This window comes from Pseudomonas sp. GW704-F2 (assembly GCF_059423025.1).
In genome coordinates, this window is sequence record NZ_JBWKXO010000014.1 from 1 (window position 1) to 51,754 (window position 51,754).

Genomic DNA, 51,754 nt, shown 5'->3' on the forward strand with positions numbered 1-51,754 from the left:
GGTGGGTATCTGTGGAAGCGCGGCAGGTAATCAGCTATCTGAAGATCGTTCCTACGCAGTTGCGTAGGAACGATCATAAATTACAGAGTGTTTCCGAATCATCGTTTCAACCGCCCCGACGTCCTCGCCACCCCCGTTTTTTCGGCACTTGCCGCTTCTGGCCGCTTTTTCCCCCAATACTGGCCTTTCATCTAATTGTCATATTCCAGACATAGAGTGTTCACACGGCCTATCAATACTTGGCCCCGATCCAACTATCCCTATCTGCTAGGAGTAAGGCATGAAACTGAAGCGTTTGATGGCGGCAATGACTTTTGTCGCTGCTGGCGTTGCGACTGCCCACGCGGTGGCCGCTGGTGTTGACCCGGCTATTCCGGCTTACACGAAGACCACTGGTGTGTCGGGCAACTTGTCCAGCGTCGGTTCCGATACCCTGGCTAACCTGATGACCCTGTGGGCCGAGGGTTACAAAAAGGAATACCCGAACGTCAACATCCAGATTCAAGCTGCTGGTTCTGCCACTGCGCCACCTGCGCTGACTGAAGGCACCTCCAACCTGGGCCCGATGAGCCGCAAGATGAAGGACACCGAACTGGCGGCCTTCGAGCAGAAGTACGGCTACAAGCCAACTGCTATCCCGGTTGCCGTGGATGCCCTGGCCGTGTTCGTACACAAGGACAACCCGATCAAGCACCTGACCATGGAACAAGTCGACGCGATCTTCTCCTCGACTCGCCTGTGCGGTGCCAAAGCCGACGTCAAAACCTGGGGCGACCTGGGTGTGACCGGCGACCTGGCCAACAAGCCAGTGCAACTGTTCGGTCGTAACTCGGTATCCGGCACCTACGGCTACTTCAAGGAAGAAGCCCTGTGCAAAGGCGACTACAAGCCTAACGTGAACGAACAACCAGGCTCGGCTTCGGTCGTGCAGTCGATCAGCTCCTCGCTGAACGGCATCGGTTACTCGGGCATCGGCTACAAGACCGCCAGCGTGAAGACCGTGGCCCTGGCCAAGAAAGGCAGCACTGACTTCATCGAAGACAGCGAAGAAAACGCCCTGAACGGCAAATACCCGCTGTCGCGTTTCCTCTACGTTTACGTCAACAAAGCCCCGAACAAGCCGCTGGCACCGCTGGAAGCCGAGTTCGTGAAGCTGGTTCTGTCCAAGCAGGGCCAGGAAGTTGTGGTCAAGGACGGCTACATCCCACTGCCAGCCAAAGTTGCCGCCAAGGCACTGGCTGACCTGGGTCTGAAAGAAGGCAACTAAGTTGCTGGGCCGGGTAAAACCGGCCGTTCTGTAGGAGCGGGCTTGCTCGCGAAAGATGATAGAGCACCGCGTTTATTCAGAAGCGGCGCGTTATCGTTAACGCTCTTCGCGAGCAAGCGCGCTCCTACAGAAACTCCTAATTTTTAGTCCGCTGCCGGCTCTGCCATGCGGCGGATTTCTTGCGTCACTGCATTGTCATCTTTCTGTCATACAGGACCGCTAGGGTGTGCGCATGAATGATCTGGCCAATTCCACTATGACGACGACTTCTCCCCCCAAGCGTATTGACTTCAATACGCCTGAGTTGCAACGCAAGCGCCGCATTCGCGCGCTCAAGGATCGCCTGACCCGTTGGTACGTGTTGATCGGCGGCCTTGCCGTCCTCGGCGCTATCACCCTGATCTTCTTCTTCCTGGCCTACGTGGTCGCGCCCTTGTTCCAGGGCGCCTCGTTGACCAAGGAAGCCGCGCTGACACCGGCGTGGATACAAGACGCGGGCAAGCCGTTGATGATCTCGCTGGAAGAACAGAACCAAGTCGCCATGCGGGTTTCCGACAAAGGCCAGGCGCTGTTCTTCGACGTGAGCACCGGCGCCGAACTCAAGCGCATCGACCTGCCGCTGGCGGCCGGCGTCAGCGTCGTGTCGATTGGTAAAGACCAGCCGGGCAGCCCGCTGGTGATCCTCGGTTTGTCCAATGGCCAGTCCCTGGTGTTCCGTCACACCTACAAGGTGTCCTACCCGGACGGCAAGAAGACCATCAGCCCGGCCATCGAATACCCTTACGGCGAAACGCCGATCGTGCTGGATGACGCCGGTCGCCCGCTGGAACACGTCGCGCTGAACGTCACCGACACCTCGCTGGTGGTGGCCGGTTCGGCCGGTTCGCACTTGAACGTGCTGTCCCTGAGCCGTGAAGAAAACATGATGACCGGCGAAGTCACCAGCGAGCAGAAGCGTATCGAGCTGCCGCAGATGACCGAGCCGGTGAAGGCGATCTTCATCGACCCCCGCCAGCAATGGCTGTACGTGATCAACGGCCGTGCCCTGGCGGATGTGTTCAGCCTGCGCGACAAGAGCCTCAACGGTCGCTATAAACTGCTGGAAGACGGCGACGCCGAAATCACCGCCAGCACCCAACTGGTGGGCGGTATCTCGCTGATCGTCGGTAACTCCAAGGGCGGCCTGGCCCAGTGGTTCATGGCCCGTGACCCGGATGGCGAACAGCGCCTGAAGCAGATCCGCACCTTCGAGATGGGCACTGCGCCCATCGTTGAAATCACCGCCGAAGAACGTCGCAAAGGCTTCACCGCCCTCGACGCTTCCGGCAAGTTCGGCGTGTTCCACAGCACCGCCCACCGCACCCTGCTGGTGGACCCGGTGGTCGATGGCCCGGGCGTGTTCGGCCTGTCGCCACGGGCCAACCGTGTGATCGTCGAAGCCGACGGCAAGCTGCAACCGTTGCTGCTGGACAACCCGCACCCGGAAGTGTCGTGGAGCGCGCTGTGGAGCAAGGTCTGGTACGAAAACTACGACGAGCCTAAATACGTCTGGCAATCGACCGCCGCCAACACCGATTTCGAACCCAAGATGAGCCTCGCGCCGCTGACCTTCGGTACGCTGAAGGCCGCGTTCTACGCCATGTTGCTGGCCGCGCCGCTGGCTGTTGCCGCAGCGATCTACACTGCGTACTTCATGGCACCGGGCCTGCGCCGCAAGGTCAAGCCGGTGATCGAGCTGATGGAAGCGATGCCGACGGTGATCCTCGGCTTCTTCGCCGGCCTGTTCCTCGCGCCGTATGTCGAAGGGCATCTACCGGGGATTTTCAGCCTGTTGATGCTGGTGCCGATTGGCATCCTGGTGGCCGGTTTTATCTTCAGCCGCCTGCCTGAGTCCATTCGCCTGCGGGTTCCCGATGGCTGGGAAAGCGCGATCCTGATCCCGGTGATCCTGTTTGTGGGCTGGCTCTCGCTGTACATGAGCCCGTACCTGGAAACCTGGTTCTTCGGCGGCGACATGCGGATGTGGATCTCCCATGACCTGGGCATCACCTATGACCAGCGCAACGCCCTGGTCGTCGGCCTGGCGATGGGGTTCGCGGTGATCCCGAACATCTACTCCATCGCCGAAGACGCCGTGTTCAGCGTGCCGCGCGGCCTGACCCTGGGCTCTTTGGCCCTGGGTGCCACGCCGTGGCAGACCATGACCCGCGTGGTCATCCTGACCGCCAGCCCGGGGATTTTCTCGGCGCTGATGATCGGCATGGGCCGCGCCGTGGGCGAGACCATGATCGTGCTGATGGCCACCGGTAACACTCCGGTGATGGAGATGAACCTGTTCGAAGGCCTGCGCACCCTGGCGGCCAACGTCGCGGTGGAAATGCCCGAGTCGGAAGTGGGCGGCAGTCACTACCGCGTGCTGTTCCTCTCGGCGCTGGTGCTGCTGTTGTTCACCTTCATCATGAACACCCTCGCCGAGCTGATTCGTCAGCGTCTGCGCAAGAAATACTCGTCGCTTTAAGAAAGGTAGAAGTCTGTGAAACAGAACTCCCTGAATGGATGGTTCAAGAGCGGCGCCCCCGGCGTCTGGATCAGCGGTGGCGCGGTGTCCATCGCGGTCATCATGACCCTTGGTTTGCTGGCTGTGATTGCGGTGCGTGGTTTGGGCCACTTCTGGCCGGCTGACCTGATCCAGGCCAACTACGATGTCCCGGGCCAGGCCAACCATATCGTCATCGGCGAAGTGGTACAGAAAGAAGAAGTGCCGCGCGAGCGCCTGAAAAGCGCTGGCCTGCCCGTGCCCGACGTGGGCCCGGAATTCATGACCCGCGAGCTGATCAAAGTCGGTAACCGCGATCTGAATGGCAGCGACTTCACATGGATCGTCGGCGAATGGCTGAAGAACCAGACCAAACCGCTGGAATTGATGACCATCGAGCGCCGTGAGTGGGGCAACTTCTACGGCACCCTGGTCAACGTCAAGCAGGATGGCAAGGTCATCGCCGAAGGCCAGGCTGCGTGGCCGGAGCTGCAGGCTCGGGTCGACCGCGTGAACAAGCTGGCGGCCCAGCTCAAGACCCTTGAGAAGTCCGACATCGGCGCGATCAACGCCGGTCTTGAACGTATCCGTCTGCACGGCCGCAAGCTGGAACTGGAAGGCAAGCTCGACGCCGCCGCCCAGGCCGACATGGACTCGGGCCGCGCCGAACTGAATGCCCGTTACCAGGACATCGAAGCGCGCCTGGCCGACCTGCACGCCCAATTCAACCGCGACGCCTTGACTGCCCGCGATGCGAACGGCAAGGAAGTCGAAATCGGCATCGGCAAAGTGGTCCACGCCTATCAGCCGAACGCCATGGGCACGATGACCAAGGTCGGCTTCTACTTCAGCAAGGTCTGGGAGTTCCTCAGCGACGACCCACGGGAAGCCAACACCGAAGGCGGGATCTTCCCGGCCATCTTCGGCACCGTGATGATGACCCTGATCATGGCGATGATCGTGACCCCATTCGGCGTGCTGGCGGCGGTGTACCTGCGTGAATACGCCAAGCAGAACGCCCTGACGCGGATCATCCGCATCGCCGTGAACAACCTGGCGGGCGTACCGGCCATCGTTTACGGCGTGTTCGGCCTGGGCTTCTTCGTGTATGTATTGGGTGGCTCGGTTGACCGCCTGTTCTTCGCCGAAGCCCTGCCGGCCCCAACCTTCGGTACGCCGGGCCTGTTGTGGGCGTCGCTGACCCTGGCGCTGCTGGCGGTGCCGGTGGTGATCGTGGCTACCGAAGAAGGCCTGGCGCGGATTCCTCGCACTGTGCGCGAAGGCTCGCTGGCACTCGGCGCGACCAAGGCGGAAACGCTGTGGAAGATCGTGCTGCCGATGGCCAGCCCGGCGATGATGACCGGCATGATCCTCGCCGTGGCCCGTGCCGCCGGTGAAGTAGCGCCGCTGATGCTGGTGGGCGTGGTCAAGCTGGCCCCGTCGCTGCCGCTGGACGGCAACTACCCTTACTTGCACCTTGACCAGAAGATCATGCACCTGGGCTTCCATATTTATGACGTCGGCTTCCAGAGCCCCAACGTCGAGGCCGCAAGGCCGCTGGTATATGCCACCGCGCTGTTGCTGGTGCTGGTGATCGCCACGCTCAACTTGTCGGCGGTGTGGATCCGTAACCACCTGCGCGAAAAATATAAAGCGTTGGATAGCTAATTGAAGTGACGCGGACTCAATGTGGGAGGGGGCTTGCCCCCGATAGCGGCGTATCAGAAACACATATGCTGGCTGACACACTGCTATCGGGGGCAAGCCCCCTCCCACACTAGACCACGATATACGCAGAATTTGAGTAAACCGCCCCCGGCGGTTCAACAACACGAATTGGTAGCACAGGGAGCATCCCATGCAACAAGAAACCCATTCCCATGGCATCAACATGTCTGCCCTGGGTCGTGACAAGCAGAGCCTGAGCCTGGCCCAGGAAACCGTGGCCATCGAAGTGCCGGGCCTGAGCCTGTACTACGGCGACAAACAGGCGCTGTTCGACGTCAGCATGAACATCCCCAAGCAGCGCGTGACCGCCTTCATCGGCCCGTCGGGCTGCGGCAAGTCCACGCTGCTGCGCACCTTCAACCGCATGAACGACCTGGTCGACGGTTGCCGCGTGGATGGTGCGATCAACCTCTACGGCAGCAACATCTACCGCAAGGGTGAAGACGTGGCCGAGCTGCGTCGCCGGGTGGGCATGGTGTTCCAGAAGCCCAACCCGTTCCCCAAGACCATCTACGAAAACGTGGTCTACGGCTTGCGCATCCAGGGCATCAACAAGAAGCGCATCCTCGATGAAGCGGTCGAATGGGCGCTTAAAGGCGCGGCGCTGTGGGACGAGGTCAAGGACCGCCTGCACGACTCCGCACTCGGCCTGTCCGGCGGCCAGCAACAACGCCTGGTGATCGCGCGTACCATCGCCGTGGAACCGGAAGTGCTGCTGCTCGACGAACCTTGCTCGGCACTCGACCCGATCTCGACGTTGAAAGTCGAAGAACTGATCTACGAGCTCAAGTCCAAGTTCACCATCGTCATCGTGACTCACAACATGCAACAGGCGGCGCGGGTTTCCGACTACACCGCGTTCATGTACATGGGCAAGCTGGTGGAGTTCGGCGATACCGATACCCTGTTCACCAATCCGGCGAAGAAACAGACCGAAGACTACATCACCGGTCGCTACGGCTAGGAAGCTGTGGTTCAGATTGCATTGACGCTGCGGTTCTCCGCACCTTTCCGGACGCTCCAAGGACGCAAACATGATTAGCAAAGAAGGCCTTACCCACCACATCTCCGCGCAGTTCAATGCCGAGCTTGAGGAAGTGCGCAGCCACCTCCTGGCGATGGGCGGGCTGGTGGAGAAGCAAGTCAACGATGCGGTCACCGCGCTGATCGAGGCCGACTCGGGCCTGGCCCAGCAAGTGCGCGAGATCGATGACCAGATCAACCAGATGGAACGCAATATCGACGAAGAATGCCTGCGCATTCTCGCCCGTCGCCAGCCGGCGGCTTCCGACCTGCGCTTGATCATCAGTATTTCCAAGTCGGTGATCGACCTTGAGCGTATCGGCGATGAATCCACCAAGATCGCCCGCCGCGCCATCCAACTGTGCGAAGAAGGCGAAGCGCCGCGCGGTTATGTGGAAGTGCGGCATATCGGTGACCAGGTGCGCAACATGGTGCGCGATGCCCTGGACGCGTTTGCCCGTTTCGACGCCGAACTGGCGTTGTCGGTGGCCCAGTACGACAAGATCATCGACCGTGAGTACAAGACCGCCCTGCGCGAGCTGGCCACCTACATGATGGAAGACCCGCGCTCTATCACACGGGTCTTGAGCATTATCTGGGTGCTGCGCTCGCTGGAGCGGATCGGCGACCACGCGCGCAATATCTCGGAGTTGGTGATCTATCTGGTGCGTGGCACCGACGTGCGGCACATGGGCCTCAAGCGCATGAAAGCCGAAGTTGAAGGATCTACCGATCAAATCCCTAATGTTCCGGGCGAATCTGACGATAAGTAAGGTTGCCCGAGATATTAACGCCCGGCCTTTGGTCGGGCGTTTTCGTTTGTGGGCGCTGATTTTTTTGTGCGTGGGGTGAAAGAAAGTCCCAACACGACTACAGAGTTTTGGCAAAATGCCACCAGTCAGGCGTTCTGCGTGCCGCGTTTTTATAGGATAAAGGGTCGATGAGTAAAGTCAGTGTATTGGTGGTGGATGACGCCTCGTTTATTCGCGACCTGGTGAAGAAGTGCCTGCGCAATTACTTCCCCGGGATCAAGATTGAAGATGCGGTGAACGGCAAAAAGGCCCAGGCCATCCTGATGCGCGAAACCTTCGATCTGGTGTTGTGCGACTGGGAAATGCCCGAGATGTCCGGCCTGGAGCTGTTGACCTGGTGCCGTGAGCAACCGCAGCTCAAAGCCATGCCGTTCGTGATGGTGACCAGCCGCGGCGACAAAGAGAACGTGGTGCAGGCGATCCAGGCCGGGGTTTCCGGCTACGTCAGCAAACCGTTCACCAACGAACAGCTGTTGACCAAGGTCAAGCACGCCCTGCACAAGGTCGGGCGCCTCGACGCCCTGGTCGCCAGCGCACCGACCAAGATGAACTCAGCGTTCGGCAACGACTCCCTGAGCGCCCTGACCGGTGGCAAGCCCGAAGCGGTCAAGGTCGCTCCTATCGCGGCGGCTGCACCGAGCAAAGGCCTGCTCAACAGCCCGCCCGTGAAGGCGGCTGCCGCCGCTGCGCCCGCCAGTGGTCGCGGGCAGGGTCAGTTGCGCCTGTCCAGCGGCACCCAGCAATGCGTGATCAAGGGCCTGAGCATCAAGGAAGCGCTGCTGGTGGTCCGTCGCAGTGAGGTCCTGCCTCAGGTACTGGAAAGCGCGGTGCTCGACCTTGAGCAAGGCGACAACGCCGAAGTCGCACGCCTCAACGGCTACCTGCACGCCGTCGTCGCCTTCGAGCCCAAGCCCGACAGCGACTGGCTGCAACTGACCTTCCGCTTTATCGACCAGGATGCGCAGAAACTGGACTACATCTCGCGGCTGATCGCGCGGGGTACGGCGCAGAAGCATTTCGTGCCGGGTGCCTGATTCACAGAACGCCACCTGTCCCCTGTGGAAGGGGGCGTGCTCCCGATGGTCTTTCATTCAACATCTTCGTTGGCTGAACTACCGCAATCGCGAGCAAGCCCGCTCCTACATGTGAAGTTCGTTGTTTTCAGTATCGGGTAAATCTCACACGGTCTTGTCATCAAGCCTTGCTAGCCTGCCATTCAGTCCCCCCGGCAGGTTCGCGTCATGCTCATTCGCCTACTGCTGCTCTGCGTATTGGCCACGGTTGCTACCTCGACCCCGGCCATGACCCTCTACAAATCCACCGACGCCAATGGCGAGGTGTTTTTCAGCGACCGGCAAACCCCCGGCGCCCAGGCGTTTGTGATCCGGGAGCGGGAGGCCGTGCGCGTGCAACGGCCGGTGCTCGACCGGCCAAGGCCCGGTTATCCCCAGCAGGCCTACCGCTACCCCTTGCCCTGGCGCGGCGGGCCGTTTCGCCTGAGCCAAGGCCCCAACGGCAGCTTCAGCCATACCGACGCCAAAAGCCGCTACGCCATGGACATTGCCATGCCCGAAGGCACGCCGATCATTGCGGCGCGCAGCGGCAGGGTGGTGAAGATCGAGAATGACCAGGCCGGGCGCGGCAACGATGCGTCAGGGAATTTCGTGCGGGTGCTGCACGATGACGGCACCCAGGGCGTGTACCTGCACCTCAAGCAAGGTTCGGTCAGCGTCAGACCGGGGCAGCGGGTGGCGGTGGGCAGTGCGCTGGGGTTGTCGGGCAACACCGGCAACAGCAGCGGGCCGCACCTGCACTTTGTGGTGCAGCAGCGGACCGAGGCGGGGCTGGTATCGATCCCGTATGAGTTCAACCAGCCCGTGGGGGTATTGCCCAATTTTGCCTTGGGCAATTGACGGTCAGTCCAGCAGCAGGACCTTGGCCAACACGATTTTCGGCCCTTTCATCTTCTTGATGATGATCCGCAGGCCTTCAACCTCGAGGACTTCTTCCTCTTCCGGCACCCGCTTGAGGGTGTCGTAGACCAGCCCGGCCAGGGTTTCCGCTTCGATGTGGTCGAGGTCGACGCCCAGCAGGCGTTCCACCTTGAACAGCGGCGTATCGCCGCGTACCAGCAGTTTGCCCGGCTGGTAGGCGAGGATGCCGCGCTCGGCCTTGCGGTGTTCGTCCTGGATATCGCCCACCAGCACTTCGAGCACGTCTTCCATGGTCAGGTAGCCGATGACCTTGCCGTCGGCTTCTTCCACCAGGGCGAAGTGCGCGCCGCCTTTGCGGAACTGCTCCAGCAACTGCGACAGCGGCATGTGCCGCGACACGCGCTCCAGCGGGCGGGTCAGTTCGGCCAGGTTGAACGACTCGGGGAGATGGTCCAGGTTCGCCAGTTCCAGCAGCAGGTCCTTGATGTGCAGCAGGCCGACAAACTCGTTGCGCTGCGCGTCATACACCGGGTAACGGCTGAATTTGTGGCGACGGAACAGCGCGAGGATTTCCTTGAGCGGAGCGTTGAAGTCCAGGGTCACCAGGTCTTCTCGCGAGTTGGCCCAGTCGACCACTTCCAGTTCGCCCATTTCCACGGCCGAGGCCAAGACGCGCATGCCTTGGTCGCTGGGGTCCTGGCCACGGCTGGAGTGCAGGATCAGCTTGAGTTCTTCGCGGCTGTACTGGTGCTCATGGTGCGGGCCGGGTTCGCCTTGCCCGGCGATCCGCAGGATGGCATTGGCGCTGGCGTTGAGCAGGTAGATTGCCGGGTACATGGCCCAGTAGAACAGGTACAGCGGCACCGCCGTCCACAGCGACAGCAGTTCCGGCTTGCGAATGGCCCAGGACTTGGGCGCAAGTTCACCGACCACGATGTGCAGGTAGGAAATCAGGAAGAAGGCGGAAAAGAACGACACGCCTTTGATCACTTCCGGCGACTCGACGCCAGCGGCGCCCAGCAGCGGCTCGAGGATATGCGCAAACGCCGGCTCGCCGACCCAGCCCAGGCCCAGGGAGGCGAGGGTGATACCCAACTGGCAGGCCGACAGGTAGGCGTCGAGCTGGCGGTGGACGGTGCGCAGGATCTGCCCGCGCCAACCGTTGGTGTGGGCGATGGCCTCGACCCGCGTGGAGCGCAGTTTGACCATGGCAAACTCCGCCGCAACGAAGAACGCGTTGAGCAGTACCAGGATCAGTGCAAAAAGAATCATGCCGAAATCGGCGAAGAGTGTGGCGAGGGTGATACTTGGGGAAGGGTCCATGATGGGGTTTTGCGGGTTCCGTATGTTCAATAGGGGTGACAGGAGCGCCTGAAAGGCGGACACAAGTCGGCCAATGTAGCGGCTGGCGCAGCGCTTGCCTAGTGGTTGCTGCCTGATGGAGCCAGGAATACCTGCTTCGCAACAATGCAATTCCAAATGTGGGAGGGGGCTTGCTCGCACATTTAGTGTTGTATTGTGTCCGGGTTATTCATCATTCACGACCATCCGCGAACGGGTTACCTGGGGCGGCGGAAAATGGCAGGTAAAGGTGCTGCCGTGGCCGAGCACACTGCTGATTTCCAGGCGTGCGCGGTGGCGCAGCAGCACGTGCTTGACGATCGCCAGGCCCAGCCCGGTGCCGCCGGTGTTGGAGTTGCGGCTGGAGTCGACGCGGTAGAAGCGCTCGGTCAGGCGCGGCAGGTGCTTGGCGTCGATGCCGATGCCGGAGTCTTGCACGCTCAGGTGCGCGCCCTGGGCGTCGGCCCACCAGCGGATGCGGATATTGCCCTTGTCCGGGGTGTACTTCACGGCGTTGAACACCAGGTTGGAAAACGCGCTGCGCAATTCGCCTTCGCTGCCTTTGAGCAGTACCGACGGGTCGGCTTCCAGGGTGATCTGTTGCCCGCGTTGGCCGGAGAGGGCCTGGGCGTCGTTCTTGATGGTCTGCAACAGGCTTTGCACCGCCACCGGGTGGTTATCCGACGGGTAATCGGTCGCCTCCAGCTTGGCCAGCAACAGCAGGTCATTGAGCAGGGTTTGCATGCGCGAGCCTTGCTGCTGCATCTGCTGCAGGGCGCGGCTCCAGCGCGGGTTGATCTCGTCGACGTTGTCCAGCAGCGTCTCCAGGTAGCCGCAGATCACCGTCAACGGGGTGCGCAGCTCGTGGGAGACGTTGGCAACGAAGTCCTTGCGCATCTGTTCCAACTGGTGGATGCGGGTTACGTCGCGCACCAGCATCAAGTGTTCGTTGTTGCCGTAGCGCGTCAGGTACAGCTGGATGCGTACGCGGTCGTTGGTGGGCGAGGGAATTTCCAGGGCTTCTTCGTAGTTTTCCTGCTCGAAGTATTCCTTGAAGCGCGGGTGGCGGACCAGGTTGGTCACCGGTTGGCCGCTGTCCTGGGGCGTCTTGAGGCCCAGCAGGGTCTCGGCGGCGCGGTTCCACCATTCGAGGTTGCCGTCGCTGTCGAGCATGATCACTGCGTCTTTCAGCGCGGCGGTGGACTCCTGCACCCGGTCGATCACCGCTTGCAGGCGCCCGCGTACCCGTTGGTCGCGGCGTTGCAGGTGGTAGATGCTGTCGAACACCTCGCCCCACAGGCCGTAGCCGTCGGGTGGTGCTTCATCGGGTTTGTGTTGGCGCAGCCATTCATGCAGGCGCAGCAATTGCTTGAGGGTCCAGCCCAGGTACAGACCAATGCCGACGGCCAGGCTCCAGCCGTATTGGCCGCTGATCAGGCCTACCAGCAAGCAGCCGGTGATCAACAGCAGCAGGTGGCGGATCAGCGTGCCATGCCAGTTTTGGTTCACTTGAACATGCGTCCTTGTCAGCTGTTAAATCAGGCTCTTGCGTTCAGAAACCGGCTGGCTCAGCCCTTGGTGGAAAACCGATAGCCGGTGCCGCGCACGGTTTGTACCAGATTCTCGTAGGCATCGCCCAGGGCTTTGCGCAGGCGACGGATATGCACGTCCACGGTGCGCTCTTCCACGTACACATTGCCGCCCCACACTTGGTCCAGCAACTGGCCGCGGGTGTAGGCGCGTTCCTGGTGGGTCATGAAGAACTGCAGCAGACGGTATTCGGTCGGGCCCATCTCGGCGGGCTTGCCGTCGATGGTCACGCGGTGGCTGATCGGGTCCAGCAACAGGCCGCCGACTTCGATCGGTGCTTCGCCATCGGTCGGGCCGGCGCGGCGCAGTACGGCTTTCAGGCGTGCGACCAGTTCCCGTGGGGAAAACGGCTTGGTGATGTAGTCATCGGCGCCGACTTCCAGGCCCTGGATCTTGTTGTCTTCTTCGCCCTTGGCCGTGAGCATGATGATCGGGATATCGCCGGTCAGCTCGTCACGCTTGAGGCGCCGCGCCAGTTCGATGCCGGAGGTGCCGGGCAGCATCCAGTCGAGCAGAATCAGGTCCGGTTTGCGGTCGACGATAATGGCATGGGCCTGCTGCGAGTTCTCCGCTTCCAGGCAGTCATAGCCGGCCATTTCCAACGCGACGGCGATCATCTCGCGAATGGGCGCTTCGTCGTCGACGATCAGAATGCTCCTGCCAACCATGCCTAAAGTCCTCTTGTCATTTAACTGTCTTGCGCCGCATTAGATAACGGAATTATTGCAGTCGTGTGACAGTAATTTAGCTGCTCGCGCAATTCCCGCCTGCGTGGACTACGCTTTGGGTCCGAATCCTGACAACCACAAAAGGAAGGTTCCGATGACTTACAGTACTTTTTCCTGGAAGGCCTTGCTGGTCACGGCGGCGTTGACGCTGCCGACCCTGGCATTCGCGGCGGACCCCGCGACGACCAAAGACGGGATACTGGTCGATCACAACGGCATGACGCTCTACACCTTTGCCAAGGACGCCGATGGCAAATCCCTGTGCAACGATAAGTGTGCCGCCAACTGGCCGCCATTGATGGCGGCGTCCACCGACAAGCCCATGGGCAAGTGGACCGTGATCACCCGTGACGACCAGAAGAGTCAGTGGGCCTACAGCGGCAAGCCGCTCTACACCTTCGTCATGGACAAGAAGGCTGGCGACATGACCGGTGAAGGCAAGATGGACGGGGCCTGGAAAGTCGCCAAGCCTTAGTTGGGCCCTCGCGATGAGGGGCCTGGCCCCTCATCGAAAGCCGTAATCCGCGACAATCCCGACAAAGATCGCCAACCCGGCCCAGTGGTTGTGCAAAAACGCCTTGAAGCACTTCATCCGGTCCCTGTCCCGGGTGTACCAGAATTCCCAGGCAAAACAGCCCGCCGCCGCCAGCAACCCCAGGTGGAACCAGCCGCCCAGCTCGAACCGCGCGCCGGCCAGCAACAGGCACGCCAGCGCCAGGCCTTGCAGGGTCAGAATGATCGCCCGGTCGGCGTCGCCAAACAGGATGGCGGTGGACTTCACGCCGATCTTCAAATCGTCGTCGCGGTCGGTCATGGCGTAATAGGTGTCGTAGCCCACCGTCCACAGCACATTGGCGATGTACAGCAGCCACGCGGCGGCAGGCAGGTTGCCGGTTTCGGCGGTGAACGCCATCGGCATGCCCCAGGAAAACGCCGCGCCCAGCACCACTTGCGGGTAATAGGTGTAGCGCTTCATGAACGGATAGCTCGCCGCCAGCGCCAGGCCGCCGAGGGACAGCAGGATGGTCGTCGCGTTGGTCAGCAGCACCAGCAGGAAACTGACGCCCATCAGCAGCGCGAAAAACACCAGCGCCTCTTTCGAGCTGATCTTGCCGCTGACCAGTGGGCGTTGCTCGGTGCGCTTCACGTGGCCGTCGACCTTGCGGTCGGCCCAGTCGTTGATCACGCAGCCGCCGGCGCGAGTGAGCACCACGCCGAGCACGAAAATCAGGATATTGATCAAGGACGGCGAGCCCTTGCCGGCGATCCACAGCGCCCACAGCGTCGGCCACAGCAGCAGGTAGATGCCGATGGGTTTGTCCATGCGCGTCAACTGAATGAAATCCCAGGCCCTGGGGTTCAGACGGTTCAAGGATTTGAGCAGGCGTTGATACATCAGCGGTTCTCCGGGTGGTCATGCACCGCGTGCCACAGGCTCGGCAGGAAGATTTCGGCGACCAGCACGCTCAGCGCCCCGCGATCGAACCGCGAGCGGCGCGCCCACAGCCCGTCGAGCTGATCGGCTGTGGGCAGCCATGGGCGCGGGTAATGGCAGACCTCGATCGCCCGACGCGTGAAGGCGCGGTCGCAGAACAGCAGCTCGCCCAGGGAGCGGCTCCCCAGCTCGTCCATATGCAACCCGTCGCCTTGCAGCGCACTGCGCGACGCCACGCTGCGGGCAAACACCCACGGCTGGCCATGCCCGCGCAAATACACCTCGCGCACCCAACCGATGCTGGCCTGGGGCAGGTCAAGCGCCGCGCACTCATCGTCGCGCAACGGCTGCCAGCCTTCGCACAGCGGCGTCACGCTGAAACTGTCGCTGGACAGCCCCGTCAGGCGCCGCGTCAGCGAGCCCTCGTCGAACAGCCAGTCAAGGGTCAACGGCGCGGGCAGGGGGCTCAGAAGGCTCTGGGTCAGCCATTGGCAAGCATCGGGAAGGGCGATTGAGTGCGGCACGGTGCGTCAATATTGGCAGCAAAAGAGGCCGCGAGCTTACCATGGCGTCCGGCTCTTTTGCCGGGCTGAACCGGTGCCTTGTGTCGATCGTACTTGCATCTGCAGGTCCCGATCAGTACAAAACGCGCTGAGCCGCGCGGCAACGCGGGATCTATCGACCGTCGGCCAACCTGCCTGGACCCTGAGGAAGCAAGTAAATGAAGAAGTGGCAATGCATAGTCTGCGGCCTGATCTATGACGAGAAAGACGGCTGGCCGGACGACGGAATCGCTCCGGGTACCCTGTGGGAGGACGTTCCGGAAGACTGGCTGTGCCCGGACTGCGGCGTGGGCAAAGTGGATTTCGAAATGATTGAAATCGCGTAATCGCGAATTTAAGAAACGTACTACAAGGAGAAAGGAATGAACGCACCTGTCGTGATCATCGGCACAGGGCTCGCCGGTTACAACGTGGCCCGCGAGTTTCGCAAGCTCGACAGCGATACCCCGTTGTTGCTGATCACCGCGGATGATGGGCGCTCCTACTCCAAGCCCATGCTCTCCACCGGCTTTGCCAAGAACAAGGAAGCCGATGGCCTGAGCATGGCTGAACCCGGCGCCATGGCCGAGCAACTCAAGGCCGAGGTACGCACTCATACCCGTATCACCGGTATTGACCCGGGCCACAAGCGCTTGTGGATCGGCGAAGAAGCGGTGACTTACCGCGACCTGGTCCTGGCCTGGGGCGCGGAAACCGTGCGCGTGCCGGTCGAAGGCGACGCCGCGGAGCTGATTTTCCCGATCAACGATCTTGAAGACTACGCCCGCTTTCGCGCGGCAGCCGTCGGTAAACGCCGCGTGCTGCTGCTTGGCGCCGGCCTGATCGGCTGCGAATTCGCCAACGACCTGATCCTCGGCGGCTACGAAATCGACCTGGTGGCACCGTGCGAGCAAGTCATGCCGACCCTGCTGCACCCAGCGGCGGCCGCAGCGGTACAAGCCGGGCTGGAAGGCCTTGGGGCGCGCTTCCACCTGGGCCCGGTGCTCAACCGCCTGCAACGCAGCGCCGAAGGTCTGGAAGCGCACCTGTCGGACGGTGAAGTGATCCAGTGCGACCTGGTGGTCTCGGCCATCGGCCTGCGCCCGCGTGTCGACCTGGCCGCGGCTGCCGGCTTGCAGGTCAACCGTGGGATCGTGGTCGACCGCCACCTCAAGACCTCCCACGCCAACATCTATGCCCTGGGCGACTGCGCCGAGGTCGATGGCCTGAACCTGCTGTACGTCATGCCGCTGATGAGCTGCGCCCGCGCCTTGGCCCAGACGCTGGCGGGCAACGCCACGGCCGTCAGCTACGGGCCGATGCCGGTCACCGTGAAAACCCCGGTCTGCCCGCTGGTGGTTTCGCCACCGCCACGGGGCACCGAAGGCGTGTGGAGCGTCGAAGGGCAGGGCGCCGACATCAAGGCCCTGTGCCGCGATGCCAGCGGCCGCCTGCTGGGCTACGCGCTGACCGGCAGCGCCGTGATGGAAAAACTGGCGTTGAACAAAGAACTTCCGCCGCTGCTGGCGTAAATACCGGTCGTTCTGTCGGAATAACCCTATTTTTCACCCTAGAAAGGTCGCCACGAGACTGGCGCGGCGTCCGAGGGCATGCCATCCTCACTCCCGTCTGCCGCAGAGTAGAGCCTGCGGCGCCTTGGGCGCTGCTCCATTAGAGAGCAGCACGGACATAACAACAAAAAACCGTCAAAGAGGCTTCACTTATGCGTAAACCAGAACTCGCAGCCGCCATCGCTGAAAAAGCGGACCTCACCAAAGAACAGGCGAATCGCGTCCTCAACGCCGTTCTCGAAGAAATCACCGGCGCCCTGCACCGCAAGGACAGCGTCACCCTGGTTGGCTTCGGCACCTTCCTGCAACGCCACCGCGGCGCCCGCACCGGCAAAAACCCGCAAACCGGTGAGCCTGTGAAAATCAAGGCCAGCAATACCGTTGCGTTCAAGCCGGGCAAGTCGCTCAAAGACAGCGTCAACCCGTAATAGCGGTATCGTCTCGAAGGGGGCGGGGAGGTAGAAAAAGTGGGCACGCCGACTGGGTCGGGTGCCCATTTTTTGTGCGCGTGGAAAAGCAATCGAGGCGCAAGGAGGGGGCTCACGGCTTATACAGTTATTAGTATTAGCGGGGCAGAGTTTTTTATTGTTTGTAAAGGACGATTACTTACGCACTGGAACTTAATGGGTACGAGGCGCCACCTATTAGTCGAGATTGCAGGGACGCGCTCAAGACTATTTTAAAGAGGTGTCTCAATGAAACTCACTGATCTAACTTATATTCCTCCAAATACTCCATCACCTCAGCCAACTGTGCCAGGAAACTCAGTTCCGTTGACGTCGGGTAATGGGCAGCAAACGGCTGACTCCTCGAAGATTGTATATGGTTCGAATGCGGGTAACGGAGGGGGTATTGAATATCCCACGGCGAGTAATGAGAAAATAGGTGCTTCTGAGTTAAGTGGCGCTACTAAGGCTGGCGGAGGACGCAGGGGGGGAGGGTCAAGTGGACATGGAGGTTCCGGAAGTGGATCGAATCCAGGTTCGAATCCAGGATCGAATCCAGGTTCGAATCCTCTGCCAAATGGGCAAGGAGGTCCGAATCCTCAGGCAAATGGATCAGGGGGCTCCAATCCTCGGTCAAATAAACAAAGAGGCTCCCATCCTCTGCCAAACCCCAAAGCCGCGTCACCTGGTATTAAGGATTCTTTAAAGACCACGCAAAATATTAACGATCTACACGATAAAAATGGGTTCCCGCCGCTCTCTTCTGAACTGGCGTCCAGCGCGCGCAACTCACTTATCAGTGGGGGGGTAAATTCACTGGTGAATATCCCGTTGAGTGTGGGGGAACATATGGCTTCCAAAGCCATCATCGATAGAATCGAAGCGCAAGCTGCAATGCCAGGCGCGGCAAAAAAGAACGCGGACGGCACGACCACGACCGTAGACCCGGCTGCAACAGAAAAGCAAAAAATAGACGCGCGCCTCGAAGACAGTGAAATAAAAACAGAGTTGATGGTCAACCAGATCCTTTCCATTAACGAAGGATCTGAGGCTAATGCGGTTAGTAAAAAATCGGAGGCACCAAAAGACACAGCCGGGCGCTTGACCAATCAAGAAAAAACCATGGATGGCATAGAAGCCCAGTTGCAAGACCTGGGTACACGATACGACCTTGTTTATAAACCGTATGAAGCGCCGAAGTCGTCGGATGCACCGACTGACAAGTCTCGTATGGATGCGATTGAACTGCGCCACAAGCACATGAACAGAATGATTAAAAGATTGATAACGCTTGTAGAATCGGATGTAACGTAGTCTTGATAAACTCTTGATTCAAGAGTGGAGAGTGGCGGATTTGTTTAGGCAAGTCCGCCCTGTCCGTAAAATTTTAATAGCGGTGCGGTCTCGAAGGGCTGCGGGACGGTAGGAAAAATGGGCATGCCGACTGGGTTGGGTGCCCATTTTTGGTGGGACGGGACCAGGGAATCTCCCTCGGCTTGATTGTTGTGGCGCATTACCCGAGTATTTGCGCTTTCCCGAGTCACTCACATCCATGGAAAGCGATCACTGTGACCCTCTACAGAATTCAAGAAGCGGACCTCGACATCCCTGATGCCTGGCAGGACCAGAGTATCAATATCTTCAAGCTGCCGGCCGTTGGCGGCGCCAAGGAAGCCAGTTTTGTCATCAGTCGTGATGCCTCCCAAGGCGACGCGATCTTCGCGGATTACATCGACAAGCAAGTGAAGAGCGCAGAGCAGCAATTGCCTGAGTTCAAGTTGGTCCAACGATGGGACACGGTGCTGCATGAACATGCCGCCACATTGCTGGATTACACCTGGAAGCGTGAAGGGCGCGAACTGATGTTGCGCCAGATGTTTATCGAACGAAAACCGGCCGTGCTGATCACCACATTGACGACCACGCCGAGTGATCTGGCTCATCACGAGACTGCCTGGAAAATTGCCATGAGCAGCCTCAAACCCCTTGTGTCAGGCACCTGATTCATACACGGCAGCGGTTTAACCAATACGGCAGATAGACGCAATGGATGCGCAAGCAGCAGCACGCTTGGGTGATGAAATAGCCCACGGTTTTGGGGTCATGTCGATGATCGCCGGCGCTGTGGCGGGCGCATTGATTGGAGCTGCAGTCATCGCTGCCACCGTTGCCACAGGTGGAGTGGCGGTGGCGATCATGGCAGGCTCGGTCGCTGCGGGCGGTTTGTCGATGTTCCAAATCGTCAAAGGTCTAAATACGCTTTTCAACCTACCCGAACCTACCACGGGGAAGTTGTTGAAGGGCAGTTTCAATGTCTATATCAATGGCCTCAATGCGATGCGAGCGGGAGAGGACATCGCCTCGTCCTGTACCGGTTTTCCGATGAGTCACCCAATGTGGCCGTTTCCGGTATTGATCGCCGAAGGCAGTGCCACGGTCTTTATCAACGGCAAGCCGGCGGCCCGCTTGCATAGCAAAATGGTCTGCGGTGCACATATCAAGAGTGGCAGCCCCAATACGTTTATCGGTGGGCCGACAGTTTCGGTTGCGTTTGTTCTTGATATCGAAGGTTGGATGCATTCCGGGCTGGAGCTTATGGGGCTGCTGGCAGCCGGCGCTGCACTGGTAATGGCCGCCATGGTGGGTCTTGCGGTACTTGTCGAGTTTGTCGTGATCGGCGGCCTGGTTTTAGGCGGCATGACCCTACTGGGTGAATTGGGGGACCGGCTTGGGCCGGGCTATCGAGATCTGCTCCAAGGCGTGGCAGGTATGGCGATGCTAGGGCTGAGTCCGAAGATGGCAAGGTTGGCGACGCCTAAGTACAAACTTGGCGTGACTGAGGCTGATATCCTGGCAATGCCGAAGGGAAGCCGACCCAATGCCGATACCTACCTCTCACCTAAGTACGTAAGCGAACATCTAGCCCAGTTCGATAAAGGCGCCTCGCGCTTCATGACAAAGTCCAACCTCGACAAGTACGGAATTGCTCAGCGTGATGGCACCTCCTTCATTATGCCCAAGCACGAGGCGGATCAATTGCTGGCCAACGCCAAGGGTGACCCGAGAGCGTTGGAGCAGGCGCTTGGATTACCGAAAAACACGCTGGATAACAGCACTCTGGTTCGCATCGATATCCCCGCCCCGAAAGACTTGAATCTACGGATTCCCTCCGGGAACGAGGCCGGGGCGAATGAGTTATGGATTCCTGGCGGTAAACTGCCTACGGGCAGCAGTGAGGCAGTCATTGACGCAGGCAGTATTGCGCCCACTGACTTCAGTTGGACGCCATTAGGATTTTAGAGGTGATCATGAAATTTCAGGATGTTTTTGTAAGTCGGGAGCACATGTTTTCCGTTGGAGTCGAAAAGGAGTCGGGTCGTTTTTACGTATCCATACCGGTCAGCAACGGTATGGTCGATTACGAGGAATATTATGAAATTGATCGGGCAACTTTTGAACTGTTCAAGCGTGACCCGAACGCTGCTCTACCGTTCGTCATGCGTTGTCGCAAGCGCGAGTTGGACGAGCTGTTGCTGATTCAGCCGGGAACGAACCGAGGCACGGCGATCTGACGTTTCAACATCGTCTACCCACACTTCTGAAAGGATCTATGGAAAGGAGTGCTGACGCGCTCGGTAGGTTGTTGGGTGATGGCACCTACAATGCGGTAGCGGCGAAAGCCAACGTCGAAGATGGGCTGGGCCACAAGTACTATGAGGCGTGGCGAGTGCTGGACCCAAACAGTGCCGAAGCAAAAGCCATTGCCAATAAGAGCAAAGCCTATTACGACGCGATAAGGGGGAGCAGTGGCAATTGATTTTGAAGCGCTTTTGACCCGGGATGTGTTCATCGACTACAACTTCGAAGAAGTCATGTATCGCTGGGATCATCGAGAGAAAAAATATACGTCAAGTTCTATGGCGCACAAGAGCGTACTGAGCCGGTTGCTCCTGACCATCGTCTGTATCGGGAAGCGTTGTGCTCGGGCCGGGAAATCACTCGTGAGCAATATGAAAAAGGATTTACACGTCAATGAGTATTCTCGACACCGTCATTGCGCTGGCCTGTCGTGTTCATGCTGGGCAGCTGGATAAGTCTGGCAAGCCTTACATTCTGCATCCGCTGCGCTTGATGTTGAAATTCGAGACATTGGATGAGCAGGTTGTCAGCGTTCTGCACGATGTTGTCGAAGACAGTGATGTCACCCTGGATGAATTAAGACAATTAGGCCTCAGCGAGCACGTGATACGTGCCATCGACTGTCTCTCAAAGCGTCCTGGCGAAGTCTACGAAGACTTTATCGCGCGGATTCGGCCTGACGAGTTGGCGCGCAAGGTGAAAATCGAAGATATCCGGGACAACCTCAACCTCACGCGATTGCCCACCTTAGAGGCCAAGGACCTGGAACGGATCGCCAAATATCACAAAGCGCTGCGCTATCTTTTGCTGTCGACCTGATCGACTGGGCAGGCGCTCTGTCTGCCTTGTCAGCGCTTGGGAAAGAAGGCTTTCACCGCTGCATCAATAACGCTTTTGATGCCTTTACCCTTGTTATCCACGGCACAAGCATTGCCCGCATTGAGGTCCAGCCGGCCGCCTGTATCGATATTGCCGTTACCACTGGCGTAAATATTGAACGCGGTACCCGAGATGTTGATCTCGCCACTGGCATTGAACTCCAGCACGCTCTTTCCACAGACCAGTCGAATTTGCGATCCTGCCTCGATCAGGTATTGGGTGTTGATACTGTCGCTCTTGGCCCCGCCGACATGCAAAGCATCGTTAGCCAACACCGCGCGCAGGCGGTCATTACCGATTCTGACCGTCTCGTTGTGATCCACAGTGCTGTGGCGGTCATGCCCCACCCAATGGCCTTCGTCATTTTCTACGGCAATATCCTGATTACGCTCCGCGTGGATATAGAGTTGCTCGGCGCCTTTTTTGTCCTCCATGCGGATTTCGTTGAAATTGGCGGGTGAGCCACCCTTGCTGGAGCGGCTTTTCATACCACTTTGTGTGGCATTCTCGGGCAGTTTGTACGGCACCGTCTGCTCCGCGTTGTACACCCGCCCAGTAATAATCGGCCGGTCCGGGTCGCCTTCCAGAAAGCTCACAATCACCTCCTGGCCGATTCGTGGGATCTGCATCGAGCCCCAGTTCTTGCCGGCCCAGGATTGCGATACGCGTATCCAGCACGAGCTGTTTTCGTTGGACTGGTCGTGGCGGTCCCAGTAGAAATGCACTTTCACGCGGCCGTACTGGTCGGTCCAGATTTCCTCGCCTTTGGGGCCGACCACCAGCGCGGTCTGCGGGCCTTTGACGATGGGGCGATAGGTGTTGGCCAGCGGGCGGAAGCTTTGTTGGGCGTCGATGCAGGTCAGGCTGCTGTCGAACTGTGCCGAGCTGGAGCCGCCGCCGCTTTCCAGGCTTTCCTGAACGATGTAATAGCGGCAGCCGACGATCAGGTATTCGCGGTTCTGGTCCTGGCGACTGAATCCGGTGAGGCTGAACAGGTGGCCGGAACCGAGGCCGCGGGCGTTGCCGTTGAATTCGATTTGTTCATGCAGGGTTTGCAGGGCTTCGATGCGGGTGCGCGCGTAGTGTTCGCCGTCCGCGCTTTGCACGTAGGTGCCGGGGTAGTCGTACAGCGGGTAGTCGCCGGCGGCGTGCGGGCGCGGCATCGCCGAGCGCACGTCGATGCTCGCGCTGGGGCGCTGGAAGTCGTAGTCGTTGAGCTCCAGCGAGCCCGGCTGCACTTGCTGGGCCAGGTGCCAGTTGTACAGGTGGTCGCGTTCGCGTTGCTGCTCGTCCTTGGGGTAGTACGGAATCGACGCGTAGCCCGGCACCGTGGCGTGGGCGCCGTAGGCATCGGCCAGCACCAGCATGTGGCGGTCCTGTTCATGGCGGAAGAAGTAGTAGATGCCTTCCTGTTCCATCAAGCGGCTGACGAAATCGAAGCTGGTCTCGCGGTACTGCACGCAGTATTCCCACTCGCGGTACGGCCGGCTCAGGGCGTCTTCGAAGTCGGAAAAGCCGAGGTCGCGGAACACTTGCTTGATGATCTGCGGGATGCTCAGGTTCTGGAAAATCCGGCAGTCCGACGTGCGGCTCAGCAGCCACAGCCACGGGCGCAGCATCACCTGGTAGCTGGCGAACTGGCCCTGGTCGATGCTCTGGCTGCATTGCGCGACGATGCCGTGAAAGTGCCGCTCGCCGCCGTCCGCCAATTGCACACCGACGCTCATCGGCTTGCCCAGCAACTGGTTGAGGTCGATGTTGGCGTCCAGGGAGGTCAGTTGCAGCTCATAGGCGAACAGCCGGCCCAACTCTTCGCCGCCGCCCATTTGATTGAGCAACAGCACGTCCGGCCCGAGGGGGCTGGTGATTTTGGCCAGGCGTGAGGTTTGGTTGAATAGCATCGGTTAACCCGTAAATTGCGTAATAGCTGAAGAAACCGGCTGCAAATGTGGGAGGGGGCTTGCCCCCGATAGCAGTGTGTCAGTTGATGCATCTGGTGACTGATTCACCGCCATCGGGGGCAAGCCCCCTCCCACATTTAAACCGCATTCCAACAGTCGTTATTCGGCGTCGCTGAAGTCGTAGTGCAATTCATTATCCCGGCTACTGATCCGCACACCCGCCAGCGCCTTGCCTTCGAGCATGCGCGTGAGGAATTCACGGCTCATGTCCGGCAGCAGGCTGTTGGTGAGGATCGTGTCGATCATGCGCCCGCCGCTTTCGGTCTCGGTGCAGCGCGAGACGATCAAATCGACCACCGCGTCGTCGTAATCGAAGGCGACTTTGTGGGTGTTCTGCACACGCTTCTTGATGCGCTCGAGTTGCAGGCGGGTGATCGCCTTGAGCATCTCGTCGCTCAGCGGGTAATACGGGATGGTCACCAGTCGGCCGAGCAGTGCGGGCGGGAAAATTTCCAGCAGCGGCTGGCGCAGGGCTTTGGCAATGTCTTCCGGCGCGGGGATGTTCGCCGGGTCTTTGCAGACCTGGGAAATCAACTCGGTGCCGGCGTTGGTGGTCAGCAGGATCAGCGTGTTCTTGAAGTCGATGACCCGGCCTTCGCCGTCTTCCATCACGCCCTTGTCGAACACCTGGAAGAAGATCTCGTGTACGTCCGGGTGGGCTTTTTCCACCTCGTCCAGCAGCACCACGCTGTAGGGTTTGCGCCGTACCGCTTCGGTCAGCACGCCGCCTTCGCCGTAGCCGATGTAGCCCGGTGGCGCGCCCTTGAGGGTCGACACGGTGTGGGCTTCCTGGAACTCGCTCATGTTGATGGTGATGACGTTCTGCTCGCCGCCGTACATGGCTTCGGCCAGGGCCAGGGCGGTTTCGGTCTTGCCCACGCCGGAGGTGCCGGCCAGCATGAACACGCCGATCGGCTTGCTCGGGTTGTCGAGGCCGGCGCGGGAGGTCTGGATGCGCTTGGCGATCATCTGCAAGGCGTGGTCCTGGCCGATGATGCGTTTCTTCAGGTGCTGGTCGAGGTTGAGCACGGTTTCCAGTTCGTTGCGCGCCATGCGGCCGACCGGGATGCCGGTCCAGTCGGCGACCACCGAGGCCACCGCCTGGTAATCCACGGTCGGCAGGATCAGCGGGGTTTCGCCTTGCAGCGCGGTGAGGCGCTGCTGCAGGTCGACCAATTGCGCACGCAACTCATCGTTGCCGCTGTCGACCACGCCGGCTTTTTCACGCAACGTCGCGCGGGTGGCGAGCAACTCATCGACCAGGGTTTTCTCTTCGGCCCAGCGGCTTTCCAGGCTGGCCAGGCGCTCGCGCTCGGCACTCAGCAGGGCTTCGCTGTTGCTCTGGCGCGCCCCGATGGCGATGCCGATCGCATGCTCGCGGGCGATGATCTGCAGCTCGGTTTCCAGGGCTTCGATGCGGCGACGGCTGTCGTCGACTTCGGCCGGCACCGCATGCAGGCTGATGGCGACGCGGGCGCAGGCGGTGTCCAGCAAGCTGACGGATTTATCCGGCAACTGGCGCGCCGGGATGTAGCGGTGGGACAGCTTCACCGAGGCTTCCAGTGCTTCGTCGAGGATCTGCACCTGATGGTGTTTCTCCATGGTCGAGGCCACGCCGCGCATCATCAGCAGCGCCTTGTCTTCCGACGGTTCGGCCACCTGCACTACCTGGAAACGGCGGGTCAGGGCCGGGTCTTTTTCGATGTGTTTCTTGTACTCGGCCCAGGTGGTCGCGGCCACGGTACGCAAGGTGCCGCGGGCCAGGGCCGGTTTGAGCAGGTTGGCTGCGTCACCGGTGCCGGCGGCACCACCGGCACCCACCAGGGTGTGGGCTTCGTCGATGAACAGGATGATCGGCTTCGGCGAGGCCTGGACGTCTTCGATGACCTGGCGCAGGCGCTGTTCGAACTCGCCTTTCATGCTGGCGCCGGCTTGCAGCAGGCCGACGTCGAGGCTGCGCAGTTCCACGTCTTTCAGCGCGGGCGGCACGTCGCCGGCGACGATGCGCAGGGCGAAGCCTTCGACCACGGCCGTCTTGCCCACGCCGGCTTCACCGGTGAGGATCGGGTTGTTCTGGCGTCGACGCATGAGGATATCCACCAACTGGCGGATCTCTTCGTCGCGGCCGACGATCGGGTCGAGCTTGCCGCTGCGTGCCTGTTCGGTCAGGTCGACCGTGAAACGCTTGAGCGCTTCCTGCTTGCCCATCGCACTCGGCGCCATCGCACCGCTGGCTTCGCCCGGAACGGCGCCGGCGTTGAAACCGTCGCTGGCCGTCAACGCATTCTCCGGCGAGTCGCCGACGTATTCGTCAAAGCGTTCGCTCAGGGCTTCGGCCTTGATCTTGTCGAACTCCGCCGACAAACCCAACAGCGCATGGCGCAGGCTCGGCGTCTTCAGAATGCCCAGCAGCAGATAACCGGTACGCACCTGGCTTTCGCCGAACATCAGGCTGCCGTAGACCCAGCCGCGCTCCACGGCTTCTTCCACATGGGAGGACAGGTCGGTGATCGAAGTCGAGCCCCGTGGCAGGCGGTCGAGGGCTTCGGTCAGGTCGCGGGCCAGGCGCGCCGGTTCCACGTTGAACTGACGGATGATGCGGTGCAGGTCCGAATCCTGCAGTTGCAGCAACTGGTGAAACCAGTGGGCCAGTTCTACATACGGATTGCCCCGCAGCTTGCAGAACACCGTGGCGGCTTCGATGGCTTTGTAGGCCACACTGTTGAGTTTGCCGAACAGTGCGGCGCGACTGATTTCACCCATGCTCTGGATTCCTTGAGGTGGTGGCGTGATCGGCGTAATGCCGGGCCAGGATTAGGTCGTTGGCATCAACCGCAGGGCGGCCGAGCCAGGTATTGAAGCCCAGGCGGAACCGGCCGTTGAGTTGCAGCGCCGGGACTTCGGGTTGTTGCAGAACCAGGTTCAAGTCCCAGTCCAATTCATGGCCCAGGTACTCGGCCACCCAGGCCACCAGCTCGTTGAACGGCTGGCTGCCGGGCAGCATGCCCATGTAGTCGTCCAGCGCGAGCGGGCCCAGGCGGATGCGGAATTTGTGCTGGCGGTCCCACACATGGCTGCCCAGGCAGAAGTCCACGCCGAGCCGGTTGGCGCTGACCCCGACGCGACTGCGCTCGGGCAGTTCGAGCCATTGGCCGATGTATTCTTCGATCTCTACCGGCAGGCCGAAGTACTCGCCAAGGATCGCCTTCAAGCCATCCGGGTAGCGGGTCTGCGCCGACAGGTGGCCGCTGTAATGCAGCTTTGCCGTGTCGGGGATCAGCCCCTGGTTGAGCAGGCTCGGCATGCCCCGACCGCTCAAGGCCGCGAGGCGCGCCGACCAGTAATCATCGTCCGGGCGGTCGTGGCTGACGGTCGGCCGCGCCTCGGCCCAGGCCCGGTAGAACAGGCTCAACAGGCGATGGTGGAAGATATCCAGGAACTGTTTGCTGGTGCTGTCGGCATTGTTGCGCTGGCGTTCGCGCACGTACTCGGTGATGTGCAGCGGCAGCGGGCCGTTGGGGCCGCCGAGGCCGAAAAAGTACTGCTGCAGCCGCGCTGGCTTGCCCTCGCCAGCGGGGTCGACCGAGGCCAGGGTGGCCGGGGCGAAGGTGCAGTCGGCCTGTTGCCCGAGGCGCAGCGGGTCGTCCGCCAGGCGCAGGGACTGGCCCAGGCGCGGCAGGTCCGGCGATTCGCACTCGATACGCCGCAGCGCCTGGAAGAAATCGTATTCCCAGGGCTCCTGGTGCATCGCATCCAGGGTACTCACAGGGTCGGACGACGTCCGGGCTTGGCTTTCCATCGCATGATCTCGCCGCGTTCGGTGGTACGGATCACCGTCTCGGTAAAACTGTTGATCGACACGTAGCGTGCCAGGAAGCGTTCCAGTACCGCACCGAGCAGGAACACGCCGGTGCCGCGAAACGCGTTTTCATCGAATTCCAAGGTGATTTCCAGGCCGCGTCCAAACACGATCGGGCCGGGCATCGGCAGGCGTCGGGTCACCGCTTTGCTGCTGACTTCGCGCAGGCCTTCGATCTGCAATTGCAGGGCGGCGTCGTTGCTGTCGCCATACAGGCGCAGCAGCTCGCGCAAGGCGCCCGCGCCCTGGCCCTGTTCGCTCAGGGACAAGTAATTGAGCGACAGCTGGCTGATCAGGCGCCAGGCCTTGGCGTCATGGGCATGGCTGGCGCGCGGGCGGCTCGGCCCGGCGACGCAGCGCACGGCCAGCACCGGGGCGCTGTCGGCGAGGGTGAAGTCGGTCTTGCCATTGCCCACGCTCATGAACAGCGGCAAATCGCGGTTGGTACACAGCGCGCTTACGCCGAGTTGGCGCAGGTCGTGGCGATAGGGCGCTTGCTGGCTGTCCACCAGGCTGACGAAGGTTTCGCTGCCCACGTAGGTGGAGCGCGGGCCGTTGCGCCGCTGGTCGCTGGACAGCACCCGCGGCTCACGGCGCACGGTGTAGTACGCCTGGTCGCGGCCATAACGCGAGGGGTCGCGCACCGCATAGAACGGCAGGAACGGCTGCTCCGGCCCGGTGCCGTGGCCGGTGATGCCGTCGAGGGAGTGAATCTCGAAATCCATCGGCCGCGTGCGGTCGGCGATCACATGGTGTTCGTTGACCCGGTCGGACAAGTGGATACGGTCCACGCGTTTCGGGAACAGGTTGATCGCCGGGGTGCAGAACGGCAGGAACTGCGCGGCGCCGACGCTGCCTTCCAGGCTCGGTTCGTGGCGGTCGAACAGCACGATCAGTTCCAGTTCCTGGCCGTCGCAACGCTTGACCGCACGGCTCAGCTCGGCGAACTCGACGAACAGGAAGCGGTGGGGCAGGGCGAAGTATTCCTGCAGCAACCGATAGCCCTGGAACGCCCGCGCCACCACGGGCATGGCCGCGTCGGCGTCGTCGAAACCGCGCGAGCGCAGCGCGTCTGGTGGCAGGCGCTCGACCCAATCGCCCCCCGGCTTGCGCGCAAACACCGCGCAGGCATTGCCCAGCAATTGTTCGTAGAGGCGGAACGGTTGCTCATCGGCGCCGCTGAGGTACAGCGGCAGGTTGTCCAGCGCGAGGCTGTTGAACGGTAACTCGGCGCCGGTGCGCAGGGTCAGGCGCAAACCGGCCTTGGCTTTCGGTTCGCTGGCCGCCAGGCGCCCGAGCACGGCGGCGGGGTTGCCGAAGTACTCGGCGTGGCTGACCTGCAACGGCCACAGCGTCACCGGGTGAGCGGTGCGGTACTCGCAGCAGGTCTGGGTTTCGCGGCCCAACGCGGCGCGCAATACGCTGTCGCGCGGCAACGGGAAACCGCTGGCCAGGGAGCCTTCGTCCGGGTCGGTCTGCAGTTGCACCACGGTCATCGACGGGGTCGGCGCCAGGTAGTGCGGGTAGGCGATTTCCAGCAGGTTGTGGGTGAAGGTCGGGTACTCGGCGTCGAGCTTGAGCTGCACGCGGGCCGTGAGGTAGGCAAAGCCTTCGAGCAGACGTTCGACGTAGGGGTCGGCGCAGTCCATGCCGGACAGGCTCAGCCGACTGGCGATCTTCGGGTATTCCTTGGCGAACTCGGCGGCGCTTTCGCGCACGTGGTGCAGTTCCTGATTGTACAGCTCCAGCAGGCGCGGGTTCATGGGCGTCTCCGCTGGTCGGCGTTGACCACGCGTACATGGCCCGACTCCAGGTCCAGGTCGGTTTGCAGCAGCAGGCGCAACGGCACCGGCTGCGCCCACAGGTCGCCTTCGATCTCGAAGCTCAGGGCGTTGTGGTTCATCTCGCCATGGCCGACACGGGCTTTGACCCGCAGGGTGTGGCGCAGAATACGTGGCTCAAAGGTGGCGATCGCCTGGTAGATCAGGGCTTCCAGGGCCTTGATGTCGACGCTGGAAACACTGTTGCCCGCCAGCGCCGGCAGGCCGTAATTGACCACCGAGGTGCCGGCCGGGGTGTGCAGGGTGGCATCGGCATCGAGCAGCGACGTGGTGTTGAGCAGCCACGCCAGGTCACGCAGCACCGAGGCCTTCAATTGGGTGAGGGACAGCACGCGCTTGTCGGCGCTTTCCTTCGGGTTGGTTGGGTCGTCGTCGGTCAACCGGTCCAACAGGGACGGTTGCAGACGGTCGCGGGAAGCGATTTCAGTTACCACCAAAGCAGCTCCACGGACGGGTTGCGAGAGGGACAAAGTGCCTGGGGCCGTGGCGCTGGGCCACGGCCGCCAGGGCTATCAGCGCTTGGTGTTGGAACGGATGTTCCAGCCAAACTTGATCGCGCCGCCGTCTTTGGTGCCGTCGGCTTTCTGCGGTTGGTAGTCGACCATCACCTGGGCGAAGTTCAGGGTGACGTTTTCGGTCAGGCGATCATCGGAGCCCGAACCGCCAGTGCTCAGGGACGTGACCAGCACTTCTTCCAGGTTGATCACCATGTACTCAACCTGGCTTTCACCACCGGCCTTGCGCACGGTCAGCTTGACCTTGTCGATGTGCTTGCCGCTGGCGCAGTGCATCATCAGGTTCGGCGAGGCCTTGTCGACGTACTTGGTCAGCGACAGGTCCTGGATGTTCACCTTGCCCGCGCCGCCGCCACCGCCTACGTGCATGTTGCCGGACTGGGACATGCCCCAGCTCCAGTTCAGCACGTCGATTTCGTCCTTGTGGGCTTTGTCCATGGACTCGCCCTTGATGTCGCCGATCTTGATGAAAATATCAACAGCCATGTTTTCTCCCTGTGTGGACTCAGCCACTGTATTTGTTAACGCCGCCGACCCCTGTAGGAGCGAGCTTGCTCGCGAAGGTCGTCAACGGTGACGCGGGCATCCTGGATGAACGCAGCGCCTTCAAGTTTTTCGCGAGCAGGCTCGCTCCTACAGGGAGCGAGCCAGTCCCGATTTTTTATGCGCTTTTCGCCGAAGGCAGTTTCGATACCAGGCGCAGCGACACGGTCAGCCCTTCGAGCTGGTAGTGCGGGCGCAGGTAGAACTTGGAGTTGTAGTAACCCGGGTTGCCCTCGACGTCTTCCACGATCACTTCGGCTGCCGCCAGTGGGTGCTGGGCCTTGGTGGTTTCGGTGGAGTGCGCCGGGTCGCCGTCGACGTAGTTGAGGATCCAATCCTGCAACCAGCGCTGCATTTCGTCCTTCTCTTTGAAGGAACCGATCTTGTCGCGCACGATGCACTTCAAGTAGTGCGCGAAACGGCAGGTGGCGAACAGGTACGGCAGGCGTGCGGCCAGGTTGGCGTTGGCGGTGGCGTCCGGGTCGTCGTACTCGGCCGGCTTCTGCAGCGACTGCGCGCCGATGAACGCGGCGAAGTCGGTGTTCTTCTTGTGCAGCAGCGGCATGAAACCGTTCTTCGCCAGCTCCGCTTCACGACGGTCGCTGATGGCGATTTCGGTCGGGCACTTCATGTCCACGCCACCGTCATCGGTAGGGAACGTGTGGGCCGGCAGGTTTTCCACTTCACCGCCGGACTCCACGCCACGGATGCGCGAGCACCAGCCGTAGTGTTTGAACGAACGGTTGATGTTCACCGCCATCGCGTAAGCGGCGTTGGCCCAGGTGTACTTGGAGCTGTCGGCGCCGTCGGTGTTTTCTTCGAAGGCGAAGGCTTCCACCGGGTCGGTCTTGGCGCCATACGGCAGGCGTGCGAGGAAGCGCGGCATGGTCAGGCCGATGTAGCGCGAGTCTTCCGATTCACGCAGCGAGCGCCAGCCGGCGTATTCCGGGGTGGTGAAGATCTTGGTCAGGTCGCGCGGGTTCGACAGTTCCTGCCACGAACCCATGCCCATCACGGTCGGCGAAGCGGCCGCGATGAACGGGGCGTGCATGGCGGCGCAGACTTTGGACAATTCGCCCAACAGCTCGACATCCGGTGGCGACTGGTCGAAGTAGTAGTCGCCGACCAGGCAACCGTAAGGTTCGCCGCCGAACTGGCCGTATTCTTCTTCGTACATCTTCTTGAAGATCGGGCTCTGGTCCCAGGCGGTGCCCTTGAATTTCTTCAGGGTCTTGTGCAGGTCCGGCTTGGAGATGTTGAGCACGCGGATCTTCAGTTGCTCATCGCTCTCGGTGTTGTTGACCAGGTAGTGCAGGCCACGCCAGGCGCTTTCCAGCTGCTGGAAATCCGGGTGGTGGATGACCTGGTTGACCTGGGCGGTGAGCTTGGCGTCGATGGCGGCGATGATCGATTCGATCGACTTGATCGCGTCGTTGGACACCAGGTCAGTCTGTGCCAGCGCCTGCTCGGCGAGTGTCCGCACGGCGGTTTCCACGGCTTCGCGGGCACGCTCGGTCTTCGGTTTGAACTCTTGCAGCAACAGCGAGGCGAACTCGCTGGTTTCTTCGGTGGCGCCCAGGTTCTGAGCGCTTTCGCGCACGGTATTCTCGGTCATGATTACTGCTCCCCTGCCGGCTTCGGCGCGCTCGCAAGGGCCTGCAGCAATGCCGGGTCCTTGATCGCTTTCATGATGATTTCTTCAGCGCCGGTCTTGCCGTCCATGTAGGTCAGCAGGTTGGCCAACTGGGTACGGGCTTCGAGCAGCTTGTTCAGCGCATCGACCTTGCGGGCCACGGCGGCCGGGCTGAAGTCGTCCATGCTTTCGAAAGTGATGTCCAGGCTCAGGTTGCCTTCGCCGGTCAGCTCGTTGGGTACGTGGAACGCTACGCGCGGTTGCATGGCCTTGAGACGCGAGTCGAAGTTGTCGACGTCCACTTCAAGGAACTTGCGGTCGGCCACGGGCGCGAGGGGCTCGGCGGGTTTGCCGGCGAGGTCGGCCATCACACCCATCACGAAGGGCAGCTGGACCTTTTTCTCGGCGCCGTAGAGCTCGACGTCGTACTCGATCTGCACTCGAGGCGCGCGGTTGCGCGCGATGAATTTCTGAGAACTTTGCTTCGCCACGTTGCTGCTCCTGGTCGCTTGAGCGACGGTGTTGTTACTGCGCAGTCGGGCGGCTTACTCGCCGTCCGGGCCACGCAGGTTTTCAAATTGGGACATGCCGTCGGGAATCAGATTGCGCACGATGGCCGCGAAGTCGGCATGCACCAGATGCTTTGCGCGGTTCAACAGCACCGGCAGCGGGCTCGAAGGCTCGTGACGGGTGTAGTACGCAAGGATCTTGTCGAGGCTGCGCAGCACGTCATCGCGGTTGGCGATGTCGCCGCTGGGGCGCGGTGCGGTGGGGGCGGCGGCGAAGTCGGCCGAGGGGGCATTGTCGTCACTGACGGCCTCGGGTTCGCGGCTGCTGGTCTCACCGTTCGGTACAAATTGGCTGAGGATCTGCAGCGCCTGCTTGAGCGGTTGCTTCAACAGGCTGAGGTCGACGCCCTGGGCCGAGCCGACCTGGTCGCTGACCTGTTGTTCGATGGCTTCGCAGGCGGCACGCGCGGTGCTCAAGGCGTCGCGGGTGGCTTGCAGTTGCTCGGGGTCGCTGTCGAGGAACGCGGCGTTGAGCTGCTGGGCGCCGAGTTGTTCATCGGGAAAACTCATCAGGCCGCTGGCGTTCAGCGCGGCGCGCAGGCTCACGGCGCCGAAGGTGCGCGAGCGCGTGAGGATGCTTTCGCGCAGCAGGCGGATCGTCGCGTCGCCGGTCAAGCCGGACAGGGCGTTGATACGCACGGTGGGGTCGTTATCGTCGTCGGCATCCAGGCGCGGGTGCAGGTCGGCCCAGTATTCGCGCAGCAGCGCATTGATCAGCGTGAGCGCGTCGGCCAACCCGGCCACACCCTGGAGGGCGAGGGCGCTTTGCAGCAGGAAATGGGTGATGCGCAGGTCTTTGCTGCGTTGCAACAGGTCGAGGCTTTGCTGCTGGATGCTGCGCCAGTCCGGCGGTTCGGCAGGCAGGATGGCGTCGCCCATGCTGCGCTCGGGCTGCCCCTTGGCATCACGCTCCAGTTGTAGAAATTGCGCGTCATATTCCATGTCTTCGCCACATGGCGAAGTCGCGGAAACGGCGGCGAGCAGCAACGGCACATCCACTGAAATCGATCTCCCTATCGGCCCGTTAGATGACGGGCAATTCATGCATTAGTTGCGTGATGAACTTTGCATGTTTTCTTGGTCATATACATGTGGCGCCACTAATGTGCCATCACTGGTATTCAAGAAGTTGTGCATTTTTGGTGTAGTAGTTGTGGCTTGTCAAGGTAAGCTATTCGCCCTCTGTGACAGATGTGCGGTACTTAACAACCTGCGCGACTGGTGAGTCGAGTGGTGTTCCACGACAGGGTTTTTGTCATTGAGGCCAGTTAAGATCTGCGATCATGCTGGCAAAAAGCAGATTATGACCGTGGTTCGCGTCGCCTGGCGCGATCTCTCGGGAAAGGCGCTCGCCGGGAATCGATTGCGCGCGAAGTATCAGCAAGGAGGCAAGATGTCGCTGTGTTTGACTATCACTAGTTATCACAAGATTACCCCTGGGCAGTGTGCCGAAAAGTCCTTGAACCAGGGCTCGATAGCTATCGGCCGCAGCTCGGATAATGACTGGGTATTGCCTGATCCCGAGCGTCTGGTGTCCTCGAAACATTGCGTAATTCAATACAAAGATGGTCGTTATTATTTAACCGATAACAGTACAAACGGTGTGGAGTTGGTTAACGCCGGCATCCGTCTGCGCCGGGGTAATAGCGAGCCGTTGCAGGATGGCGAGCTGATCCGCATCGGTGATTACGAAATCCAGGCGCGCATCGATTTCAACGTACAGGCTGCGGATAGCCAGGCGTTTGCCGGGGATTCCCCGAACAGTTTTGAAGCGCTGATGGGCGCCGTCGCCAGCAAGCCGGTAGCCACGCCAGTGATCGCGCCGCAGTTCCAGGGCGCGTCGTCGATGGACACCTTGCCGGACCTCTTCGATTTTCTCAGCCCGACCGCCGTGCCGCCGCCGACCGTGGCCGATCATGTGCCGTCCGAGCAACACGACTTCCGCCCGCCGACCCCGGTGGCCGTGCCGGTGCCGGTGGTCGAGCCGCCTGCCGCGTCGGGTTCGGTCATTCCCGAGGATTGGGACCTGTTTGGCGACACACCGGCGCCGGTGGTCAGCGCACCGCCACCGCCTGCGCCGGTGATCGCGCCGCCACCCGTGGTCGAGCCTGTGCTCCCGGTGGCCGCCGCCCAGCAACCCGATCTTTTGCACGCCTTCCTGCGCGGCGCCGGCCTGGACCCATTGCGCCTGGACAAGGCCCAGGCCGAAGCCCAGATGGAAAGCATCGGCCGCAGCTACCGGCTGATGGTCGAAGGCCTGATCGACGTGTTGCGTGCCCGCGCCAGCCTCAAGGGCGAATTCCGCATGCAGCAGACGATGATCCAGACCGCGGAAAACAATCCGTTGAAATTCGCCCCGAATGCCGACGAAGCGCTACAGCTGCTGCTGCGTCATGGCAACCAAGCGTTTATGGCACCGGACATCGCAGTGCGCGACAGTTTCGACGACCTGCGCGCTCACCAATTGGCGGTGATGGCCGGTGTGGAAGCGGCGATCAAACACCTGCTCAGCCGCTTCGAACCGGCGCAGCTGGAGGAACGCATGGGCAAGCCCGGCGGGCTGTCGAGCCTGTTCAGCGGCTCGCGCCAGGCCCAGTACTGGCAGCAGTTCACCGAGCTTTACAGCAATATTTCCCGCGAGGCCCAGGAAGATTTCCAGGACCTGTTCGGCCGCGAATTCAGCCGAGCCTACGAAGAGCACAGCGCACGCCAGCGTCGCTGAGCCGCAACACATGGATAAAACGGAAAGCTAAGTACGTCATTGAGGACGAAGGATGATTCCCAGGTTTTTACTCGCAGTGGCCAGCCTGCTGATGCTGGCGGCATGTACCAAGGATGTCGCCGAACCCCAGGCCAGCGCCGCCGAGGTTGAAGCGAACAGCGCTGCCGTCGAGTTGCACTTTCACGCGATTGCCGGGCTCAACCCCGGCGCCAACGGCCAGGCCGCCCCGGTGCGCGTGCGGATTTTCGAACTGAAAAACGCCGCCACCTTCGGCCGTTCGGATTACTTCGCCCTGGCTGACCACGCGCAATCCACCCTCGGCCTCGACCTGCTGGACCAGGACGAAGTGATGGTGCAGCCCGGCCAGCAGTTGAGCATCCAGCGCGACCTCGACCCGTCCACCCGCCAGATCGGCCTGTTGGTGGGCTACCGCGAGCTGGACCGCGCGCAATGGCGCACGGTGCTCAACGTGCCGCCGCGCCAATACACCGAATACCAGATCAGCCTCGATGTGCGCGCCGTGCGTGCGGACGTCGTGGTTTCCCCATCCAGCCCAGCCCAATAACAAGCAATCGGAGCCCCCATGTCCTGGAACAATCGCGTGGTCTGGTCGGAAGGCATGTTCATCGGAACGCAGCACTTCCAGCAGCATGACCGTTACCTGGAAAACCTGATCGACGCCCGCAGTCGCCCGTTGTCGGCCGGGGCCTGGGGGTTTTCCGAGCTGCTGATCGATCAGGGCCTGCTGGCCCAGGGCAAGCTGGCGATTGTGTCGGCACGCGGCCTGCTGCCCGACGGCACGCCGTTCAATATCCCCCAGGATGACTTGGCGCCCAGCCCGCTGAATATCGACGACAGCCTGCGCGACGGTCTCGTCTACCTGGCCTTGCCGCTCAAGCGCGCAGGGGCCCGCGACACCGTCGACGACGGCGAAGCGCTTGGCGCCGCCCGCTACGTGAGCCAGGTGCGCGAAGTGCGTGACGACAACGCACCGTTCGAGAACCGCGCCCCGGTGGCCGTCGGCTCCCGTGCGCTGCGCCTGTTGACCGCGCAGGACGGCATCAGCGATTACGCGGCCATCGGCCTGGTGCGTATCAAGGAAAAACGCGCCGACCGTGCGCTGGTCCTCGACGACAGCTACATCCCGCCAGTCCTCGATGTGGCCGCGAGCAAACCGCTGACCGCGTTTCGCAGCGAACTGCTCGGCCTGCTGCACCAGCGCGGCGAAGCCCTGGCCGGGCGCGTGGTCGCTTCGGGCGCGGGCGGCGCGTCGGAGATTGCCGACTTCATGCTGTTGCAACTGGTCAACCGTGCCCAGCCGCTGATCCAGCACCTCAGCCAACTGAGCCCGCTGCACCCGGAGCGGTTGTTCAGCGAACTGGTCAGCCTGGCCGGTGAGTTCGCTACCTTCTCCACCACCGGCCGGCGCCCCCAGGAATACCCGCAGTACCAGCACGACGACCTGGCCTTGAGTTTTGCCCCGGTGATGCAGGCCCTGCGTGAAGCGCTGTCGATGTTGATCGACAGCAAGGCCACGCCGATCCCGATCGTCGAGAAAGCCTACGGCATCCACGTGGCCATGCTCGCCGACAAAACCCTGATCGACAGCGCCAGTTTCATCCTCGTGGTACGCGCCGATGTGCCCGGCGAGACCCTGCGCGCGCGCTTCGGCCAGCAGAGCAAAGTCGGCTCGGTGGAGCACATTCGCGACCTGGTCAACCTGCAACTGCCCGGCATTGGCCTGCTGCCGTTGCCGGTGGCGCCGCGCCAACTGCCGTACCACGCAGGCTCGACCTATTACGAGCTGGACCGGGGCAGCGAGCACTGGCAGCAGTTGAGCAATTCCGGCGGCTTCGCCTTCCATATTGCCGGGCAGTTCCCGGGCTTGAACCTGGCCTTCTGGGCGATCCGAGGATAATCCGCGATGCACCCCAATGATGATGACCGCACCCAGTTCATGCCGCGCCCGGGTGGCCGTGCGCCCGAACCCGCGCGTGCCGAACCGGCGCCGCTGTCGATGCCGGCCGCGCCGATCCTGACCGGCAAAAGCCACGGCCTGAACCCGCTGGAAAGCGCCGCCGGCCCGCTGCTGGCCTTGCTGACACGCCTGCGCAACACCATCGCCCACCCGGCGCCGGCCAGTTTGCGTGCGCAGTTGCTGGCCTATCTGCGCCAGTTCGAAGAGCGCGCCGAAGCTGCTGGCGTGGCGCGCAACGAAGTGCTGCTGGCGCGTTACGCCCTGTGTACCGCACTGGATGAGGCAGTGTTGAGCACGCCGTGGGGCAGCACCAGCGATTGGGGCAAGCAGAGCCTGCTGATCACCGTTCACAACGAAGCCTGGGGCGGCGAAAAGGTCTTCCAGCTACTCGACCATTGCCTGCAAAGCCCACGCGAGCGCTTGTACCTGCTGGAACTGTTGTACCTGTGCATGTGCCTGGGTTTCGAAGGCCGCTACCGCGTGATGAACGATGGTCGCAGCCAGTTGGAAGCCCTGCGTGAACGTACCGCAGCGGCGATTCGCAGCGCCCGGGGCGACCACGAGCGCGAGCTGTCGCCGCACTGGCGCGGCGTGACCGTGGCGCGCGATCGCCTGGCGCAGTTCATGCCGCCGTGGATCGCCGTGGCCATCGGCCTGGCGCTGCTGCTGGCGTTGCTGTTCGGCCTGCGCCTGAAGCTGGCCGCAGACGCCGAGCCGGTGTTCAAGAATATCCATGCCCTGGGCGAGATCCCGGTGCAGGCCATCGACCGCCCCGTGGCGCAGCCGAAAGTGATCGAGCGCCCGCGCCTGGCCGGTTTTCTGGTGGAAGACATCAAGGCCGGGCGCGTCGCGGTGGAAGACAAGGTCGACCGTTCCGTCGTGACGATCCGCGGTGATGAGCTCTTTGCGTCGGCCAGCTCCAGCATCGTCGACGACTACCAGCCGCTGATGCTGCGCATCGCCGACGCGATCCGCAAGGTCAAGGGCCAGGTGCGCGTCACCGGGCACAGCGACAACCGCCCGATTGCCACGCTGCGCTTCCCGTCCAACTGGGCCTTGTCCGAAGCGCGGGCCAAGTCGGTGCTGGAGATCCTCGCGGCCAAGACCGGCCAGGGCGATCGCTTCAGTGCCGAGGGCAGAAGCGACACCGAGCCGGTGGCGACCAACGCCACCGCCGAAGGCCGTGCCCGCAATCGTCGGGTTGAAATCACCGTACTCGCGGAGGGCGTCGAGTGAAGGCGTTTTTCAGTTTTATGATTCGCTGGGTGATCCCGTTGCTGGGCCTGATCGCCCTGAGCCTGATCATCTGGTTTGTCGGGCCCCTGCTCGACGTGCTGGTGCCCGAAGGGCGGCGCTGGGCGCTGATCGTCCTGCTGTTTGCGGCCTGGCTCGCCTACCGTGTGTTCCGCATCCTCCAGGCCCGTCGCCAGGCCGCCGAAGTGATGCGCAGCCTGGCCGCGCAAACCCCGGCCGACCCCAACAGCGTCGCCACCGCCGAAGAACTCACCAGCCTGCGCCAGCGCATGGACGAAGCCCTGGCCCTGCTGAAAAAAGCCAAGCTCGGCGGGGATGAGCGGCGCAACCTCTACGAGCTGCCGTGGTACGTGATCATCGGCCCGCCGGGTTCGGGCAAGACCACCGCGCTGGTCAATTCCGGGCTGCATTTCCCGCTGGCTGCCCAATTGGGCGCCGGGGCGGTGCGGGGCGTCGGCGGCACGCGCAACTGCGACTGGTGGTTTACCGACCAGGCCGTATTGCTCGATACCGCCGGCCGCTACACCACCCAGGACAGCAACTCCCCGGTGGACAAAGCCGCCTGGCTGGGCTTCCTCGACCTGTTGAAAAAGCAGCGCTCGCGCCGCCCGATCGATGGCGCCTTTATCGCCATCAGCCTGTCGGACCTGCTGCTGGGCAGCGAAGCCGAACGCGCTGCCCACGCGGCGGCGATTCGCCTGCGTATCCAGGAGCTGTACACCCAGCTGGGCGTGCGTTTCCCGATCTACCTGATGCTGACCAAGCTCGACCTGGTGCCGGGTTTCATGGAGTTCTTCGACAACCTGAGCAAGGAAGAACGCGCCCAGGTGTGGGGCATGACCTTTGCCCTGGACGACGGCAAGCACAGCGACAGCCCCCTGGTGCACCTGCAAAGCGAATTCGCCGGCCTCGAACAGCGCCTCAACGAACGCCTGGTCGAACGCCTGCAACAGGAACGCGACCCGGCGCGGCGCGACCTGATCTACGGCTTCCCGCAGCAGTTCGGCGCATTGAAAGATTGCCTGCAAAGCTTCCTCGAAGGCGTGTTCAAACCCAACGCCTTTGAAGAGCGCGTCTTGCTGCGCGGCGTGTATTTCACCAGCGGCACCCAGGAAGGCAGCCCGATCGATCGCTTGATCGGCACCATGGCCCAGAGCATGAACCTGGACCGCCAGCACCTGGCACGCCAGAGCGGCAGCGGGCGCAGTTATTTCATCGAGAAACTGTTCAGCGCGGTCGCCTTTGCCGAGCGCGGGCTGGTGGGCGTCAACCCGCAGGTCGAGCGGCGGCGCAAATGGATCGCACGCGGCGTGCTCGCGGCCACCGTGGTGCTGGTGATCGTGGTCAGCAGCCTGTGGTGGGTCAGTTATCGCGCCAACCAGGCGTATATCGCCCAGGTCGACCAGAAGGTCGCGCCCCTGGGCCAGGCCGTACAGAACCTCAGCCCGGCACAGCGCGAAGTGCTCGCCGTGTTGCCGTTGCTCAACGCGGTGAAACACCTCGCCGGGGATTCGCCAAGTTGGTCCGAGGGTCTGGGCCTGTATCAGGGCGATATGCTCGAAGCCGAATCCGCCAGCGTCTATCGCAAGCTGTTGATCGCCGTCTTCGCGCCGCGCCTGGTGACGCGCATCGAGGAGCAACTGCACGGCGGCGGTAACTCCGACTTCCTTTACGAAGGCCTCAAGGCCTACCTGATGCTCGCCGACACCGAGCATTACGACGCGGACTTCATCAAGGCCTGGATCGCCCTCGACTGGGACCGCAACCTGCCACGCGACCTGCCCGCCGATCAGCGCCAGGCGCTGGCCGAACACTTGCAGGCGTTGTTCGAACGTCACCCGCCGAGCGCACGCCTCGATGCGCGCTTGATCGACGACCTGCGTCGGCAGTTGCAACAACTGCCAGTGGCCCAGCGCGTGTATGACCGGGTCAAACGCCAGAAACTGCCCGACGGTATTCCAGACTTCCGCCTCAACGAAGCCGCCGGCCGCGACGCCGCATTGGTGTTCAGCCGCAAAAGCGGCAAGCCGTTGGGCGAGCCGCTGAGTGGTTTCTTCACCGCCAAGGGCTATCGCCAGGCGTTCCTGCTGCGCAGCCTGAACCAGACCGGCACCCTGGCCGAAGAGCAATGGGTGCTCGGCCATGAGCAGGCCGACCAGCAGAACGTGGTCAGCCTGGCCGCCGACGTGCGCCGCCTGTACTTCCAGGACTACCAGCGCCAGTGGGATGCGTTGCTCGCCGACATCGACTTTGTGCCGATCACCAGCGTGGCCCAGGCGGCGGACGTGCTGCGGGTGATTTCCGGGCCGACCTCGCCGCTGAAAAAACTGCTGGTGGCGGTGGCCAGGGAAACCGACTTGCAGGCAGAGGAACGCCAGTTGGCGGCCAAGGGCGTGCCGGTCGAAGGCGGCGTGGACAAGCTCAAGGAACGCCTGGGCAACCTGCTCGGCCAGGCGCAACCGAACGCGGATGCGCCGGCCGCTGCGGACGACCCGGTGACCGCGCACTTCGCCGAGCTCAACAGTATCGTCAGCAAGAACGAAGGCGAGCCGGCGGCCATCGACGGCCTGCTGGCGGATATGAACGCGCTGTACGTGCAAGTCAGCGCCATGGTCGGCGCCAGCGGCGATGCCTTGCTCGGTGAGGCCAAGAACCAGGCTGCAGCGGCGGCCACGCGGGTCAGCCTGAACGCCGAGCGCCAGCCGCCGCTGGTGCAGGGCATGGTCAAGTCGGTGGTCAACTCGACCACCAACAGCATGATGGGCGGGGTGCGCAACCAGCTGAACGCGGCGTGGGTCAGCGAAGTGGTGAACGTGTATCGCCAGTCCCTGGCCGGGCGTTATCCGATGTCGCCGGGCAGCGCGCGTGACGCGACTCTGGATGATTTCGGCCAGTTCTTCGGCGTGGGCGGGGTGATGGATAACTACTTCCGCAAATATCTGCAGCCCTACGTCGATACCTCCGCACAGACCTGGCGCTGGCAGCCGGGCGCGGCGCAGAAACTCGGGATTGCGCCGGGTGTGCTGCAAACCTTCCAGCGCGCGGCGACGATCCGCGATGCGTTCTTTCGCTCAGGCGGTACTCAGCCGATCGTGCGTTTCGAGCTCAAGCCGGTGGCGATGGACGCCAGCATCACCCAGTTCCTGCTCGACCTCGACGGCCAGCAATTGAGCTACGACCACGGCCCGAGCCGTCCGGTGGCGATGCAATGGCCGAACCCCGGCAGCATTGGCGTGGTGCGTATTTCGATCATGCCGCCGTCGGCCAGCGGTCGTTCCGGCGTGACCCTGGACGGCCCGTGGGCCTGGTTCCGCCTGCTGGAACAATCGGACCTCACGCCCGGCAATGCGCCGGACCGCTTCAACCTGCGCCTGCGGGTCGACGGTGCGAGCATCGCCTACGAATTGCGTGCCAACAGCGCCTTCAACCCGTTCAAGAGCCGAGTGCTCAGTGGCTTCAGCCTGCCGGAGCGGTTATGACGACGTTGGGCTTCTACGGCAAGTTGGCCAGTCGCGGCGATTTTGTCAGCCGCGCCTTGCCGCAGAGTTTTATCGGCCCGTGGGACAGCTGGCTGGCGGCGGGCCTGCTCGCCAGTCAACACAGCCTCGGCGCCGGTTGGCTCAACGTGTATCTGGTCAGCCCGCTGTGGCGCTTTGTGCTGGCGCCCGGCGTGTGCGGGCCGAACGCGGCGGCGGGCGTGGTGATGCCGAGCATCGACCGGGTCGGGCGGTATTTTCCGCTGGCCGTGGTCGCCTTGCTCGATCACGACACCAATCCGGCGTCCCTGGTGGGCGGCCCGGACCGCTGGTTTGAAGAGGCCGAAGAGCTGTTGCTCGGCACCCTGGATGCCGGTGCCACCTTCGAGAATTTCAACGCCGGCCTCGACTGCCTGGGCTTGCCGGCGACGGAACCGCGCGCGGTGGACAGCCGTTTCGCCGGGCTGCAGCGGGTAGCCGCCACGGAACCCCATGCGCGCATGACCGCACTCGCCGAACAGGCCTGCGAAGGCGCCAGCCTGTGGTGGGGGCGTGGTTCGCAGACGATTTCCCCTGGTTTATTGCGGTGTCAGGGCCTGCCCGCCACCAGCGATTTTGCGCAGTTTTTGCTCGGACAAGAAGGTGTGATGTAGATGGGGTCGACGTACAAATCCGCGAGCAAAAGCCATGTGGGCATGGTTCGTCAGGTCAATGAAGACGCGTGCCTGGACCTGCCCGAGAATCGCCTGTGGGTGGTGGCCGACGGCATGGGCGGGCACGCCGCGGGGGATTACGTCAGCAGCCTGATCGTCGACAGCCTGCGCAGTGTGCCGCTGGGGCGTTCCCTCGAGGAATACTCGGCGGCCTTGCGCAACGACCTGATCCGCATCAACGCGGCCGTGCGTGAAGAAACCGCCAACCGTGGCGTGACCATGATGGGCAGCACCGTGGTGGTGTTCGCCGCACGCGGCTTGCGCGGCGTGTGCCTGTGGGCCGGCGACAGTCGCCTGTATCGCCTGCGCGACGGCGTGCTCGACGGCATTTCGCGCGACCACAGTTACGTGCAAGACCTGCAAGACAGCGGCCTGCTCAGCGAGGCCGATGCCCGTGTGCATCCGCGCGCCAACATCGTCACCCGCGCCATCGGTGTGGAAGCCCAACTGGAACTGGCGGTGGTCGACCTGCTGATCGCCCCCGGCGACAGTTACCTGCTGTGCAGCGATGGCCTGAACAAGACCGTCGAGGACCACGAGATCCGCGAGGTGCTCAGCCATGACGCCCCGGATGAAATCGTGCGCAGCCTGGTCCACCTGGGGCTGAACCGCGGCGCACCGGACAACATCACCGCCATCGTCGTGAAGGTATCGGCATGAACATCGTGATCCCGGGCTACGACATCGAAGGCGAGATCGGCGAAGGCGCCATGGCCAGCGTGTACCTGGCGACCCAGCGCTCGCTGGAGCGCAAGGTCGCGCTCAAGGTGATGGCGGCGGCGCTGGCGGCGGACCCGAGTTTCTGCGAGCGCTTCCTGCGCGAAGGCAAGACCCTGGCGCGGCTGTCGCACCCGCACACGGTGACCATCCATGACATCGGCAATGTCGGCGAGCTGTATTACATGGCCATGGAGTACCTGCCCAACGGCACGCTCAAGGAGCGCATCGCCGCCGGCCTCACTCCGGAGCAGGGCCTCACGCTGATCCGCCAGATCGCTTCGGCGCTGGGTTATGCCCATGCGCAGGGGTTGGTCCACCGCGACGTCAAGCCGGCGAACATTCTGTTCCGCGCCGACGGCACCGCCGTGCTGTCGGACTTCGGCATCGCCAAATCCCTGGACGACCGCACCCAGTTCACCCAGGCCGGTTTCGCCGTGGGCACGCCGAGCTACATGAGCCCGGAACAGGCGCGTGGCCAGGAAATCGATGGCCGCGCAGACCTGTATGCGCTGGGCGTGGTGCTCTATGAAATCCTCGTCGGCAAGCTGCCTTATAACGGCACCGACGCGCTCTCCACGGCCTTGGCCCACCTGACTGAGCCGCTGCCGGAACTGCCGCTGCATCACGGGCGTTATCAGGACGTGCTGCGCAAACTGTTGGCCAAGGACCCGAATGAGCGCTTCCCGGATGCGGCGGCGTTGCTGCTGGCGCTGGATCAACTGCCGACCGAGTCGCCGGACGCCACGCAGGTGCGGCCGTTGCCGATTCCGCTGAGTTTCGATCTGGCCGGCATCACTCCGCAATCCATCGAGATCCCGACCGACAAGCCGCAACCGGCGCGCCAGCCGGTGGTGCCGCCAACCCCACGGCACACGGTGTCCGAGCAGCGCCGTGGGCCGGTGTTGGCGTTGGCTGCCGTGGCGGTGGCGGTTGCCTTGGCCATAGGTGGCGCGGGTTACTGGTGGTTGAGCGGCAGTGATCAGCCCGCCAAGCCACCGGCTGCGGCAGTGCCCAAGGTGACACCACCGGTGGCGGTCGCCGAAGTGGACGGCGGTCAACGGCCCTTGCTGATGGCGGGCAAGAAAACCCTGTTCCAGCGCGTGCTCAGCAAACCCGGCGCGAAACTCGCCAGCGCTGCCGGCAGCGCGCCAGGCAAAGCCCTGCCGGCGTTTTCCGTGCTCTATGTGTATCAGCGCAAGGACGTCGACGGCAGCCCATGGCTGCGCGTCGGCGCCGCCACCGATGGGCGCAGCGACGGTTGGTTGCCGGCCGCCCAGGTCAGCGACTGGAAGCAAAGCCTGGTGCTCAAGTTCACCGAACGCTCCGGCCGGGCGCCGGTGATGTTCCTGCGCCAATCCGGCGAAGTGGAAAAGCTGCTGGCCGACCCCGCCGCTGCCAAAGGCGTGCTGGCCAAGGCGCAGAACAACCGCGACGACAACGGCCAGGTGCTGGCCCTGGAGCCGGCCGCCAGCGCGGTGCCGCAGAACCAGTTCTACCTGCTGCCGATCTTCGATTCCAAAGAGAGCTTCGACGACAACGGCCAGCCGGTGCAGTTGCTCAACGTCGCGTCCATCGACCCTGGCAGCAGCGCGGTCGCCAAGCCCGCGACCGCGCTGATCAACGCCAATGCCGATGCCTTCCGCACGGCGGTGGTGCTGGTGGTCGACACCACCGTGTCGATGCAGCCGTATATCGACCAGGTCCGCGATGTGGTCCACGAGCTGCAAACCCGCATCGCCGAACGCGGCGAGTTGGACAGCGTCAGCTTCGGCCTGGTGGGTTTTCGCAACAGCATCAAGAAAACCCCGGGCCTGGAATACGTGGCCAAGACCCTGATCACCCTCGACCAGGGCCGCGACCCGCAGCGCTTCCTCGACCTGGCGCGCGGGGTCAAGGCGTCGACCGTGTCCAGTCACTCCTTCAACGAGGACGCGTTTGCCGGGGTGATGCAGGCTGTCGAAGGCATGGACTGGTCCGGCTACGGCGGCCGTATCATCCTGCTGGTCACCGACGCCGGCGCGCTGCGCAAGAACGACCCGTTCGCCGCCACCCAGATGAACGAAGCCGAAGTGCGCCAGGCGGCGCTGGGCAAGCAGATCAAGATCTACGCCCTGCACCTGCGCACCGACGCCGGCAAGAAAACCCACGCCGGCGCCGAAAGCCAGTACCGCATCCTCACCGCCGACGCCAACCCGCAGATCGGCGACCTGTATACGCCGGTGCCGGGTGGTGATGTGCGCAAGCTGGGCGAGCGCGTCGATGAGATCGGCACGGTGTTCGCCAACCTGGTGCATCAGGTACGCAATGACACGCCACAGCCGCTGCCCTTGTTGAGCACCGCGCCAAGCCTGGCGGATAAATCCGCCGCCATCGGCTACGCCATGCACATGGACTTCCTCGGGCGCAAAGCTGCGAGCCAGGCGCCGCAACTGGTCAGCGCCTGGACCGCCGACCGCGACCTGACCAACCCGGCGCTGCCGGCGTTCCAGGTGTGCGTGATGTTGACCAAATTGCAGCTCAACGACCTGCAGCAGTCGCTGAAACTGATCGTCGACGCCGCCCGCAAAACCCAGACCTCGCCCAAAGACTTCTTCCAGGAAATCGCCAGCGCCTCGGCCTATATGAGCCGCGACCCGCAGGCCCTGCGCAAGGGCGGCAACCTGGCCGATGGCGGCATTCTCGGCGAATACCTGGAAGGCCTGCCGTACCGCAGCAAGTCGCTGAACATGACCCAGGACCTGTGGCTGTCGTTGAGCGTGGCCGAGCAGGAAGACTTTATCGACGAGCTGGATTCGAAGATCCGCCTCTATGAAACCTTCCACAATGACCTGGCCAACTGGGTCCGTTTCGGCGCTGCCGAGCCGGGCGATGCGTTGTACCGCGTCCCTTTGTCGACGCTGCCGTAATGCTGAACCTGAACGCGGTACACAAGAGCCGGGGCGTCGGTGCCCAGCGCTATAGCCTGGTGATTCCGGCGTTGCACCTGCGCGCGGGGGAGCAAGTGGCGATTGTCGGGCCGAGCGGGTGCGGCAAAAGCACCTTGCTCGACCTGCTGGCCCTGGTGCTCGCGCCGGATCAGGTGGACCGCTTCGAATTCAATCAGACCGATATCGGCGGGTTGTGGCGCGCTGATCGGCAGACCGCCCTGGCCGAGCTGCGCAGCCGGCACCTCGGTTATGTCCTGCAAACCGGCGGCTTGCTGGGCTTTCTCGATGTGCGCAGCAATATCGCCTTGTCCCGGCAACTGCTGGGGTTGAAGGACGATGGCAGCGTGGCGCGCCTGGCCGAGCAATTGGAAATCAGCGATCAACTGGCCAAGAAGCCGGCGGCGCTGTCGGTCGGCCAACGTCAGCGCGTGAGCTGCGCCCGCGCCCTGGCCCATGCGCCGCAATTGGTCTTGGCCGATGAGCCGACCGCGTCCCTCGACCCGCTTAACGCCGAACGGGTGATGCAGGCGCTGTTGGCCCGCGCTCGCGAACACCGCGCCGCTTGCGTGATCGCCACCCATGACGAACCCCTGGCTCGCGCCAGCGGCTTGCAGGTGCGCCGTATCGCTTGCCGTCGCGACACTGATGGCGGCATCACCGCCACCCTCGGGGAGGTGTGCTGATGCGCCTCGGCCTGGTGGCTTCCCTGGCTTGGCAGGATTACCGCAACGATGCGTGGCTGTCGGCCTGCGCGGTGCTGGCGCTGGTCGCCGTCGTCGCGCCGTTGCTGGTGTTGTTCGGCCTGAAGTTCGGGCTGGTCAGCAGTCTGACCGAGCGCCTGGAGAACGACCCGGCCACCCGTGAAATTATTCCGTTGGGCGGTGGTCGATTCAACCGCGCCTTTGTCGAGCAGTTGGGCCAGCGCGACGACGTGGCGTTCGCCATCCCGCGCACGCGGCAGATCGCGGCGACCGCGCAGGTGGGCACATTGACCCTGGAAATGCTGCCGACTGCGCCGGGCGATCCACTGCTCGACGGTTTGCCGATGCCCCAGGGCCTGGCGCAGATCGTGCTGAGCCACACCGCCGCCGAGAAGCTCGCGGCGCGGCCCGGGGATTGGCTGGAGACCGGCTTTGCGCGCCAGGTCGCGGGGCGCGTCGAAACCCGGCGCACGCGTTTGCAGGTGCTCGCGGTACTGCCGCTGGAAGCCTTCGCCCGTGACGGCCTGTTTGCTGAATTGAGCCTGCTGGAAGCGGTGGAAGACTACCGCGACGGCCGTGCCGTGCCAGCGCTGGGTTGGGACGGCGACGCGGTCGGCGCGGGCGAGCAGCGGGTGTATCCGGCGTTTCGCCTGTATGCGCGCAACCTCACCGATGTGGAGCCGCTGCGGGTGTTTTTCGCCGGGCAGAATCTGTTGGTGGCGACCCAGGCATTGAGCATCGCCCAGGTGCAGTCGTTGAGCCGCAACCTGTCGATCGTGTTCTGGATCATCGCCGGGTTGGCCTTGGCGGGGGCGTTCGCGGCGATCTTCGCCGGGGCGCTGGCCGCCGTGGCGCGCAAGCGCAGGGAGTTGTCGGTGTTGCGCCTGTTGGGCTTTTCCACCGCCGCGCTGTTGCTGTTTGTGGTGCTGCAGGCGCTCTACAGCGCCGGCTTGGCCGCCGTGTTCAGTGCGGGTCTGTATGGCCTGGCCGAGGCGGGCTTGAATCAATTATTCGTGCAGGTGCCGGGCGAACACGCCAGCCACCTGCTGGCGCGTCATTACGGCCTGGCCCTGGTGGCTGTGCTCGGCGTCAGCGCCGTGGCGGCAGCGTGTGGCGGTTGGCGCGTGGCGCGTATCCAGGCTTCTGAAGGAATCCGAGATGTATAAGTTACTGGGCGCCGCCTTGGCGCTGAGCCTGGCCTCGCTGGCGTGGGCCGATGAGGCAAGCGATAAGCTCGACAACCCCAAGCCGTTGCCGGACGACGTCAGCCTGCCGCTGCCGTGCGAAGGCAACATGGTGTTCCGCTACGTCTATGTGCTGGCCCAAGGCACGTTGGACGACCGCGAGATCAGCCTCGGCTACCCCTTTGCCGAAGGCGAGGCGGGCTATCAGCAGTCGTTCATTTCCGGTTATCGCCGCGACTTCATCAACGGCCAGTTCAGCCTCAAGGACCTGCCGAAAGACTGGAACAACGTCATCACGCCCTTGATGCCGAAGACCGACGCCAAGACCCCGCTCAAGCCGATGCTCTACTTCATCGGCAAGTACGAAGTGACCGCGCGCCAATACGCCCTGGTGATGTCCCAGGCGCAATCGCTGGCCAGTGGCGAACCGGCGCCCGCGTGCGATGCGCCCAGCGGCATGGCCGGGCGTTTGCCCAAGGTCAAGCTGTCGCGCTTTGAAGCCGAACGCTTCTCGGCGGTGTACAGCGCCTGGCTGATGAAATACCACCGCGAGTTGCTGCCGGTGAGCGGGCGTGGTGCTTCGGCGGACGACGGCGGCCTGGGTTTTGTGCGCCTGCCCACCGAAGTGGAATGGGAGTTCGCCGCACGCGGGGCCCAGGCCGTGAGCCGCCAGGACTTGGAAGGGCGCCTGTTCCCGCGGCGCATCGAAGGCAGCGAAAGCGACGGCCCGCTGGCCGATTGGGCGGTGTTCAACCAAGTCGCCGGCGGCACCGGCCAGGCCGCGCGGCTGCTGCCCATCGGCACCAAATTACCCAACCCGATCGGCCTGTTCGATGTGATCGGCAACGCGGCGGAAATGGTTCAGGAATCCTTCCAACTGGTACACGCCGGGCGTCGCCAGGGCGCCTATGGCGGCTTTGTGGTCAAGGGCGGCAATTACCTGGAGGGCGAGGGCACGCTGTTCACCGGCATGCGCCGCGAGTACCCGTTGTTCGCCGCCGACGGCACCGAGCAAAGCAACGAGACCACCGGTTTTCGCGTGGCGATCGGTGCGCTGTCGGCACCGCGTTCGCGCTACAAGGAGCTGTTCGCGCAGTGGCAGAAAGAAGGCCGCCTGGCCTCGCTGACCGATGCCATCGATGACGCCCAGGACCCGACCAAGCGCCTGGACAGCATCATCGCCGCCAGCGTCGACCCACGCCTGCAAGCCGAGCTGGGGCTGGTCAACGAAGAGCTCAAGCGCAACGTCTCGCTGATCGCCCAGCAACGCGAAGAAGCGGCGGGCAACCTGATTCAGTCGGCGGCGTTGGTGGCCGAGACCATCAATAACTACAACATCCGCCTGACCAATCTGCAGAAGAGCCGCCAGCAGGCCGTGGACGCCAAGGACGAGGCCAGCGCGCAGCTGTTTGCCGCAGCCATCGCCAACGGGCGCAGTGCCCTCGACGGCGCAGTGGCGATCTATATCGACAACCTGGCCACCGGCACGCGTTACACCGATGCGGTGATCCAGGCGCAGTTTCAACGGATCAAGGAAGAGTTGGATCGCAAGCCAGTGCTCGGCAAAAGCCTGGTGACGCGCGCGACACTGTTCGTTCGCCATGTCGGCAACTACCGCAAGCAACAGCGGGCCGACCCGGCAACGATCTTGAAGGAATTGCTCGCAGCCAGTGGTCAGCGGTCTTGATCGCTGGCTATAGAGCGAGCTTGGAAGGGACTCAGGCGGCGGTGGGCCGTGCTGGGCAAGTCAAACTTAAAAGAGAACACACCTATGCTTTTTTCCCGTAAGGCGGTTTCCAAGCGTCACTTGCTGCTGATCGCAGCCGGTTTCAGCACCGTGTTGACTGGTTGCGCCACGTCGCCGACGTCCAAAGTCGCGTCGAGCACCAAGGTCGAGTATTACCCGAACTGCTACGAGCCGGTGCAGCACCTGCGCGCGACCGATTCGGACATGACCAAGTCGGTCGTCACCGGTGCGGCCATTGGCGCTGCCGGCGGTGCATTGCTCGGCGCCCTGACCGGCGACTCCGAGAAGCGCGGCCGTAACGCCGCAATCGGTGCCGCGGGCGGCGCCCTGGCTGGCGGCGCGGCGGGTTACTACACCGAGCGTCAGAAGCAGATCGCCGATGACAACCAGCGTATTGGCTCCTACGCAGCCGACGTCAATAAAAGCGCCTCCGACATCGACCGCAGCACCGCCTACGCCAAGGCCTCCCAGCAGTGCTACCAGAGCGCGTTCACCAAGCTGGTGGCCGACCGTAAGGCCAAGACCGTCAACGACACCGAAGGCCGCAAGCGCCTGGCGGAAATCGTCTCCGGCCTGAAGGAATCCAATGACCTGATCGTCGCGGTCAACGGCAAGGCCAGCGAAGACCTGAACAACTACACCCAGGCTTACGAGAAAGACCTGCAACAGGTGGGCGTGCAGCGCAACGACGTGGTCACCGTGGCGACAGCGGATGCCACTCCGGCGGTCGTACCGGCCAAGAAAGGTAAGTCGACCAGCAAAGTCGTGACCAAGCGTCCGCCGCTGCCTGTGGTGCCGAAAGAAGCGGTCGCCACCGAAAGAACCTTCCAGACTGCCCAGACCAAGCAAGATGAGAGCAAGAAGGTCGCCAGCGCCGGTAAAGCACAGATCGAAGGCACTTGCCGCGATCCGAACCTGGCCGACTGGGCGCCGGTACCGTGCCCTAACGTATAAGCAAGTTGTTGCTATAAGCGGTAAACGCCAACCGATCTCCGGCTAAAGCGCGAGATCGGTGGCGTTCTTTCGGCAATTCGTTACACTGCTGCGGCCACTCAATAATTACACCGAGGCCGTGTGCATGAAATTTCGTCTTCTCCTCTGGGTACTGGGCCTGATGATGGGCAAAGCCAGCCGCACCAACCCTGCGTTCCAGCAGCAGTTGGGTGACAAAGACCTGGCGTTCCAGTTGCAGACTCTCGACGGCAAGGTTGCCCGTCACTTCATCGTCAAAGACCAGCGCATCACCAGCCGCTCGGGTGTCCACCCTGCGCCGGCTTTCGCCATTGCCTTTAAAGACGCCGCCTATGGCTTCGCCACGATGCAGGCGAAGAACAAGCAACTGGCGTTCATGACGGGGATTCAGGACAAGTCGATCCAGATCAAGGGCAACCCGGCGCTGGTGATCTGGTTCCAGGGCTTGACCAAGTATTTGAAGCCGAAGAAAAAGCAGTAGACCGAGGTGGATTCATCGGGGGCAAGCCCCCTCCCACACTTGACCGTGTTCGCAGATCAAAATGTGGGAGGGGGCTTGCCCCCGATAACGATCTAACAAGCTACCGATTCAGCCCTGGCTGAACTGCGAGGCCAATTCGCGCAACAGCACCTCGGCATCCAGCACCTTGGCCACGACTTCTTCAGCCTTGTCACGGCTCAAGCCCAGGCGTTCAAGCAGCTCGTCGGGGATGGTTTCGTGCGGCCCGGAGCCGATGCCCCGGCTGCGCAGCAGGCGCACGGCCAGGCACACCAGGTTGGGGTACTCGGCGTATTGGCCGTCGTAGGTTGGGTGACAAAGACCTGGCGTTCATGACGGGGATTCAGGACAAGTCGATCCAGATCAGGGGCAACCCGGCGCTGGTGATCTGGTTCCAGGGCTTGACCAAGTATTTGAAGCCGAAGAAAAAGCAGTAGACCGAGGTGGATTCATCGGGGGCAAGCCCCCT

43 protein-coding genes and 3 pseudogenes are annotated in these 51,754 nt (G+C 62.5%); 31 read left to right on the forward strand and 15 right to left on the reverse strand.

What is annotated here, in order from left to right:
• The first annotated feature begins 280 nt into the window (after nt 1-280).
• The 7 genes from AC07W0_RS13855 (at nt 281) to AC07W0_RS13885 (ending at nt 9,279) form a co-directional block, all read left to right on the forward strand.
• Entirely contained in the window at nt 281-1,267 is a 987-nt protein-coding gene (locus tag AC07W0_RS13855) for a phosphate ABC transporter substrate-binding protein PstS (RefSeq protein ID WP_017850004.1), read from the forward strand.
• A 484-nt stretch (nt 1,268-1,751) separates the two neighbouring features.
• Nucleotides 1,752-3,785, forward strand: a complete 2,034-nt coding sequence (locus AC07W0_RS13860) for an ABC transporter permease subunit (protein ID WP_169884756.1) — start codon at nt 1,752-1,754, stop codon at nt 3,783-3,785.
• Between the two features lie 15 nt (nt 3,786-3,800).
• Entirely contained in the window at nt 3,801-5,471 is a 1,671-nt protein-coding gene (gene pstA / locus AC07W0_RS13865) for a phosphate ABC transporter permease PstA (RefSeq protein WP_102618836.1), read from the forward strand.
• 190 nt (nt 5,472-5,661) lie between these two features.
• Entirely contained in the window at nt 5,662-6,495 is an 834-nt protein-coding gene (pstB, locus tag AC07W0_RS13870) for a phosphate ABC transporter ATP-binding protein PstB (protein ID WP_017850001.1), read from the forward strand.
• A 70-nt stretch (nt 6,496-6,565) separates the two neighbouring features.
• Complete coding sequence (phoU, locus tag AC07W0_RS13875) at nt 6,566-7,327, forward strand: phosphate signaling complex protein PhoU (protein ID WP_017850000.1); 762 nt, start codon at nt 6,566-6,568, stop codon at nt 7,325-7,327.
• 167 nt (nt 7,328-7,494) lie between these two features.
• Entirely contained in the window at nt 7,495-8,400 is a 906-nt protein-coding gene (locus AC07W0_RS13880; RefSeq protein ID WP_046485961.1) for a response regulator, read from the forward strand.
• Nucleotides 8,401-8,607: 207 nt separating this feature from the next.
• The gene (locus AC07W0_RS13885; protein WP_079444950.1) at nt 8,608-9,279 is read left to right on the forward strand and encodes a M23 family metallopeptidase; all 672 of its coding nucleotides are present in this window, start codon (nt 8,608-8,610) and stop codon (nt 9,277-9,279) included.
• Between the two features lie 3 nt (nt 9,280-9,282).
• Here the strand turns inward: AC07W0_RS13885 and AC07W0_RS13890 are convergent, their stop codons facing one another.
• The 3 genes from AC07W0_RS13890 to phoB form a co-directional block, all read right to left on the reverse strand.
• Complete coding sequence (locus AC07W0_RS13890; RefSeq protein WP_017849997.1) at nt 9,283-10,623, reverse strand: hemolysin family protein; 1,341 nt, start codon at nt 10,621-10,623, stop codon at nt 9,283-9,285.
• A 204-nt stretch (nt 10,624-10,827) separates the two neighbouring features.
• The gene (phoR, locus tag AC07W0_RS13895) at nt 10,828-12,150 is read right to left on the reverse strand and encodes a phosphate regulon sensor histidine kinase PhoR (RefSeq protein ID WP_017849996.1); all 1,323 of its coding nucleotides are present in this window, start codon (nt 12,148-12,150) and stop codon (nt 10,828-10,830) included.
• A gap of 59 nt (nt 12,151-12,209) precedes the next feature.
• Complete coding sequence (gene phoB / locus AC07W0_RS13900) at nt 12,210-12,899, reverse strand: phosphate regulon transcriptional regulator PhoB (protein WP_003176964.1); 690 nt, start codon at nt 12,897-12,899, stop codon at nt 12,210-12,212.
• 154 nt (nt 12,900-13,053) lie between these two features.
• Here phoB and AC07W0_RS13905 point away from each other — a divergent pair, with 154 nt between their 5' ends.
• Complete coding sequence (locus tag AC07W0_RS13905; protein WP_017849995.1) at nt 13,054-13,434, forward strand: COG4315 family predicted lipoprotein; 381 nt, start codon at nt 13,054-13,056, stop codon at nt 13,432-13,434.
• 30 nt (nt 13,435-13,464) lie between these two features.
• Here the strand turns inward: AC07W0_RS13905 and ubiA are convergent, their stop codons facing one another.
• Together ubiA and AC07W0_RS13915 are read right to left on the reverse strand one after the other, a co-directional pair.
• Entirely contained in the window at nt 13,465-14,355 is an 891-nt protein-coding gene (gene ubiA / locus AC07W0_RS13910) for a 4-hydroxybenzoate octaprenyltransferase (protein WP_017849994.1), read from the reverse strand.
• On the reverse strand, nt 14,355-14,918 hold the full coding sequence (locus tag AC07W0_RS13915; protein ID WP_079444949.1) for a chorismate lyase: 564 nt from the start codon (nt 14,916-14,918) through the stop codon (nt 14,355-14,357). The genes ubiA and AC07W0_RS13915 overlap by 1 nt, the downstream gene beginning before the upstream one ends.
• A 197-nt stretch (nt 14,919-15,115) precedes the next feature.
• Here AC07W0_RS13915 and AC07W0_RS13920 point away from each other — a divergent pair, with 197 nt between their 5' ends.
• The 9 genes and pseudogenes from AC07W0_RS13920 to AC07W0_RS13960 all read left to right on the forward strand — a co-directional run bounded on the left by AC07W0_RS13920 (nt 15,116) and on the right by AC07W0_RS13960 (nt 21,411).
• On the forward strand, nt 15,116-15,283 hold the full coding sequence (locus AC07W0_RS13920; protein ID WP_046381624.1) for a rubredoxin: 168 nt from the start codon (nt 15,116-15,118) through the stop codon (nt 15,281-15,283).
• 36 nt (nt 15,284-15,319) lie between these two features.
• Nucleotides 15,320-16,468 carry an NAD(P)/FAD-dependent oxidoreductase gene (locus AC07W0_RS13925; protein ID WP_017849991.1) on the forward strand — a complete coding sequence of 383 codons (1,149 nt, stop codon included), beginning with the start codon at nt 15,320-15,322 and terminating at the stop codon, nt 16,466-16,468.
• Between the two features lie 191 nt (nt 16,469-16,659).
• A complete protein-coding gene (locus AC07W0_RS13930) occupies nt 16,660-16,935 on the forward strand; it encodes an HU family DNA-binding protein (RefSeq protein WP_003213368.1) in 276 nt (91 codons plus the stop codon).
• Nucleotides 16,936-17,202: 267 nt separating this feature from the next.
• Nucleotides 17,203-18,267 carry a hypothetical protein gene (locus tag AC07W0_RS13935; protein ID WP_256580902.1) on the forward strand — a complete coding sequence of 355 codons (1,065 nt, stop codon included), beginning with the start codon at nt 17,203-17,205 and terminating at the stop codon, nt 18,265-18,267.
• Nucleotides 18,268-18,521: 254 nt separating this feature from the next.
• On the forward strand, nt 18,522-18,956 hold the full coding sequence (locus AC07W0_RS13940) for a DUF1795 domain-containing protein (RefSeq protein WP_046381626.1): 435 nt from the start codon (nt 18,522-18,524) through the stop codon (nt 18,954-18,956).
• Nucleotides 18,957-18,999: 43 nt separating this feature from the next.
• Nucleotides 19,000-20,253: a PAAR domain-containing protein gene (locus tag AC07W0_RS13945; RefSeq protein WP_017849987.1), complete on the forward strand. Its 1,254-nt coding sequence runs from the start codon at nt 19,000-19,002 to the stop codon at nt 20,251-20,253.
• 8 nt (nt 20,254-20,261) lie between these two features.
• Entirely contained in the window at nt 20,262-20,525 is a 264-nt protein-coding gene (locus AC07W0_RS13950) for a hypothetical protein (RefSeq protein WP_017849986.1), read from the forward strand.
• A gap of 234 nt (nt 20,526-20,759) precedes the next feature.
• Nucleotides 20,760-20,989: pseudogene (locus tag AC07W0_RS13955) on the forward strand (hypothetical protein).
• Nucleotides 20,986-21,411: a guanosine-3',5'-bis(diphosphate) 3'-pyrophosphohydrolase gene (locus AC07W0_RS13960; RefSeq protein WP_017849984.1), complete on the forward strand. Its 426-nt coding sequence runs from the start codon at nt 20,986-20,988 to the stop codon at nt 21,409-21,411. The pseudogene AC07W0_RS13955 and the gene AC07W0_RS13960 overlap by 4 nt, the downstream one beginning before the upstream one ends.
• 29 nt (nt 21,412-21,440) lie before the next feature.
• Here the strand turns inward: AC07W0_RS13960 and AC07W0_RS13965 are convergent, their stop codons facing one another.
• The 9 genes from AC07W0_RS13965 to tssA form a co-directional block, all read right to left on the reverse strand.
• A complete protein-coding gene (locus AC07W0_RS13965) occupies nt 21,441-23,372 on the reverse strand; it encodes a type VI secretion system Vgr family protein (RefSeq protein WP_495029331.1) in 1,932 nt (643 codons plus the stop codon).
• A 159-nt stretch (nt 23,373-23,531) separates the two neighbouring features.
• Nucleotides 23,532-26,195, reverse strand: a complete 2,664-nt coding sequence (gene tssH, locus AC07W0_RS13970) for a type VI secretion system ATPase TssH (protein ID WP_102618733.1) — start codon at nt 26,193-26,195, stop codon at nt 23,532-23,534.
• Entirely contained in the window at nt 26,188-27,231 is a 1,044-nt protein-coding gene (gene tssG / locus AC07W0_RS13975) for a type VI secretion system baseplate subunit TssG (RefSeq protein WP_057004025.1), read from the reverse strand. Before tssG ends, tssH begins: the two co-directional genes overlap by 8 nt.
• Entirely contained in the window at nt 27,195-29,054 is a 1,860-nt protein-coding gene (tssF, locus tag AC07W0_RS13980) for a type VI secretion system baseplate subunit TssF (protein ID WP_017849980.1), read from the reverse strand. The genes tssG and tssF overlap by 37 nt, the downstream gene beginning before the upstream one ends.
• Nucleotides 29,051-29,566 carry a type VI secretion system baseplate subunit TssE gene (tssE, locus tag AC07W0_RS13985; protein ID WP_005792513.1) on the reverse strand — a complete coding sequence of 172 codons (516 nt, stop codon included), beginning with the start codon at nt 29,564-29,566 and terminating at the stop codon, nt 29,051-29,053. Before tssE ends, tssF begins: the two co-directional genes overlap by 4 nt.
• 78 nt (nt 29,567-29,644) lie before the next feature.
• Entirely contained in the window at nt 29,645-30,133 is a 489-nt protein-coding gene (locus AC07W0_RS13990) for an Hcp family type VI secretion system effector (RefSeq protein WP_003195562.1), read from the reverse strand.
• Between the two features lie 175 nt (nt 30,134-30,308).
• Nucleotides 30,309-31,805, reverse strand: a complete 1,497-nt coding sequence (gene tssC, locus AC07W0_RS13995) for a type VI secretion system contractile sheath large subunit (protein ID WP_046488991.1) — start codon at nt 31,803-31,805, stop codon at nt 30,309-30,311.
• Between the two features lie 2 nt (nt 31,806-31,807).
• The gene (gene tssB, locus AC07W0_RS14000) at nt 31,808-32,314 is read right to left on the reverse strand and encodes a type VI secretion system contractile sheath small subunit (RefSeq protein WP_017849978.1); all 507 of its coding nucleotides are present in this window, start codon (nt 32,312-32,314) and stop codon (nt 31,808-31,810) included.
• A gap of 54 nt (nt 32,315-32,368) precedes the next feature.
• Nucleotides 32,369-33,391: a type VI secretion system protein TssA gene (gene tssA / locus AC07W0_RS14005; protein WP_102618735.1), complete on the reverse strand. Its 1,023-nt coding sequence runs from the start codon at nt 33,389-33,391 to the stop codon at nt 32,369-32,371.
• A 394-nt stretch (nt 33,392-33,785) separates the two neighbouring features.
• On the opposite strand from tssA, the gene tagH reads away from it, so the two are divergent.
• From tagH to AC07W0_RS14070, 13 genes are all read left to right on the forward strand, one after another.
• Complete coding sequence (gene tagH / locus AC07W0_RS14010) at nt 33,786-35,114, forward strand: type VI secretion system-associated FHA domain protein TagH (protein ID WP_102618736.1); 1,329 nt, start codon at nt 33,786-33,788, stop codon at nt 35,112-35,114.
• A gap of 52 nt (nt 35,115-35,166) precedes the next feature.
• Nucleotides 35,167-35,679: a type VI secretion system lipoprotein TssJ gene (gene tssJ / locus AC07W0_RS14015; protein ID WP_017849975.1), complete on the forward strand. Its 513-nt coding sequence runs from the start codon at nt 35,167-35,169 to the stop codon at nt 35,677-35,679.
• A gap of 18 nt (nt 35,680-35,697) precedes the next feature.
• The gene (gene tssK, locus AC07W0_RS14020; RefSeq protein WP_046381634.1) at nt 35,698-37,032 is read left to right on the forward strand and encodes a type VI secretion system baseplate subunit TssK; all 1,335 of its coding nucleotides are present in this window, start codon (nt 35,698-35,700) and stop codon (nt 37,030-37,032) included.
• A gap of 6 nt (nt 37,033-37,038) precedes the next feature.
• Nucleotides 37,039-38,328, forward strand: a complete 1,290-nt coding sequence (locus AC07W0_RS14025) for a DotU family type VI secretion system protein (protein ID WP_017849973.1) — start codon at nt 37,039-37,041, stop codon at nt 38,326-38,328.
• Entirely contained in the window at nt 38,325-41,825 is a 3,501-nt protein-coding gene (tssM, locus tag AC07W0_RS14030) for a type VI secretion system membrane subunit TssM (RefSeq protein WP_102618737.1), read from the forward strand. Before AC07W0_RS14025 ends, tssM begins: the two co-directional genes overlap by 4 nt.
• On the forward strand, nt 41,822-42,475 hold the full coding sequence (gene tagF, locus AC07W0_RS14035; RefSeq protein WP_017849971.1) for a type VI secretion system-associated protein TagF: 654 nt from the start codon (nt 41,822-41,824) through the stop codon (nt 42,473-42,475). The genes tssM and tagF overlap by 4 nt, the downstream gene beginning before the upstream one ends.
• Nucleotides 42,476-43,195 carry a PP2C family protein-serine/threonine phosphatase gene (locus AC07W0_RS14040; RefSeq protein WP_046381636.1) on the forward strand — a complete coding sequence of 240 codons (720 nt, stop codon included), beginning with the start codon at nt 42,476-42,478 and terminating at the stop codon, nt 43,193-43,195.
• Nucleotides 43,192-46,161 (forward strand): serine/threonine-protein kinase, encoded by a 2,970-nt coding sequence (locus tag AC07W0_RS14045; RefSeq protein WP_102618738.1) that lies wholly within the window; start codon nt 43,192-43,194, stop codon nt 46,159-46,161. The genes AC07W0_RS14040 and AC07W0_RS14045 overlap by 4 nt, the downstream gene beginning before the upstream one ends.
• Nucleotides 46,161-46,865 (forward strand): ABC transporter ATP-binding protein, encoded by a 705-nt coding sequence (locus AC07W0_RS14050; RefSeq protein ID WP_046381638.1) that lies wholly within the window; start codon nt 46,161-46,163, stop codon nt 46,863-46,865. The genes AC07W0_RS14045 and AC07W0_RS14050 overlap by 1 nt, the downstream gene beginning before the upstream one ends.
• Entirely contained in the window at nt 46,865-48,049 is a 1,185-nt protein-coding gene (locus tag AC07W0_RS14055; protein WP_102618739.1) for an ABC transporter permease family protein, read from the forward strand. Before AC07W0_RS14050 ends, AC07W0_RS14055 begins: the two co-directional genes overlap by 1 nt.
• Complete coding sequence (locus AC07W0_RS14060; protein WP_017849966.1) at nt 48,042-49,754, forward strand: formylglycine-generating enzyme family protein; 1,713 nt, start codon at nt 48,042-48,044, stop codon at nt 49,752-49,754. The genes AC07W0_RS14055 and AC07W0_RS14060 overlap by 8 nt, the downstream gene beginning before the upstream one ends.
• Nucleotides 49,755-49,838: 84 nt before the next feature.
• Nucleotides 49,839-50,768 carry a type VI secretion system-associated lipoprotein TagQ gene (tagQ, locus tag AC07W0_RS14065; protein WP_102618740.1) on the forward strand — a complete coding sequence of 310 codons (930 nt, stop codon included), beginning with the start codon at nt 49,839-49,841 and terminating at the stop codon, nt 50,766-50,768.
• Nucleotides 50,769-50,892: 124 nt separating this feature from the next.
• Nucleotides 50,893-51,267, forward strand: coding sequence for a hypothetical protein (locus AC07W0_RS14070; protein WP_046385148.1), 375 nt, complete (start codon nt 50,893-50,895; stop codon nt 51,265-51,267).
• Nucleotides 51,268-51,375: 108 nt separating this feature from the next.
• Here the strand turns inward: AC07W0_RS14070 and AC07W0_RS14075 are convergent.
• Nucleotides 51,376-51,597 (reverse strand): annotated as a pseudogene (locus AC07W0_RS14075) (histidine kinase); the annotation flags it as partial.
• Nucleotides 51,598-51,608: 11 nt separating this feature from the next.
• Between AC07W0_RS14075 and AC07W0_RS14080 the strand changes: the two are divergent.
• Nucleotides 51,609-51,722 (forward strand): annotated as a pseudogene (locus tag AC07W0_RS14080) (helicase); the annotation flags it as partial.
• Nucleotides 51,723-51,754: the final 32 nt, after the last annotated feature.

Bases quoted from the DNA above. Each gene is read 5' to 3' on its own strand.
- tssG (WP_057004025.1), bottom strand. From the start codon at position 27,231: ATGGAAAGCCAAGCCCGGACGTCGTCCGACCCTGTGAGTACCCTGGAT.
- AC07W0_RS13965 (WP_495029331.1), bottom strand. From the start codon at position 23,372: ATGCTATTCAACCAAACCTCACGCCTGGCCAAAATCACCAGCCCCCTC.
- AC07W0_RS13855 (WP_017850004.1), top strand. From the start codon at position 281: ATGAAACTGAAGCGTTTGATGGCGGCAATGACTTTTGTCGCTGCTGGC.
- AC07W0_RS13960 (WP_017849984.1), top strand. From the start codon at position 20,986: ATGAGTATTCTCGACACCGTCATTGCGCTGGCCTGTCGTGTTCATGCT.
- AC07W0_RS14040 (WP_046381636.1), top strand. From the start codon at position 42,476: ATGGGGTCGACGTACAAATCCGCGAGCAAAAGCCATGTGGGCATGGTT.
- AC07W0_RS14045 (WP_102618738.1), top strand. From the start codon at position 43,192: ATGAACATCGTGATCCCGGGCTACGACATCGAAGGCGAGATCGGCGAA.
- pstB (WP_017850001.1), top strand. From the start codon at position 5,662: ATGCAACAAGAAACCCATTCCCATGGCATCAACATGTCTGCCCTGGGT.
- AC07W0_RS13990 (WP_003195562.1), bottom strand. From the start codon at position 30,133: ATGGCTGTTGATATTTTCATCAAGATCGGCGACATCAAGGGCGAGTCC.
- AC07W0_RS13890 (WP_017849997.1), bottom strand. From the start codon at position 10,623: ATGGACCCTTCCCCAAGTATCACCCTCGCCACACTCTTCGCCGATTTC.
- AC07W0_RS13885 (WP_079444950.1), top strand. From the start codon at position 8,608: ATGCTCATTCGCCTACTGCTGCTCTGCGTATTGGCCACGGTTGCTACC.
- AC07W0_RS14055 (WP_102618739.1), top strand. From the start codon at position 46,865: ATGCGCCTCGGCCTGGTGGCTTCCCTGGCTTGGCAGGATTACCGCAAC.
- AC07W0_RS13905 (WP_017849995.1), top strand. From the start codon at position 13,054: ATGACTTACAGTACTTTTTCCTGGAAGGCCTTGCTGGTCACGGCGGCG.
- AC07W0_RS13950 (WP_017849986.1), top strand. From the start codon at position 20,262: ATGAAATTTCAGGATGTTTTTGTAAGTCGGGAGCACATGTTTTCCGTT.
- tssF (WP_017849980.1), bottom strand. From the start codon at position 29,054: ATGAACCCGCGCCTGCTGGAGCTGTACAATCAGGAACTGCACCACGTG.
- AC07W0_RS14050 (WP_046381638.1), top strand. From the start codon at position 46,161: ATGCTGAACCTGAACGCGGTACACAAGAGCCGGGGCGTCGGTGCCCAG.
- tagH (WP_102618736.1), top strand. From the start codon at position 33,786: ATGTCGCTGTGTTTGACTATCACTAGTTATCACAAGATTACCCCTGGG.
- AC07W0_RS13935 (WP_256580902.1), top strand. From the start codon at position 17,203: ATGAAACTCACTGATCTAACTTATATTCCTCCAAATACTCCATCACCT.
- ubiA (WP_017849994.1), bottom strand. From the start codon at position 14,355: ATGTATCAACGCCTGCTCAAATCCTTGAACCGTCTGAACCCCAGGGCC.
- tagQ (WP_102618740.1), top strand. From the start codon at position 49,839: ATGCTTTTTTCCCGTAAGGCGGTTTCCAAGCGTCACTTGCTGCTGATC.
- AC07W0_RS13945 (WP_017849987.1), top strand. From the start codon at position 19,000: ATGGATGCGCAAGCAGCAGCACGCTTGGGTGATGAAATAGCCCACGGT.
- tssK (WP_046381634.1), top strand. From the start codon at position 35,698: ATGTCCTGGAACAATCGCGTGGTCTGGTCGGAAGGCATGTTCATCGGA.
- AC07W0_RS14025 (WP_017849973.1), top strand. From the start codon at position 37,039: ATGCACCCCAATGATGATGACCGCACCCAGTTCATGCCGCGCCCGGGT.
- tssJ (WP_017849975.1), top strand. From the start codon at position 35,167: ATGATTCCCAGGTTTTTACTCGCAGTGGCCAGCCTGCTGATGCTGGCG.
- AC07W0_RS14060 (WP_017849966.1), top strand. From the start codon at position 48,042: ATGTATAAGTTACTGGGCGCCGCCTTGGCGCTGAGCCTGGCCTCGCTG.
- AC07W0_RS13925 (WP_017849991.1), top strand. From the start codon at position 15,320: ATGAACGCACCTGTCGTGATCATCGGCACAGGGCTCGCCGGTTACAAC.
- phoU (WP_017850000.1), top strand. From the start codon at position 6,566: ATGATTAGCAAAGAAGGCCTTACCCACCACATCTCCGCGCAGTTCAAT.
- AC07W0_RS13930 (WP_003213368.1), top strand. From the start codon at position 16,660: ATGCGTAAACCAGAACTCGCAGCCGCCATCGCTGAAAAAGCGGACCTC.
- tssC (WP_046488991.1), bottom strand. From the start codon at position 31,805: ATGACCGAGAATACCGTGCGCGAAAGCGCTCAGAACCTGGGCGCCACC.
- phoB (WP_003176964.1), bottom strand. From the start codon at position 12,899: ATGGTTGGCAGGAGCATTCTGATCGTCGACGACGAAGCGCCCATTCGC.
- AC07W0_RS14070 (WP_046385148.1), top strand. From the start codon at position 50,893: ATGAAATTTCGTCTTCTCCTCTGGGTACTGGGCCTGATGATGGGCAAA.
- tagF (WP_017849971.1), top strand. From the start codon at position 41,822: ATGACGACGTTGGGCTTCTACGGCAAGTTGGCCAGTCGCGGCGATTTT.
- AC07W0_RS13880 (WP_046485961.1), top strand. From the start codon at position 7,495: ATGAGTAAAGTCAGTGTATTGGTGGTGGATGACGCCTCGTTTATTCGC.
- AC07W0_RS13920 (WP_046381624.1), top strand. From the start codon at position 15,116: ATGAAGAAGTGGCAATGCATAGTCTGCGGCCTGATCTATGACGAGAAA.
- tssH (WP_102618733.1), bottom strand. From the start codon at position 26,195: ATGGGTGAAATCAGTCGCGCCGCACTGTTCGGCAAACTCAACAGTGTG.